General features: G+C 27.9%; 56 protein-coding genes, 1 other RNA gene and 1 pseudogene (2 of these 58 cut by a window edge). 14 read left to right on the top strand and 44 right to left on the bottom strand.

Going from position 1 to position 57,671, the window contains the following annotated elements; translation table 11 throughout:
- A protein-coding gene (hflX, locus tag Q0Y03_RS00580) for a GTPase HflX (protein WP_297711919.1) crosses the window boundary here: on the bottom strand, window positions 1-234 show its 5' portion. Its footprint begins 1,563 nt before the window's first position; 234 of the gene's 1,797 nt are visible here — the first part of the coding sequence; its start codon is at window positions 232-234; the stop codon falls past the left edge of the window.
- 323 nt (window positions 235-557) lie between these two features.
- Between hflX and hpt the strand changes: the two genes are divergently transcribed.
- A complete protein-coding gene (gene hpt / locus Q0Y03_RS00575) occupies window positions 558-1,085 on the top strand; it encodes a hypoxanthine phosphoribosyltransferase (RefSeq protein WP_297711918.1) in 528 nt (175 codons plus the stop codon).
- Window positions 1,086-1,328: 243 nt separating this feature from the next.
- The gene (locus Q0Y03_RS00570) at window positions 1,329-1,955 is read left to right on the top strand and encodes a biliverdin-producing heme oxygenase (protein ID WP_297711917.1); all 627 of its coding nucleotides are present in this window, start codon (window positions 1,329-1,331) and stop codon (window positions 1,953-1,955) included.
- A gap of 85 nt (window positions 1,956-2,040) precedes the next feature.
- Here Q0Y03_RS00570 and Q0Y03_RS00565 read toward each other — a convergent pair whose 3' ends face one another.
- Entirely contained in the window at window positions 2,041-3,201 is a 1,161-nt protein-coding gene (locus Q0Y03_RS00565; protein WP_297711916.1) for an iron-containing alcohol dehydrogenase, read from the bottom strand.
- Window positions 3,202-3,332: 131 nt separating this feature from the next.
- Window positions 3,333-4,013 (bottom strand): sporulation protein YunB, encoded by a 681-nt coding sequence (yunB, locus tag Q0Y03_RS00560; RefSeq protein WP_297711915.1) that lies wholly within the window; start codon window positions 4,011-4,013, stop codon window positions 3,333-3,335.
- Between the two features lie 90 nt (window positions 4,014-4,103).
- On the opposite strand from yunB, the gene Q0Y03_RS00555 reads away from it, so the two are divergent.
- Window positions 4,104-6,815, top strand: a complete 2,712-nt coding sequence (locus Q0Y03_RS00555; RefSeq protein ID WP_297711914.1) for a transglycosylase domain-containing protein — start codon at window positions 4,104-4,106, stop codon at window positions 6,813-6,815.
- A 236-nt stretch (window positions 6,816-7,051) separates the two neighbouring features.
- Window positions 7,052-8,506, top strand: a complete 1,455-nt coding sequence (locus Q0Y03_RS00550) for an alanine/glycine:cation symporter family protein (protein ID WP_297711913.1) — start codon at window positions 7,052-7,054, stop codon at window positions 8,504-8,506.
- Between the two features lie 48 nt (window positions 8,507-8,554).
- On the opposite strand, the gene Q0Y03_RS00545 is transcribed toward Q0Y03_RS00550, so the two are convergent.
- The 12 genes from Q0Y03_RS00545 to Q0Y03_RS00490 all read right to left on the bottom strand — a co-directional run bounded on the left by Q0Y03_RS00545 (window position 8,555) and on the right by Q0Y03_RS00490 (window position 20,736).
- The gene (locus Q0Y03_RS00545; RefSeq protein ID WP_297711912.1) at window positions 8,555-9,451 is read right to left on the bottom strand and encodes a dihydroorotate dehydrogenase; all 897 of its coding nucleotides are present in this window, start codon (window positions 9,449-9,451) and stop codon (window positions 8,555-8,557) included.
- A gap of 21 nt (window positions 9,452-9,472) precedes the next feature.
- Window positions 9,473-10,210 (bottom strand): dihydroorotate dehydrogenase electron transfer subunit, encoded by a 738-nt coding sequence (locus Q0Y03_RS00540; RefSeq protein WP_297711911.1) that lies wholly within the window; start codon window positions 10,208-10,210, stop codon window positions 9,473-9,475.
- Window positions 10,211-10,224: 14 nt separating this feature from the next.
- A complete protein-coding gene (pyrF, locus tag Q0Y03_RS00535; protein ID WP_297711910.1) occupies window positions 10,225-11,097 on the bottom strand; it encodes an orotidine-5'-phosphate decarboxylase in 873 nt (290 codons plus the stop codon).
- Window positions 11,098-11,153: 56 nt separating this feature from the next.
- Entirely contained in the window at window positions 11,154-12,350 is a 1,197-nt protein-coding gene (locus tag Q0Y03_RS00530; RefSeq protein ID WP_297711909.1) for a dihydroorotase, read from the bottom strand.
- Between the two features lie 4 nt (window positions 12,351-12,354).
- Window positions 12,355-12,786, bottom strand: coding sequence for an aspartate carbamoyltransferase regulatory subunit (locus tag Q0Y03_RS00525; protein ID WP_297711908.1), 432 nt, complete (start codon window positions 12,784-12,786; stop codon window positions 12,355-12,357).
- The gene (pyrB, locus tag Q0Y03_RS00520) at window positions 12,787-13,707 is read right to left on the bottom strand and encodes an aspartate carbamoyltransferase (RefSeq protein ID WP_297711907.1); all 921 of its coding nucleotides are present in this window, start codon (window positions 13,705-13,707) and stop codon (window positions 12,787-12,789) included.
- 187 nt (window positions 13,708-13,894) lie between these two features.
- A complete protein-coding gene (locus tag Q0Y03_RS00515) occupies window positions 13,895-14,674 on the bottom strand; it encodes a serine hydrolase (RefSeq protein ID WP_297711906.1) in 780 nt (259 codons plus the stop codon).
- A gap of 213 nt (window positions 14,675-14,887) precedes the next feature.
- The gene (locus Q0Y03_RS00510; protein ID WP_297711905.1) at window positions 14,888-15,988 is read right to left on the bottom strand and encodes a 6-phosphofructokinase; all 1,101 of its coding nucleotides are present in this window, start codon (window positions 15,986-15,988) and stop codon (window positions 14,888-14,890) included.
- A gap of 226 nt (window positions 15,989-16,214) precedes the next feature.
- Window positions 16,215-17,867: a tetratricopeptide repeat protein gene (locus tag Q0Y03_RS00505; RefSeq protein WP_297711903.1), complete on the bottom strand. Its 1,653-nt coding sequence runs from the start codon at window positions 17,865-17,867 to the stop codon at window positions 16,215-16,217.
- A 180-nt stretch (window positions 17,868-18,047) separates the two neighbouring features.
- Complete coding sequence (locus Q0Y03_RS00500) at window positions 18,048-18,848, bottom strand: ABC transporter permease (RefSeq protein ID WP_297712024.1); 801 nt, start codon at window positions 18,846-18,848, stop codon at window positions 18,048-18,050.
- Window positions 18,841-19,608: an ABC transporter ATP-binding protein gene (locus tag Q0Y03_RS00495; protein ID WP_297711902.1), complete on the bottom strand. Its 768-nt coding sequence runs from the start codon at window positions 19,606-19,608 to the stop codon at window positions 18,841-18,843. Before Q0Y03_RS00495 ends, Q0Y03_RS00500 begins: the two co-directional genes overlap by 8 nt.
- A gap of 99 nt (window positions 19,609-19,707) precedes the next feature.
- On the bottom strand, window positions 19,708-20,736 hold the full coding sequence (locus tag Q0Y03_RS00490; protein WP_297711901.1) for an ABC transporter substrate-binding protein: 1,029 nt from the start codon (window positions 20,734-20,736) through the stop codon (window positions 19,708-19,710).
- Between the two features lie 170 nt (window positions 20,737-20,906).
- Between Q0Y03_RS00490 and Q0Y03_RS00485 the strand changes: the two genes are divergently transcribed.
- Window positions 20,907-21,296 carry a CidA/LrgA family protein gene (locus tag Q0Y03_RS00485; protein WP_297711900.1) on the top strand — a complete coding sequence of 130 codons (390 nt, stop codon included), beginning with the start codon at window positions 20,907-20,909 and terminating at the stop codon, window positions 21,294-21,296.
- Between the two features lie 4 nt (window positions 21,297-21,300).
- Entirely contained in the window at window positions 21,301-22,002 is a 702-nt protein-coding gene (locus tag Q0Y03_RS00480) for an LrgB family protein (RefSeq protein WP_297711899.1), read from the top strand.
- 67 nt (window positions 22,003-22,069) lie between these two features.
- On the opposite strand, the gene Q0Y03_RS00475 is transcribed toward Q0Y03_RS00480, so the two are convergent.
- From Q0Y03_RS00475 to Q0Y03_RS00465, 3 genes are all read right to left on the bottom strand, one after another.
- A complete protein-coding gene (locus Q0Y03_RS00475) occupies window positions 22,070-24,253 on the bottom strand; it encodes a type IA DNA topoisomerase (protein WP_297711898.1) in 2,184 nt (727 codons plus the stop codon).
- Between the two features lie 83 nt (window positions 24,254-24,336).
- Window positions 24,337-24,891 carry a TspO/MBR family protein gene (locus Q0Y03_RS00470; protein WP_297711897.1) on the bottom strand — a complete coding sequence of 185 codons (555 nt, stop codon included), beginning with the start codon at window positions 24,889-24,891 and terminating at the stop codon, window positions 24,337-24,339.
- A 66-nt stretch (window positions 24,892-24,957) separates the two neighbouring features.
- Window positions 24,958-25,893: an alpha/beta hydrolase gene (locus Q0Y03_RS00465; RefSeq protein ID WP_297711896.1), complete on the bottom strand. Its 936-nt coding sequence runs from the start codon at window positions 25,891-25,893 to the stop codon at window positions 24,958-24,960.
- Window positions 25,894-26,208: 315 nt separating this feature from the next.
- On the opposite strand from Q0Y03_RS00465, the gene Q0Y03_RS00460 reads away from it, so the two are divergent.
- From Q0Y03_RS00460 to Q0Y03_RS00450, 3 genes are read left to right on the top strand one after another with little or no spacing between them, the layout of a single operon-like run.
- Entirely contained in the window at window positions 26,209-27,567 is a 1,359-nt protein-coding gene (locus Q0Y03_RS00460) for a Mur ligase family protein (protein ID WP_297711895.1), read from the top strand.
- Between the two features lie 14 nt (window positions 27,568-27,581).
- Window positions 27,582-28,307 carry a type 1 glutamine amidotransferase gene (locus Q0Y03_RS00455; protein ID WP_297711894.1) on the top strand — a complete coding sequence of 242 codons (726 nt, stop codon included), beginning with the start codon at window positions 27,582-27,584 and terminating at the stop codon, window positions 28,305-28,307.
- 42 nt (window positions 28,308-28,349) lie between these two features.
- Window positions 28,350-29,633, top strand: a complete 1,284-nt coding sequence (locus tag Q0Y03_RS00450) for a serine hydrolase (protein WP_297711893.1) — start codon at window positions 28,350-28,352, stop codon at window positions 29,631-29,633.
- Between the two features lie 52 nt (window positions 29,634-29,685).
- Here Q0Y03_RS00450 and Q0Y03_RS00445 read toward each other — a convergent pair whose 3' ends face one another.
- The 6 genes and pseudogenes from Q0Y03_RS00445 to glsA all read right to left on the bottom strand — a co-directional run bounded on the left by Q0Y03_RS00445 (window position 29,686) and on the right by glsA (window position 36,203).
- A complete protein-coding gene (locus tag Q0Y03_RS00445; RefSeq protein WP_297711892.1) occupies window positions 29,686-30,546 on the bottom strand; it encodes a 50S ribosomal protein L11 methyltransferase in 861 nt (286 codons plus the stop codon).
- 171 nt (window positions 30,547-30,717) lie between these two features.
- A pseudogene (locus Q0Y03_RS00440) lies at window positions 30,718-31,350 on the bottom strand (flavin reductase family protein); the annotation flags it as partial.
- A 79-nt stretch (window positions 31,351-31,429) separates the two neighbouring features.
- Window positions 31,430-31,972: a lytic transglycosylase domain-containing protein gene (locus tag Q0Y03_RS00435; RefSeq protein WP_297711891.1), complete on the bottom strand. Its 543-nt coding sequence runs from the start codon at window positions 31,970-31,972 to the stop codon at window positions 31,430-31,432.
- Between the two features lie 24 nt (window positions 31,973-31,996).
- Window positions 31,997-32,593 (bottom strand): dephospho-CoA kinase, encoded by a 597-nt coding sequence (coaE, locus tag Q0Y03_RS00430; protein ID WP_297711890.1) that lies wholly within the window; start codon window positions 32,591-32,593, stop codon window positions 31,997-31,999.
- 9 nt (window positions 32,594-32,602) lie between these two features.
- The gene (polA, locus tag Q0Y03_RS00425) at window positions 32,603-35,215 is read right to left on the bottom strand and encodes a DNA polymerase I (protein WP_297711889.1); all 2,613 of its coding nucleotides are present in this window, start codon (window positions 35,213-35,215) and stop codon (window positions 32,603-32,605) included.
- A 67-nt stretch (window positions 35,216-35,282) separates the two neighbouring features.
- Window positions 35,283-36,203: a glutaminase A gene (gene glsA, locus Q0Y03_RS00420; protein ID WP_297711888.1), complete on the bottom strand. Its 921-nt coding sequence runs from the start codon at window positions 36,201-36,203 to the stop codon at window positions 35,283-35,285.
- 223 nt (window positions 36,204-36,426) lie between these two features.
- Between glsA and Q0Y03_RS00415 the strand changes: the two genes are divergently transcribed.
- Window positions 36,427-37,656: an aminopeptidase gene (locus Q0Y03_RS00415; protein ID WP_297711887.1), complete on the top strand. Its 1,230-nt coding sequence runs from the start codon at window positions 36,427-36,429 to the stop codon at window positions 37,654-37,656.
- 155 nt (window positions 37,657-37,811) lie between these two features.
- Here Q0Y03_RS00415 and Q0Y03_RS00410 read toward each other — a convergent pair whose 3' ends face one another.
- The 5 genes from Q0Y03_RS00410 to Q0Y03_RS00390 form a co-directional block, all read right to left on the bottom strand.
- Window positions 37,812-37,988 (bottom strand): small, acid-soluble spore protein, alpha/beta type, encoded by a 177-nt coding sequence (locus Q0Y03_RS00410; RefSeq protein WP_070098824.1) that lies wholly within the window; start codon window positions 37,986-37,988, stop codon window positions 37,812-37,814.
- A 146-nt stretch (window positions 37,989-38,134) separates the two neighbouring features.
- Window positions 38,135-39,334, bottom strand: a complete 1,200-nt coding sequence (locus Q0Y03_RS00405) for an NADP-dependent isocitrate dehydrogenase (protein ID WP_297711886.1) — start codon at window positions 39,332-39,334, stop codon at window positions 38,135-38,137.
- Window positions 39,335-39,688: 354 nt separating this feature from the next.
- Complete coding sequence (locus tag Q0Y03_RS00400) at window positions 39,689-39,958, bottom strand: hypothetical protein (protein ID WP_297711885.1); 270 nt, start codon at window positions 39,956-39,958, stop codon at window positions 39,689-39,691.
- A 157-nt stretch (window positions 39,959-40,115) separates the two neighbouring features.
- Entirely contained in the window at window positions 40,116-41,576 is a 1,461-nt protein-coding gene (locus Q0Y03_RS00395) for an amino acid permease (RefSeq protein ID WP_297711884.1), read from the bottom strand.
- A gap of 73 nt (window positions 41,577-41,649) precedes the next feature.
- Complete coding sequence (locus Q0Y03_RS00390; RefSeq protein WP_297711883.1) at window positions 41,650-42,672, bottom strand: pyruvate kinase; 1,023 nt, start codon at window positions 42,670-42,672, stop codon at window positions 41,650-41,652.
- A 236-nt stretch (window positions 42,673-42,908) separates the two neighbouring features.
- Between Q0Y03_RS00390 and Q0Y03_RS00385 the strand changes: the two genes are divergently transcribed.
- The gene (locus Q0Y03_RS00385) at window positions 42,909-43,400 is read left to right on the top strand and encodes a DUF4883 family protein (RefSeq protein ID WP_297711882.1); all 492 of its coding nucleotides are present in this window, start codon (window positions 42,909-42,911) and stop codon (window positions 43,398-43,400) included.
- Window positions 43,401-43,471: 71 nt separating this feature from the next.
- Here the strand turns inward: Q0Y03_RS00385 and folK are convergent, their stop codons facing one another.
- From folK to Q0Y03_RS00350, 7 genes are read right to left on the bottom strand one after another with little or no spacing between them, the layout of a single operon-like run.
- A complete protein-coding gene (folK, locus tag Q0Y03_RS00380; protein WP_297711881.1) occupies window positions 43,472-44,275 on the bottom strand; it encodes a 2-amino-4-hydroxy-6-hydroxymethyldihydropteridine diphosphokinase in 804 nt (267 codons plus the stop codon).
- Window positions 44,276-44,283: 8 nt separating this feature from the next.
- Window positions 44,284-45,093 (bottom strand): dihydropteroate synthase, encoded by an 810-nt coding sequence (folP, locus tag Q0Y03_RS00375; RefSeq protein WP_297711880.1) that lies wholly within the window; start codon window positions 45,091-45,093, stop codon window positions 44,284-44,286.
- 15 nt (window positions 45,094-45,108) lie between these two features.
- Entirely contained in the window at window positions 45,109-45,582 is a 474-nt protein-coding gene (locus Q0Y03_RS00370; RefSeq protein WP_297711879.1) for an HD domain-containing protein, read from the bottom strand.
- Between the two features lie 7 nt (window positions 45,583-45,589).
- Window positions 45,590-46,141, bottom strand: coding sequence for a GTP cyclohydrolase I FolE (gene folE, locus Q0Y03_RS00365; protein WP_297711878.1), 552 nt, complete (start codon window positions 46,139-46,141; stop codon window positions 45,590-45,592).
- Window positions 46,134-46,889 (bottom strand): aminotransferase class IV, encoded by a 756-nt coding sequence (locus Q0Y03_RS00360; protein ID WP_297711877.1) that lies wholly within the window; start codon window positions 46,887-46,889, stop codon window positions 46,134-46,136. Before Q0Y03_RS00360 ends, folE begins: the two co-directional genes overlap by 8 nt.
- A gap of 11 nt (window positions 46,890-46,900) precedes the next feature.
- Complete coding sequence (gene pabB, locus Q0Y03_RS00355) at window positions 46,901-48,244, bottom strand: aminodeoxychorismate synthase component I (protein WP_297711876.1); 1,344 nt, start codon at window positions 48,242-48,244, stop codon at window positions 46,901-46,903.
- Between the two features lie 27 nt (window positions 48,245-48,271).
- A complete protein-coding gene (locus Q0Y03_RS00350; protein ID WP_297711875.1) occupies window positions 48,272-48,868 on the bottom strand; it encodes an aminodeoxychorismate/anthranilate synthase component II in 597 nt (198 codons plus the stop codon).
- A 195-nt stretch (window positions 48,869-49,063) separates the two neighbouring features.
- On the opposite strand from Q0Y03_RS00350, the gene Q0Y03_RS00345 reads away from it, so the two are divergent.
- Window positions 49,064-49,897, top strand: a complete 834-nt coding sequence (locus Q0Y03_RS00345) for a PHP domain-containing protein (protein ID WP_297711873.1) — start codon at window positions 49,064-49,066, stop codon at window positions 49,895-49,897.
- Window positions 49,898-50,014: 117 nt separating this feature from the next.
- Here the strand turns inward: Q0Y03_RS00345 and Q0Y03_RS00340 are convergent, their stop codons facing one another.
- From Q0Y03_RS00340 to Q0Y03_RS00330, 3 genes are read right to left on the bottom strand one after another with little or no spacing between them, the layout of a single operon-like run.
- Window positions 50,015-51,403, bottom strand: coding sequence for an aminopeptidase (locus Q0Y03_RS00340; RefSeq protein ID WP_297711871.1), 1,389 nt, complete (start codon window positions 51,401-51,403; stop codon window positions 50,015-50,017).
- 13 nt (window positions 51,404-51,416) lie between these two features.
- Entirely contained in the window at window positions 51,417-52,331 is a 915-nt protein-coding gene (gene hprK, locus Q0Y03_RS00335; protein ID WP_297711869.1) for an HPr(Ser) kinase/phosphatase, read from the bottom strand.
- A 13-nt stretch (window positions 52,332-52,344) separates the two neighbouring features.
- Entirely contained in the window at window positions 52,345-52,539 is a 195-nt protein-coding gene (locus Q0Y03_RS00330; protein WP_297711867.1) for a DUF896 domain-containing protein, read from the bottom strand.
- A gap of 329 nt (window positions 52,540-52,868) precedes the next feature.
- Here Q0Y03_RS00330 and Q0Y03_RS00325 point away from each other — a divergent pair, with 329 nt between their 5' ends.
- Window positions 52,869-53,078, top strand: a complete 210-nt coding sequence (locus Q0Y03_RS00325; protein ID WP_297711865.1) for a hypothetical protein — start codon at window positions 52,869-52,871, stop codon at window positions 53,076-53,078.
- A gap of 40 nt (window positions 53,079-53,118) precedes the next feature.
- Here the strand turns inward: Q0Y03_RS00325 and ssrS are convergent.
- The 4 genes from ssrS to Q0Y03_RS00305 all read right to left on the bottom strand — a co-directional run bounded on the left by ssrS (window position 53,119) and on the right by Q0Y03_RS00305 (window position 54,617).
- Window positions 53,119-53,298: non-coding RNA, 6S RNA (gene ssrS, locus Q0Y03_RS00320), on the bottom strand.
- 63 nt (window positions 53,299-53,361) lie between these two features.
- A complete protein-coding gene (locus tag Q0Y03_RS00315) occupies window positions 53,362-53,763 on the bottom strand; it encodes a hypothetical protein (RefSeq protein WP_297711864.1) in 402 nt (133 codons plus the stop codon).
- A gap of 17 nt (window positions 53,764-53,780) precedes the next feature.
- The gene (locus tag Q0Y03_RS00310) at window positions 53,781-54,053 is read right to left on the bottom strand and encodes a DUF1292 domain-containing protein (protein ID WP_297711863.1); all 273 of its coding nucleotides are present in this window, start codon (window positions 54,051-54,053) and stop codon (window positions 53,781-53,783) included.
- A 48-nt stretch (window positions 54,054-54,101) separates the two neighbouring features.
- Window positions 54,102-54,617, bottom strand: a complete 516-nt coding sequence (locus Q0Y03_RS00305; protein ID WP_297711862.1) for a SprT-like domain-containing protein — start codon at window positions 54,615-54,617, stop codon at window positions 54,102-54,104.
- Window positions 54,618-54,751: 134 nt separating this feature from the next.
- Here Q0Y03_RS00305 and Q0Y03_RS00300 point away from each other — a divergent pair, with 134 nt between their 5' ends.
- Window positions 54,752-55,378, top strand: coding sequence for a CoA pyrophosphatase (locus Q0Y03_RS00300; protein WP_297711861.1), 627 nt, complete (start codon window positions 54,752-54,754; stop codon window positions 55,376-55,378).
- Window positions 55,379-55,403: 25 nt separating this feature from the next.
- On the opposite strand, the gene helD is transcribed toward Q0Y03_RS00300, so the two are convergent.
- Window positions 55,404-57,671: the 3' portion of an RNA polymerase recycling motor HelD gene (gene helD / locus Q0Y03_RS00295; protein WP_297711860.1), read on the bottom strand. It continues 24 nt past the right edge of the window; only the last 2,268 of its 2,292 coding nucleotides appear in the window; its start codon lies off the right edge, out of view — the gene reads right to left on this strand; its stop codon occupies window positions 55,404-55,406.

The raw sequence follows: 57,671 nt of genomic DNA, 5'->3' as shown, positions 1-57,671 counted from the left end.
TATATCTAATGTTTCTATTTCTACTGAAGTAGAATCTCCAATTGCTATAGTTCTAATATTTCCTCTTCTATCTATTGCAACACTTATTTCTCTTTCAATAAATGATGAAACTCTAGAAATTACTTCTATTATTTCAGTAGAACAAACTTCATCTTTTGGACATTTAGTTTTATAAAGTCTTTCTAATTCCTCTATAGCAGACTTTTTTACACCATCTATATTTCCATATATCATATTATCACCTCACCTAAAGCTTCTTATTTAGTATATACTAAATATATAAAATTAATTTTATAATTTCTATTAACTCTCTTCCTATATATACTAATATTACTGATATTTCACTATATTTTATCTTATTCTAAAGTAAATGTAAACTAAGTATATTCTAATTTTTACGTTGCAAAAATTTAAAATTGTTGTTAGAATTTATATTATCATTATATTTTAAGTCGAATACAATTATACTTTTACTTAATATAAATAAGTCGACTATTTATGAGATTTTTTTCATATAATAATTAATAATATAAATACTGTAGTGGAGGGTTTCTTACATGGACGATAAAAAACGTAATATTCTTTTCTCTGAAGAACAAATTAAAGTTAGAGTGAAAGAGTTAGGTAAAGAAATAAGTAAAGATTATGAAGGTAAAGAATTATATGTATTACCTCTTTTAAGAGGCAGCTTTGTTTTTGGAGCTGATATATTTAAAGCTTTAGACGTAAAAGCTAAAGTTGGATTCATGACTACTTCTAGTTATGGACATAGTGAAGTTAGTTCTGGTACTGTTACTGTTGTTAATGACATTCCAGATAACATAGAAGGATTAGATGTTTTAATAGTTGATGATATAATCGATACTGGATATACAATGGAGTTTGTTATAGAACATGTAAAAAAATTAGGAGCAAGATCAGTAAAAACTTGTGTATTATTAGATAAACCTTCTAGAAGAAAAGTTAATTTAAAACCTGATTATTGTTGTTTCGAAATTGAAGACTTATTCGTAGTAGGTTATGGCCTTGATTACGAAGGTTATTATAGAAACGTTCCTTACGTATTTAATTGGGAAAGTAAATAATTTACAAACTTACTTAAAGCTAGTGATTAATATATTCACTAGCTTTTTTTTACTAATTTCACCATATTTTATTAAATTTTATATTAAATAAAGTTAAACTATAAGAAAAATAAAGAAAACAAGAGTATATCTGAGCATTTCACTAAGATTTATAGAAATCTCTTTATAAACCCTATTTGATAATTATTATCTATTAATATATATTTTCATTAAAGTGATTAGTAATTAAACGAGGTGAATATAATGAAATTTATGATGGATATAAGAGAAAAAACTTCACTATTACATAGTGCAGCAGAAAATACAGGTTATATAAAGAAACTAGTTGATGGAAGTGCTTCTGTTGAAGGATATGCTGAATATATTTATAACTTAGAAAGAATGTATAAGGCTATTGAAGATGCTTTAGATAAAAATGAAAACAATACTATTGTTAAGCCATTTGTTACAAGAGAATTGTATCGTTCAGAACTTATGAGAAAAGACTTAGAATTCTTATTAGGTGATAAATTAAATTCAATGAAATTATTAGCTTCTACAGAAGCTTGTGTTGCAAAAATAGAAGAATTATCAAAAACTAAGCCTGAACTTGTAGTTGCCTATGCCTACACAAGATTCTTAGCTGATTTATTTGGTGGTAGAACATTCCTTTCACTGTTAAGTACAAGTTATAAAATATCTAATGAAGGATTGAATTACTATCAATTCCCTGAAATCAATGATTTAAGAGGATATGTTATGAAATATCATAATATGCTAGGAGAGATTAATTTATCTAATGAAATGAAGATAGATTTTATTAATGAAGTTAATAATGCTTATATTTATAATCTTGCTATCTCAAATGAATTAGAAGCTAAATTAAAATAATGCCCTTCAAATTCACATTTATTATAGATTTGCAAATACAAAATGATGCCCTAAAAAAATAGGGCATCATTTTGTATAAGTATAATTATAAACACATTTCTAATATCTTTTTAACATCAGCTTCATTTAATGGAACATAAGCATAAGCTAAAGAACCATGCTCTACAGCACCTTTTGCCATTTCATCAAAATGAGTTTCATCAATATTAACTTCTTTTAAAGTCATAGGGATTCCACAATCTTTAAAGAATTTTTCAGTTAAATCAATTGCTTCATTTGCTAAAGCAAACTTATCATCCTTATTTTCTAATTTCCATACATTTATTGCATAATCTACAAATTTATCTACTGTATTTTCACTTAAAATATATCTCATCCATCTTGGAGTTACTATTGCAAGTCCTACCCCATGAGTTATATCATAAAAAGCACTTAATTCATGTTCTATTGGATGACAAGTCCACTCCCCTGGTTTACCACTACCACATAATCCATTAAGAGCCATTGAACTAGCCCACATTAAATTAGCTCTAGCTTCATAATTCCTAGGATCCTTTAAAGCTATTGGACAGTACTTTATACAAGTTTCTAATATCCCCTCTGAGAATTTATCTTGAACAAAAGCACCTTCTGTCTTTTTAAAATAACTTTCAAATACATGTGACATTATATCAGCTGTACCTGCTGCTGTTTGAACACTTGGTAACGTATATAAATACTCTGGATCTAGAATAGATACTTGTGGTTTCATATTTACACTTGCAGTACCTAACTTTTCATTAGTATCCATTTTAGAAATAACAGCATTACCATTCATTTCAGAGCCAGTTGCTGCTAAAGTTAAAATTGTTACTATAGGTAAAACTTTATCTATTTTTTCTGGGTTTGTTACTAAGTCCCATGGATCTTTATCATAAAAAGCTCCTGCTGCCACAACCTTAGCACAATCTATTGTACTTCCACCCCCAACGGCTAAAATAACATCAATATCATTTTCCTTACAAAGATTAACACCTCTTCTAACAGTTTCAATTTTTGGATTTGGTTCAATTTTATCAAGCTCAATTATATTGCAATCACTTAATAAACCCTTAACATTATCATATATTCCATTCTTCTTTATACTTCCCCCACCATAAGCAAGCAAAACATTTTTACCATATCTATTTATTACTTCTGGCAATTTAGAGATTTGACCCTTTCCAAATAACATTTCTGTATAAGCCTTAAAGTTGAAATTTTCCACTTCCACTCCTCCTTAAAATATAAACTTTAATACTATTATCACCTCAATACTTAAATTAACGCAAGATTATTTTATATTTAAATTATATATATTTTTCTATTCAAACTAAAAAAAGTGGTAAATACCACCTTTTAATTAGAATTACTTCCATTCATATTAATTGCTGTTTCTGGAATTTTTCCTACAATGATAGTATCTGAAACAGGTATTTGACAAGTTACTTCTACTTCCTTGCTATTAAAAGGTACAATAACTCTCATTGTAGTAGTTAAATTTAAATATATTTTATGTCTAGTTTGATTTATTCCTGCACTCTGAAATTCTGATTCATATGAAGTAGTTATATTACCTACTTGTTGCATTTTTACAGTTATTTTAGGTCCCATATTATAAAACATAACATTATTAGTTAAATATCCTAATGGAATCTTAACTCCTAAATCTTCAAGTTCTGAAAGTCTTTCATCACATTTTAAAACTACTTGAGATGCTAGATAATTTTGCTTTACAGTGTCTGACCTTATCATTGTTATATTGCCATCAGCATCTTTTTCTATATTAATTATGTCATCGTACTTAAAATTTTCTGAATATACATTCACACTCTCTTCATTCATAATTTTTATAGCTTCAGATTTTATTTTAACCTCTCCAATATTAAGTACAACTGGCAATATTCTTTTTCCAAAAATGTATATTATTAAATTAAAGGCAATAATTATAATAAGTACTATTATCAAACTTGAATGTACTTTAAATTGCTTAAAATTCATATTTCCATGTTTTTTAGGATTCCTTGTATAATATCTCATACACTCACCTTAGTAGTTATTATTTTACTATTATAATTAATATGCTATAATTATATGGAATATTATTAAAATAAATAAAAGGAGGAACAAATGGCTAAAGATTCTAACAAATCAAAAGATCCTACAGGAAAAGTAGCAAAATCTAAAACCGCTAAGAAAAAGCTTAAGAAAAAGCCATCGAAGATTAAACGATTTTTTAAATACTTTTTCCTTACAATCTTAATAACAGGATTATTAATCGGTGTTGTTGGTGTTGGTTATGTTGTTGCTGTTATTAAAACAACACCAGAATTAGATGTAAATGCTATTTATAATTTAAATCAACCTTCAATGTTATTTGATGATCAAGGCGAATTTATAGATGATTTACCATCTACCGAAATACGATATATTATCTCTTATGATGAGATGCCTCAAAATTTAATTAATGCTTATATTTCTATTGAAGATGAACGTTTTATGTCTCATGGTGGTATTGACATTAAAAGAATTTTAGGTGCTGCTGCAAGAGATGTTATGGTTATACTAGGCAAACAAAAGGGTATTCATGGTGCTTCTACACTAACACAACAACTAATTAAAAATACTATATTAGCTACAGAGGCTTCTGCTGAGTCAACACCACTTGACAGAATTAACAGAAAAATTAAAGAAATAGTTTTAGCAGTACAATTAGATAAAGAATTAAGTAAAGAAGAAATTATTCGTTCTTATTTAAATACTATTCCTCTTAGCGGACATATTTATGGAGTTGAAGCTGCATCTAGATATTTCTTTGCTAAAAACGCTAAAGATTTAACATTACTTGAATGTGCCTATATTGCTGGTATTACTCAAGCTCCTACCACATATAGTGCTTATAATACTAGTTCTTCAAATTATCCAAATGGATATATTAGAAGAACTCAAACAGTATTAAGCAAAATGTTAGAACTTGGATATATAACCCAAGAAGAATTCGACACAGCTTATGCACAAGCTGAAGCAAATGATTTTAACTTCTCTAAACTAGATACTGACTATGGAGTTAATCAAGAATGGTTTGTATATCCAGCATTAGATCAGGTAAAACAGGATTTAAAAGAAAAGTACAAGTATACTGATGAAGAAGTAAATAAACTACTAGTTAATGGTGGTTTAAAAATATATACTACTTTAAATACTGAAATGCAAAATTCTGTTCAAGAAATATTAAATGAAAGAACTAACTTAAAAGTTGATGATACTTCTTCTGATCCTACAGATAATGATGGTGTACCTAAATTACAAGCTTCTGCCACAGTAATTGACTATAAGACTGGTCAAGTAAAGGTACTTATTGGTGGACGTGGAAATCAACCTCCAACTTCACTTAATAGAGCTTATTTTGATTTAAAATCAATTGGTTCTACAACTAAGCCTTTAACTGTTTATGGACCGGCAATAGACACTAAGCTTATAACAGCTGGAACACCTTTGGATGATTCATCTGTTTCATCAGAAATAATAAAGAAATATAACTTTGGAAGTGTTAACCCTAAAAATGCTGATGGTTCAATGGCTGGTTATGTTACAGCAAGAGAAGCTTTAATTTATTCAAAAAACCTAACTTCTATAAAAACAGTTGATATGTTAGGTTTAGATACAGCACTTGAATATGGTGAAAGAGCTGGTTTAAAATACGCTCCTGAATCTCATACAATGTCAGCATTAGCACTTGGACAATTTGAACAACCAACAGGTAACCGTGATGGTGGAAATACAACAATTTTAGCTTCTGCATATGGTGCCTTAGGAAATAATGGTGTTGTATATGAACCTTCACTTTATACAAAAGTTGAAGATTCTAGTGGTAATGTATTATTAGAAAGAGAGTCTAAAGCTACTACTTTATTATCACCACAAACATCATATATACTTTATGACATATTAAAAGGTTCATCAAGTAAAGCTCAATTTAGTGATATACCTGTAGCTGGTAAAACTGGTACAACTAACGAGTCTGATAACTACTGGTTTGCTGGGGTTACACCTTATTATTCTGGTTCTGTTTGGATTGGATATGATATACCACAAAAAATGTCTGGTGGCAGTGGTAGCGCTGCAACATTATTTGGAAAGGTAATGAGTATTGTACACTCTGGATTAAGCTATACTGATATAGAAGCTCCATCTGGTCTTGTTCAAGCAAAAGTTTGTATAGACTCAGGTAAATCTCCTACAGATTTATGTTATCAAGATCAAAGAGGAAATAGAGTTAAAACAGAATACTTTATTGAAGGAACAGAACCAAAATCAGTTTGTGATGTTCATGTAAAAGTTACTGTTAATAGTTCTAATAATAAGCTAGCAACTGATAATACTCCAGCAAGACTTCTTGCTGATAAAGTATTTATTAAAAAGCCAAATGCTAATCCTAATGCTGCTGATTATCCATTTGTAGTTCCTACAGAAAAAGATGATACTAAGGCTGAGGAAAAGATAAACTTATCTCAAATAGGATTAAAAGCAAACATGGATTTATACGATGCTATCGTTATACTAAATAATAAAGAAATTAAATATTCATTTAATGGTTTATCAGTATCTGGATCTATCACTCCAGGAGAATATACATTAACTTCATTTACAACTGAAATAAATTATGGTGAAACAGTTTCACTAACCATAAAACTTACTACTAACACACCAGGTGAGAATATTGGAGAAACTTCACCACCTGAAGAAACTCATAATAATAATAGTACTAATACTGATGATAACAGTAATACTAATGCTCAACGAAGTACTTTTGGTAATTTATTAGATAATTTATTTGATTAAATTTTAGACAGTCATATAAAAATGACTGTCTTTTTATATTTAACTTTAAATAAATGAATTTATTTGCAGGTAAAATTTCATTTTTATATATTTTAATAGCTTTTTGATAACTTTAATTTCATTTTATGAATAATATATATTAACCTCTTGCATTATTTTCACTTTTATTGTATACTATCGATAAAGAACATAGTAAATAAATCGAATGATAAATATAAAAAGGGGGATACTTTATTATGGAATTTTTAAACAAACTAATACTATTAGTTAATGATTTTATATGGAGCTACATTCTTATAGCTATGCTAATAGTAATAGGCTTATATTTTACTTTTAGAACTAAGTTCGTTCAATTTGGTAATATTAAAGAAATGTTCAAATTACTTGGAGAAGGATCTTCTTCAAAAGATAAATCTAAAAATGAAGTTTCATCTTTCCAAGCCTTTTGTATAGGTACTGCATCAAGAGTTGGTACAGGTAACTTAGCAGGTGTTGCTTCTGCTATTGCTATTGGTGGTCCTGGTGCTGTATTTTGGATGTGGTTAATTGCATTAATAGGTTCAGCTTCTGCATTTATAGAATCTACTTTAGCTCAAATTTACAAAATTAAAGATGGAGATAATTTCAGAGGTGGTCCAGCTTACTATATGGAAAAAGGACTAAAGAAAAGATGGATGGGAGTTGCATTCTCTATTCTTATAATAATGTGCTTTGGTTTTGCATTTAATTCAGTTCAATCTAATACTATCACAGCCGCATTTAGTTCAGCTTTCGGTATAAATAAACTATTCTTAGGTGCTTTAATTACAATTGCATCTGCAATTATAATCTTTGGTGGTGTTAAAAGTATCGCTAAAATTTCTACTATAATAGTTCCTATTATGGCTGTTGCATATATCTTGGTAGCATTATTTATAATCATAACAAATATTACAGAGTTACCTTCAGTATTTAAAATGATTTTCGAAAATGCATTTGGTGTTAAACAAGTAATTGGCGGTGGAATGGGTGCTGCTTTATTAAATGGTATCAAAAGAGGATTATTCTCTAATGAAGCTGGTATGGGATCTGCTCCAAACGCAGCTGCTACAGCAACAGTTTCTCACCCTGTAAAACAAGGTTTAATTCAAACATTAGGAGTATTTACAGATACATTAATAATTTGTACTTGTACTGCATTTATAGTTCTTTTATCTTCTGATACACTTGTGCAATATTCAGCTAAAAATAATATTCCTCTTGCTGATATAGCTGGTATTGAAGTTACTCAAATTGCCATTAGTTCTCAAGTTGGTTCATGGGGACAATACTTTATTGCATTTTGTATTTTCTTCTTCGCATTCAGTTCTATTATAGGAAATTATTATTATGGAGAAACTAATATACAATTTATATCTACAAAGAAAATCTACTTATATTTATATAGAATATTAGTTATCGGAATGGTTTTATTTGGTTCAGTAGCTTCTATGCAACTTGTTTGGAGTATTGCAGATGTATTTATGGGACTTATGGCTATCTTAAACTTAATAGCTATCGTATTATTAAGTAAGATTGCAATTAAGGCTTTACAAGATTACATAGCTCAAAGAAAGTCTGGAAAAAATCCTGTATTCTCTGCATCTTCTATACCAGAACTTGGTGATGAAGTTGAAGAATGGAGAGATGACGAAAAAGAGGCTACAGCCTAAAACAAAAAAAGATCACTATAAGTAAATTATTACTTATAGTGATTTTTTTTATATTATTCCAACTATTTCATTAATATCTTTAATTCCTTGTGACTTGCAGAAAGCTTCCATTTCTTCAATGATTTCCTTACCTGCCATTGGATTAAAGAAGTTAACAGTTCCTATTTGAACAGCTCTTGCACCAGCCATAATAAATTCTATAGCATCTAGCCCTGTTGTAATACCACCTAAACCTATTACAGGTATTTCTACAGCCTTAGCTACCTCATGAACCATTCTTAAAGCTACAGGTTTAACTGCTGGTCCAGATACCCCTGCATATACATTATTAAATACTGCTTTTCTCTTATATGGATCTATTGCTAATCCTTTTAATGTATTAATAAGAGATAATGAATCTGCTCCTGCTTCTTGACATTTTATAGCCATATCAACAATATCTTCAGCATTAGGTGATAGCTTAACCATTAAAGGTTTATCTACTATAGCTTTTGCTTTTTTAACAACATCATAAGCTACTTCTGATTTAATTCCAAAAGCCATTCCTCCTGATTTTACATTAGGACATGATATGTTAAGTTCTATCATATCTATATCAGTTCCTCTAAGCTTTTCTAATGCTATTTCATAATCTTCCATACATCCTCCACCAACATTTGCTATAATGTTAGTACCTAGCTCTTTCATCTTTGGAAGTTCTTCTGATATAAATCTATCTATCCCTGGATTTTGAAGACCAACTGAGTTCATCATTCCTGATGGAGTTTCAAACACTCTTATTCCATCATTACCAGCTTTTTCGTTTAGTGTTAATCCCTTAGAAGAAATACCACCTAAAATTCCTACATCATAAAAATTATTGTACTCTGCTCCAAAACCAAAGGTTCCTGATGCTGCTATTACTGGGTTTTTGAAATATAATCCATTTATATTAACTTTTAACATTTTATCTTCTCCTTTGGTTTATTATAATTCTACATAGTATCCATCGAATACTGGACCATCTTTACATGTTCTTTTATTTCCATCTTTAGTTTTACAAGTACACACAAGGCAAGCCCCTACTCCACAAGCCATATGTTTTTCCATAGAAACATATACTTTGACTTGCTTCTCTTTACACATTTCAACTACTCTCTTCATCATTATTTCCGGTCCACAGCAAAGTACTGTATCATATTTATCTAAATCTAAAATTTCAGTTACAAAACCCTTATGTCCATGTTTACCAGTATTAGTTGAAATATATGTTTCATCAACATATTCTTTTATTTCATCTATTAAGTATATATCATCTCTGAATCCTGCATAAAGATCCATTTTAACATCACATCTATTTTGTCTTAACTTTTTAGATACTTCAAGCATTGGAGCTGTTCCTATTCCTCCACTTACTAATGCAACTCTACCTAAATCATCAGTTACATTAAATCCATTTCCAAGAGGCCCATTTAAACTTATTGAATCCCCAACATTTAAAGCTGCAAACTCCTTAGTTCCTGCTCCAACTACAGCATATACAAAAGTTAATGTTTCACCATTTGTTTCACAAACACTTATTGGTCTTGGAAGTAATGTAGCTCCATTATACTTTAACATATAAAATTGTCCTGCTTTAGCTTCATTTTTATCCTCTACGACCATTTTATATATTCCATTTTGAATTTCTTCATTTAATAATATTTTACCTTGTGTATACTTCATAGATTCTTTTCCTCCTAAAGGTTATTAACTGCGTTTCTTATTTCATCTCTCATTCTAATAGCTTCTCTTCTTGCACAAGCAGCAAATTCTTCTGGTTTATTTTCTTTTTTATAAGCTAAAAGAATTGCTCTTGATGAATTTACTACTCCACCATTTCCATCTCTTAAGTATAAAGCTACATCTTCAGCTTTTCCACCTTGAGCTCCATATCCTGGAATTAGGAAGAACATATCCTTATATCTTTCTCTTATTTCTTTACCCTCTTCAACATGAGTACATCCTATAACTCCACCTATTGCAGAATATCCACACTCACCTTTAACACTTTCCCCCATCTTAGTAAGCTTATCTCCTACAACTTTATAAACCTTACTTCCGTCTTTAGTATCTATATTTTCAATATCTTCAGCTCCTGGATTTGAAGTTCTTACTAATACAAATACTCCCTTATTTCCGCTTTCCATATACGACATATATGGTTCTATACTATCCATTCCCATATAAGGGCTTAAAGTTATAAAGTCAGCTTCAAAATCACCACTGAAATGTCCTTTTGCATATTGAGTAGCAGTTGCCATTATATCTCCTCTTTTTATATCAGCAACTATAATAGCATCTTTTTCTCTTAAATAATCTAATGTTTTCTTATATGCCATAAGTCCTGCTAGTCCTAAAGCTTCATAATATGCAATTTGAACTTTATAGCAAGCTACAACATCTAAAGTTTCATCTATAATAGCCTTATTATATTCAAATATTGCTTCTTCTATAGATTTACCTTCTAAAACATGTTCTGGTATGTATTCAATAGCTGTATCTAATCCTAAACAAACTACTCCTCTTTCTTCAACTCTTTTATATAATTTATCCATTATTAAACTTTTCATAAACTTTACGCACCTTTCAACTTCTTGTTATCTTATTATCTTGCTATATATATTTACTAAATGCTATATATTAGCTTTCCACCTTTTATAGTCATTACTACTTCTCCAAAGTATTTTCTTCCATGGAATGGAGTATTTTTACCCTTTGAAGCAAATTTTTCTTTATCAATAACTATTTCTTTATTTAAATCGACTAATACTAAATCACCATCTTTTCCTATAGTAATACTACCTTTATTCATCCCTAAAATTTTAGCTGGATTTCTTGACATTAACTCACTTAGCTTGCTTAAGGAAATTCCATTTTTCCTTACAAGCTCTGTATAACAAATACTAAATGCAGTTTCAATTCCAACCATTCCTGGGGCTCCTTTTGCCTTATCTTCTTCAGTATGAGGTGCATGATCAGTTCCTATACAATCTACAGTGCCATCTTTAATACCTTCAATTATAGCATTTACATCTTCCTTTTCCCTTATTGGAGGGTTTACCCTATAATTACTTTCTTCAGTAGTTAAGCCAATATGATGCGGTGTTACCTCGCAAGTTACATTTGCTCCATCTTTTTTAGCTCTTCTTATTGCCTCAATAGACTCTATTGTACTTACATGTGCCATATGAAGTCTTGCATTTGTTACTTTAGCTAAATATAAATCTCTTATTGTCATTAAGTCCTCTGCTATTCTCATATCAATCTTAGAGAATGTTTTATCTTCTGCATGCGACATAACTATCCAATTATTTTCTTTAGCTTTTTCCATAGCTTTCATCATTATGCTAGAATCCATTACTCCAACACCATCATCAGTTATTGCAACTAATTCTTTATCATCATCAAAAGCATTTAAATGTTCTATAGATTTACCACCAAAGTTTTCTGTTATTGAAACACATTGATGTACATCTATTAGTCCTACTTCTTTAGCCTTATTTCTTACATACTCAACAACTTCTTTAGTTGAACATATAGGATTTGTATTACCCATTAGACAAACCCCTGTATACCCACCTTTAGCTGCTGCTCTTGAACCACTTTCCATATCTTCTTTATATGTTAAACCTGGATCCCTAAAATGTGCATGTGTATCTATAAATGAAGGCATTAAAGTTAAACCTTTTGCATCTATTATATCTATTCCATCTTTGTTTATTTCTTTTCCAATTTCCGTTATTATTCCATCTGTTATTAATATATCTCCAAAAAAACTTTCATAAGCATCTATCATATTAGCATTCTTTATTAATAAGTCCATCTATTTACACCTCGCTAGGATTTATTATCTGTTCACAATATTCACATTTATAACTTCCTTTTTCTCCATCAACTAATGTGAATTTATGAGGTATATATTTTTCTTGGGAAGTTATGCAACTTGGATTTTCACATATTAATATATCTTGAATCCTCTCTGGTAATTCTGGTTTTATTTTATTAACTATTACTTCATTTCTAACTTCATTTATAGTAATACCTGGAGATAATAATCCAAGTGCTGTATAATTTATTTCTTCAATATTCTCTATTTTTATTATATCTTTTTTTCCCATCTTTTTGCTATCTGCATTTATTATTAATGCAACTTGATGGCCTAATTTATCTAGGTGCAAATATCTAAATATTTTAACTCCCATTCCAGCCTTTATATGATCTAACATGAATCCATTTTTTATACTAGTTATTTGTAGCATTTACATTACCCCCAGTAACTTAACTATTAAAGCCATTCTTACATACATTCCATACTCAGCTTGTTTAAAGTAAACTGCTCTTTTATCATCATCTACTTCTGTAGCAATTTCATTTACTCTAGGAAGTGGATGCATTACAATCATATCTTCCTTTGCTTTAGACATTTTCTCATTATCTAATATATAAGAGTCCTTTAATCTTAAATACTCTTCTTCATTAAAGAATCTTTCTTTTTGAATTCTTGTCATATATAAAATATCTAGCTCATCTATTACTTCTTCTATATTTTCTACTTCTTTAAATGAAATATTATTTCTTTTTAATATTTCTTCTCTAATATATTCTGGTATTACAAGCTCTTTTGGAGATATAAGAATAAATTCTGTATCTTCATATCTAGACATAGCTGCAATTAATGATTGTACTGTACGTCCATTTTTTAAATCTCCACAAAGGCCAATTTTATGTCCTTCTAAAGTTCCTTTTTGTGATTTTATAGTTAATAGATCTGTTAATGTTTGAGTTGGATGTTGATGTCCACCATCTCCTGCATTAATAACTGGTACTGATGAATACATACTTGCAACCTTTGCTGCCCCTTCTTTAGGATGTCTCATTGCAATTATATCTGAATAAATAGAAACCATTCTTATAGTGTCTGCTAATGTTTCACCTTTTGCACTTGAAGTTGAGTTTGGCTCTGAAAACCCTAGGATTTTACCGCCTAATCTCATCATTGCAGCTTCAAAACTAAATCTTGTTCTTGTACTTGGTTCATAAAAAAGTGTAGCTAAGATTTGCCCATCACAGATATGTGAAAATTCTTTTGGATTTGAAATAATTTTTTCTGCTAACTCGAATATTTCATTAAGTTCTTCCTTTGAAAAGTCCATTGGACTGATTAAATGTTTATTTTTCATTTATTGTCACTCCTTTTTAACATCACAGTGTTAAATTTAAAGAATACAAAAAACCTTCCTTATAATATAAGGAAGGTATAGTAATCTCATAATATTAGTATTATTACAACTTCCTTATGAAGCTCTCGGATTCCTTTAAAGGTTCTTTGTGTTAGGATATCACTTCATTAAAAATTTGTCAATATTTTTAATGCCAATTATTCATTACATCGTCCCACATCATTTTACCACATTTAGCTAAGGATACTGTTCCATATACACTATTAGGTATATCTTGTGATAAAATGGTGAATACAAATTTTCCTTTTGGTAATTCTAAATATGCTGTATCATTTTCAACTCCTTTTTTATCACCTGTTTTACTAGATATTTCAATCTTTAAATCATCAGGAATATATAAAGCCAATTTATTTTTTATTTGCTGCCTTCTTAAAATATCTATAAGCATTTGACCATTATCTTTGTTTAAGAAGGTTCCATTAGATAGATGCTTCCATATTTTTGATAAATCATAAGCTGTTGTTATGTTTTCAACACCTGTTATAGCTGTTCTTTCATCATTCGTCTTCCTATTTAACCTAGTATTCTTTAATCCCATTCTTATAATATCTTCATTTATTTCTTCCATTCCAACTATATCTATAATTTTATTAGCAGCTGTATTATCACTTTGAATTAACATTATTACCATAAGTTCAAAAACTGTATATTCTCTTTCATTAAATTCATGGATTATCCCTGTTCCATAAACCTTATCTGAACTTTGTATCTTTATCTTATCCATAAAATCAACTTTTTTATCTTCAACCGCCTTTATTAATGAAACAGCAATAGGAAGCTTCATACAGCCAGCTGCTGTCATAGAAACGTTTTCATTGTATCCATACACATATCCACTTTTCAAATCTTCAAAAAAGAAACTATATTTCCCAATCCTTGATTCTAAATATTTCTTTATTTCTTTCATAATACCCTCCTAAATCCACTAATTCAAATATTTCTTTTACTTTAATATAAGTATACCATATTGTCAGAATATTTTGAAGTATTCTAATCGATTTTTTCCATTATTATATTATATATAAAAATAGTGGCAAGTTTTAAATATAGACTTTAGCATACTTAAGCTTTATTCTATATTTTTCCTCTTACCACTAATAATATTTTAAATATTAACTATCTATTCAGCAAAAGTAATACCAATTTTCTTAGCAACTTGCACTAATTCTCCATCAATATTAACATTTTTAGTTTTTTGACCAATTACATTTTCTAAACTATCACTACTTATTGTATTGCCTTTTAAACAAACCATTTCTCCAAACTTACCCTCTATCATAAGTTCAACTGCTGCAACTCCGTATCTTGTTGATAGTATTCTATCATATGTTGAAGTATTTCCCCCTCTTTGTATATGGCCTAATACTGTACATCTAACTTCATGATCCTTAATAACCTTTTCTAAATCACTTGCAAGCTTATTACCTATTCCCCCCAATCTTATAGGATCTGGACTATCAGCAACAATTTTTGCTACCACAACTTCTCCATCTTTAGGTCTTGCCCCTTCTGATACAACTATAATAGTAAAGTTTTTACCTTGTTCTTCTCTCTCTTTTACCTTTTCAGCAATCTTATTAATATCGTATGGAATTTCTGGTAAAAGAATAATATCTGCTGATCCTGCTATACCCGCTTCTAAAGCTATCCATCCAGCATTTCTTCCCATTACTTCACACAACATAATTCTATGATGTGATTCTGCAGTTGTATGAAGTCTATCTAAAGCTTCTGTTACAACATCGATTGCAGTATTAAATCCAAATGTTACATCGGTTGATGCTAAATCATTATCTATAGTTTTAGGAACCCCTATTACCTTAACACCTTTTCTAGCAAAATCTCTTGCAGATGTTAATGTACCATCTCCCCCTATCACAACTAATACATCAACCCCTTCTTTTTTTAAATTTTCTACTGCAACGTCAGAAACGTCTTTTTTTACTACCTCACCATTTTCTTCAACAAGATAATCAAATAAATTATCTTTATTGGAACTATAAAGGATAGTACCTCCTCTATGTAATATTCCAGATACTGAATCTAATGTTAAATTAATAAAATCATTATTATATAAACCTCTATATCCAAATTTGTATCCAATTACTTCGATTCCATAGTTTAAGATTGCTGTTCTTGTTACTGCTCTTATTACTGCATTTAAACCCGGACAATCCCCACCACCTGTTAATAAAGCTATTTTTTTAATTTTTTGTTCCATTTGAAAACTCCTCCCTACCCATTATCTAATAATTTTTCAGCATTTTCCCCAGTTAAATTTCTTATTATTACATTCTTATTCATAAAATTCTGAATATTTATTCTTATATTATAATACCATAAATTCAAATATCTTGAAAGTGTTTTTTGCCTCTTACTTTTGAACTATAATATAAAAAGGCAGATTTAAGAAATCTACCTTTTATATTACTATTTATTAATTTTTACTAATATACCAACTTTAAATTATCAATGTTAATAGCTGTGCTTTCATCATTAACATATTTATCATATACCTTTTTAATTTCCTCATAATTACTTGTAATCAACTCTTTTAAATCTTCATCCAAATCACTTGGCATATCATTATATGCAGATTCTATATTAGAGTATCCTCTCCATATATCTTTCTCTACCATTATATAGTAACAAGCAGCATTATTAAGTGATAAAACATCTTTTTCATTTAATAAATATGCTTTTCTTATACTTTCGATTGCTTTATCATAATCTTTATTGTTAAAATATAAAGTTCCCAAAGTTCTATAATATTTATAGTTATTTTCATCTACTGATATTGCTTTCTTTAAATTTGTAATAGCTTCATCAGTATTTTCCATAGCTAAATCAATAAAAGCTAAATTATAATATAATACATCTTCATCTTTGTTTAATGATAACGCAAAATTTAAAGCTTTTTTAGCCTTATCGTAATTTTTTAAATCATTTTCGTATATTTTTCCTATACTTGTAATTAAATTATAATTAAATGGTTCATTATATATAGCTGTTCTAAAATATCCTTCAACTTTGTCTGGATTTTCTGTTGCAATTAATATTTTAGTAATTAAAATACCAAATGTATTTGTATATTTTGGATTAGCTACAATTGCTTCATTACAAGCTTCTAACGCTTTATCATATTGACCTTTATTATAATAACTCCAAGCTTCTACATAATTATATACATATGAATCTTTATCTAAAGTATCAACATCTATATTAGTATTAATTTCATCAATTATAACTTTTGATAAGTCCTTATTTGATTCATCTAACTTATTAATTCCTTCTAACCAAACTTGATATGCTTCTTCCTTTGGATTTTCCTCTGATAATTTATTTATTTCATCTAATAATGTACTTTTATCAAATTCACAAGTTTCCATTATTACATCAAAAGATTTAATTTCGTTTTTATCTAAATTATAAGACTTCTTTAAATTATCTAATCCATCATCATAATTTCCTAACATAATTTGCATTTTAGCTAAAATGGCTAAATCATAAGCACTTTCATCATCTACAGAATATGAAGCAACAACATCTTCTGCTGATTCAGCATCTCCATTGGCTAGATACACAGCAAACATGGTTTTTAACAATGGTTTATATTTACTATATGTAGTTAAGTAATATTCCCCTAAACTTTCAGCTTGATCTAACTCATTATTTATATAGAAAGTAAATACAACTTTATTGATTAATTCTTGATCTTGTTCTATGTATTTATCTCCATTTTCTAACATTACCTTATCTCTTTTTACTACAGCTTCTCTTAATAAATTATCTGCTTGTGCCATATCACCTTTTACAGAGTATACTTCTGCAGCTTTAACAGTCCATATTGGCCAAACATCATCATTTTGCATTAACATATACTCATTAATAGCCTCATCAAACTTACCATCATAATAATATTGTTCAGCTTTATTATTACTTATTGTTACTGTTTCATCTCCCATTATAAACTGTATTGAAATTAAAACTACAAATGCAAAAACTATTGAAAAAACTAAAGTTGCTATTGATCCTATATATTTATTTTCTTTATTTACTTCTTTTTTTTCCTTTAAGGAGTGGTTTTTATTTTTTTCCATAAAGCCTCCATATTGGTTTAATATTTTATTATTTGTTATAATCTTATCAAAAATAACAAGATTTTTCAATTATTTCTTAAAAAACAAAAAAATATTGTATAACTATGACTATAAAATAATAAATTAAGAGTAAAAGCTATGAAATTAAACTTTTAACTCTTAATTATATTTCTTCCTTTTTTAATTGTATACATCATCTTTTTTTATGAGCTTATTTTCAATAACTGCTACTATTTCATACATTATAAAAGCTATAACTGACAAAATAACTATGCTCATCATTACCATATCTAATTGTGCGATTTGTCCACCATATATAATTAAGAAACCAAGCCCTTCTCTAGCAACTAAAAACTCTCCCATAATTACTCCTACCCAAGACAACCCCACATTTATCTTTAAAGCTGATATTATAACAGGAACACATGCTGGGAAAATTAAATATCTTAATGTTTGCCATTTACTTGCTCTGAATGTTTTCATTAATAATATTTTACCATTATCAACTTCTTTAAAACCTGTCAAAACACTTATTATAGTTGTAACTATTGAAATTAATAAAGCAATAGCTATAATAGCTGAAGTTCCATTTCCAACCCAAAATATAATTATAGGTGCCAATGCAACCTTTGGAAGTGCATTTAATACTACCAAATATGGATCTAATACTTTAGATGCTGTTTCTGATGACCATAGCAAAATAGCAATTATGACCCCAAGAACTGTTCCTAAAACAAATCCTAATATAGTTTCATAACAAGTTACCCAAATGTGCCTCGCTAACGTTCCTTCATTTACAAATTCAATCAGAGATTTAACAATTCTACTAGGACTTGATGTTAAAAATGGATCTATCCATTTTAGTTGCGCTGCAATTTCCCATAATGCAATAAATATAACTAAAATAGATATTCTAAGAATAGTAATTTTAATTTTCCTTTTCTTAATGTTTTTTAAATATAATTCATGTTCCTTATTCATTTGCATTCTCTATTTCCCCCCATAGCTTTTTAAAGTAATCATTATATTCTTTCTCTTTTCTTTTATCAAATGGAGTTAAATAATCTCTTTCAAACGAAATTTTCACATCATCTTTAATAGTTGCAGGTCTAGTACTTAAGACTATTACTCTTTTAGACATTGTTATAGCTTCACCTAAATCATGAGTAACCATTATTGCAGTTTTACCCTCTTTTTTTATTATCTCAGCTACATCATCTGTAACCTTTAATCTACTTTGGTAATCTAATGCCGAGAAAGGTTCATCTAATAATAATACCTCTGGTTTTAATGCTAGTGTTCTTATAAGAGCCACTCTTTGTCTCATTCCTCCTGATAATTCAGTTGGTTTATGATTTGCAAACTTTTCTAATCCATAATTTTTTAATAATTCACATGCAAATTCTCTATTTTCCTTTGTATATATTTTCTTTATCTTCAACCCTAATATTATATTTTCTCTTACTGTTAACCATGGAAATAAAAAATCCTTTTGGAACATATAACCCATTTTATCTAAGTTATTCTTAACTTCTGGATCATTATATTTAATTTCACCTGAAGAAGGTTGTAAAAGTCCACTAATTATATTTAATAATGTAGATTTTCCACATCCTGAGGGGCCAATTATACTTATAAATTCTCCATTATCAACTGTAAAACTTATATCTTTTAAAGCCTCTGTTACTCCATCACTTTTATGATAATTCATATTTACATCTTTTATCTCTAAGAGACTCACTATTTCCACCACCCTTTTGGTTAGATAGGAGTTAATAATTAGGAGTTATTCTTTAGTCCCTTTAACACTAATTATTAACTCAATACTACTATTTCCTAACTATTTTATAGCTTCATTTGCAAAATCATTGTTTACAATAGTATCAAAATCTGGCCTTGTTTGTATTAAACTTGAATCATAACCTTGTATTATATCCATTAACCTATTTAATCCATCCTCACTAACAACAGGAGTTTCTGAATATGCATCGATACTCTTATAATTATCAATAACTTGTGCTATTACCTTTTCATCAGTTCCTGGGAAATATGAAACTATTGATTCTGCAATTTCATCACTTGTATGTTCCTTAACCCATTGTTGTCCTTTATATATAGCATTAGTAAACTTTTGTAATACTTCTGGATTTTTATCCATATATGATTTTGTTGTATAGAAACATGTATATGCTATATTACCTGCAGATTCTCCAACAGAAGCTACAATATTTCCACCACCATCATTTTGAAGCATTGTTGCTGTAGGTTCAAATAATGCCACGTAATCTCCAGTACCTGATTTAAAAGCTCCTGAAGTAGCAGTAAAATCAATATTTGTTACCATATTAACATCAGTTGATGGATCTAATCCATTTTGTTTTAATACATATTCTAATGCCATTTCTGGTATTCCACCTGGTCTTCCACCAATTAATTCTTTTCCTTTTAATGATGTCCAATCAAAGTTTTCTTCAGCTTCTCTTCCAACTAAAAATGATCCATCTTTTTGAGTAAGTTGTCCAAATACTACTGGATAATCTTCTCTACCTTGATTATAGATATAAACAGCTTGCTCTGGACCTGAAAAACCAATATCAACATTTCCACTTAATAATTGTTGCATTGTTTTATCAGCACCCTGTCCAGTTGTTAAGTCAATTTCTAGACCTTCTTCTTCAAAAAAGCCCTCAGTAATTGCTACATACATAGGTGCATAAAAAACAGATCTAACAACTTCATTTAATCTTACAGTTTGTAATTCCATATCACTTTTATCCTTAGTTGATGTTTTTTGACAACCCACAAAACTAGCTCCTATAATAGCTATTATCCCTATAATAGCAGCAAATTTTTTTAATATTTTACTCATTCCTACTCCTTTTTAGCCCAACTATTTATATTATTATGATTTATATTATGATTTATAGTTGATTTTTGTTAATTAATGTAGTTTTTAATTGATAGGAAATTTATAAGTATTTACTATTTTTTTTTTTAGTGTTAAAGTATTTTTGTATTAAAAAAAAGGAGGTCCTATTAATGAAATTTTTCAGAGAATCTATTTTACTTCTTTCTATATATTTTGTAAGTGAAATAATTTCGAAACTACTTAATTTGCCTGTACCTGGAAGCATAATAGGAATGATTTTATTATTTGTTTTACTAACATCAAATATTGTTAAAGTTGAAAAAGTTGAAAATTTAGCTAACTTTTTTCTAGATCACTTAGCATTTTTCTTTATTCCAGCCTCGGTAGGACTTATGACATCTTTTACATCTCTTAAAGGGAGTATTTTCAAAATAATACTTCTTTGCATATTAACTACTATAATCGTTATTGCTGCTACCGGCATCACTATTGAATTTATATGCAATAGAAAATCTACAAAAGAAGTTAAAAAAGATAAAATTAATCAAAAGGAGGCTTAATTAAATGGATATATTCGTAAATAATATGTTTTTTGGAATATTTATTTCTTTAATTGCTTTTGAAATAGGTCTGTTTATTTATAAAAAAACAAAATTTCCACTTTTAAATCCACTTTTAATAGCATCAATAATTATAATTGCATTTTTAAAAATATTTAATATAGATTTTGATACGTACAATAAAGGTGGTCAATTTATTAATATTTTCTTAGGTCCAGCAACAATAGTACTAGCTGTACCATTATATAAAAATTTATCTCTACTCAAAAAAAATTTCCTTCCTATTTTTGCAGGAATTTTCGTTGGAAGTTTAGTTAGTGTATTGTCTGTTATTTCTATTTCTATTTTCTTAAGATTAGATAACAGTTTGACTATTTCCCTACTATCAAAAAGCGTTACTACTCCTATAGGTATAGAAATTACTAATAGTTTAGGTGGAGTTTCCTCTATAACGGTTCTTGCTATTGTTCTTTCTGGAATAATCGGCGCTGTAGTTGGCCCTACCGTATTTAAAATTTTAAGAATTAATCATCCAATTGCTAGGGGTGTTTCTCTTGGAACAGCTTCTCATGCTGTTGGAACAAGTAAGGCTCTAGAAATAGGCGAAACTGAAGGTGCCATGAGTTCATTATCAATTGGAGTTGCAGGAATAATTACTGTATTTTTAGCTCCTATTTGCTACTCTATTCTATCCACTTTTATGTAGAAAAAACCATAAGATATAGTATATATACTTACATATCTTATGGCTTTTTTATTTTCAAATATTATATTTAATTTATAAACTCCATTTTCCAGTTATAATATCCACTTTTCTCATCTTTTTCATATCTTAAATATGCAGAGAAAAAAGTACCTTTTTTACTTTTTAAATTCCTAAATCCTACTTTTCCATTTTTAAGTAATAGTGCAACCATTTCCTTAGTTACCTTTTTACCCATGGCCTCTATAAACTTATCATTCTTCCAAATAGTAAACTTGCATCCATTTTTCCAGTTAGTACATCCAAAACCTTTTTCACCTTCAATTATTGCATTACCACATACAGGACATTTTCCTACTTCTTCTGCACCTTCTGGCTTTTCAACCTTAAACTTTGAAAGCATAGAAGTATCATTTTTTATCTTTTCAACAGAACTTTTAGTGAAATCAAATATCAAATTTAGAAAATCCTCTTTTTTAAATTTACCTTTTTCTATATCTGATAGTGTTTTTTCTAGTTTACCTGTATATTCTAAATCTAAAAGTTCTTTTGCTGGAAATATTTCTACTATAGTTCTACCTAACTCCGTAGTTGTCAAGCTTTTTCCTTTAGTTTTTATGTATCCAATATCCTTAAGCTTCTTTATAGTTTCTGCTCTAGTTGCAGGGGTTCCTATACTGAATCCACTTAAAATTGCTTGCATCATTTCATCTGAATTGCTTTCATCATCTGAATTTTCATCTTTTTCTTCCTTAAAAGATTTTCCGCAAGTTTCCATAACTCTTAAAAGTGTTTTTTCTGTATGATACTTAGGTGGCTTTTTAGTTACCTTATTTACTTTACTATCCACAATATCTAAATACTCACCTTTTTCAACTAAAGGAAGAATAGTATCCTTTGTCTCTATTTTTTCAACAACTCTCCAACCTTTAACTATTTCAACTTTACCTTTTGAAATAAATTCACCTTTTAATGACTCATCATTAACTTTTAGAGTTATTTTAGTTTCTTCAAATTCTGCTACAGGCATAAATTGCATAATAAATCTATTTTTAATAGCATTATAAACATATTGTTCCTCTGTAGTTAATCCTTTAGGAATAACATAAGTAGGAGTTATTGCACTATGGCTTTCTACCTTTGAATTATCGAATACTCTTTTTGATTGTATAAACTTAATTTGATTTTCATAAGGTAATCCCTTTTTATGTGTTTCTAACACTTTTCTTGCTTTATCAACTAAACTTTCTTCCAAAACACTACTTGCTGTTCTAGGATAAGTTATAAGTTTCTTTTCATATAATCCTTGAGCAACTTTAAGCACTTTATCTGAAGTCCATCCTTTATATTTGCTAGTAATATAACCTTGTAAATTAGAAAGGTTAAAAAGACTTTGCGGATACTCCCTTTTCTTTTCTATTTCCTTATCTACAACTACTGCTTGTTTTTCTTTTAATATCTTACTTAAATTATCTAGATAATCTTTTTTTTCAAACTTTTCAGAAGAATTTTCATAATAAAGACTTTCAAACTCTATGTTATCTTTAGATTTTAAACTAATTAATAATTTATAGTAAGAAGATTCTTTAAAATTTTCAATTTCCTTATCTCTATCATATATAATTTTTAATGTTGGAAGTAATACTCTTCCAATATTGATAGTCTTTTTTTCACTAGCTCCGTAACGTAAAGTTGCGACTGAAGTTAAATTAATTCCTATTGTCCAATCAGCTAATTGTCTTCCAATTCCTGCATCTTGAAGTGGTTTCATTTCACTATTTAGCTTTAAATTAGACATTCCTTTTTTAACTTCATCTTCTGTCCATTCATTAAGTAAAAGTCTATATATAGGTTTCTTTATATCATAATGAATAAATAGTTCATCTGATATTACTTGCCCTTCTCTATCATAGTCTGTAGCAGAGATAACTCCATCAACATCATCTCTATCTATTAATCCTTTTATTATATTAATTTGCTTTTCAGCACCTTTGTCCGTAACAGTTCTATTTAAGTTATCACATTTAATCTTATATTTAAAACCTTCAGGAATGAATGGAAACTTCTCCATCCTCCACCCCTTCATATTTTCATCATAATCCTTTGCATCATATAATTGAAGTAAATGTCCAAAAGCCCATGTAACTAAATAATCTTCGCCCTCATAATAACCATCTCTTCTTGTCTTTATCTTAAATGCGTCTGCAATATTCTTAGCTACTGATGGTTTTTCTGCTATAATTACTTTTTTCAAAATACTCTTCTCCTTAAATCTGTATTAATACATTACCAGATTTATATTTTATCCTATTTATTTTCATAATTCAAATTTAATTCTTACATCTCATTAAACATCCAAATATAAAATGTTAAATATGAGGCAAAAGCTACCCATCCTATATAAGGTATCATCAATATACCTGCTATTGTATCAACTTTCAAGAACTTTATTGTAGTAATTATAATTAAAGTCAATAAAATTATTATCAAGATAAAAGAAATTCCATATAATCTTAAATTGAAAAATATTATAGGCCATAAAAAATTTATCAATAGCTGTATTAAATAATAAAAGTATCCGTTATAATCATTTTTTTCATCCTTATTATTCATATATATTCTATATGCTGCAATACCTATTAATGTATACAATACAATCCATACTATTTGAAAAATACCATTAGGAGGCGTCAAGAAACTCTTTTTCAATGTATCATAAACATTTATTGAGTTTCTTGTAATAAATCCTACTAATAAACCTCCACCAACAGACATTAAAATATTCTTTAATAACCCCTTAAAATTAAACTTATTATTTACACAAAATATTTCCTTAATAATATTTTGTCTTTTGCCTTTAGGGGCTTTTTGTACTTTTACTTTCTTTTTCATTACCATCACCTCTTATTATTACTAATTAAGTATATGTTTCATAATAAGAAATAATGTTTACCTATATTAACTGTTTATATATTGCTTAACTTTAACATTAATCCATTCTATTAAATCTTGAATTACCTCATCTTTATTTTTTTCATTTAACATTTCATGTCTTCCATTTTTATATAATTTATATTCTAAATCTAATATTCCTAATTCTTTATAATCATTATACAATCTAATTATACCCTTTCCAAAATTCCCTACAGGATCTTTATCACCTGCAAAAATAAATATTGGTAAGTTCGTAGGTATCTTTCTTAAATTTTCTTTTCTATTTATTTTCCATAATCCTCTAATTAAGTCATAATAAAATGATGTTGTACAAATAAATCCACACATATTGCTTTCTATATACTTGTCCACTTCCTCTTCTACTGAGCATAACCAATCATAATCTGTTCTATTAGGTTTAAAATTAGAGTTAAAGTCCCCAAATGATAATTTATCCATCAATTTACTTTTTGCTTTTCTTCCCCTTAACATAATCTCAATTTTCGAAATTAAAATTCCAAGCTTAGTAATTTTATCTGGCCTCCCATTAGTTCCTGATAAAATTACTCCATGGATTTTATCTCCATATAATTCTATATATCTTTGAGCAACAAATGAACCCATACTATGGGCAAACATTATTATGGGTACATTAGGATTTTCTTCTTTTATTATATCTGTTAACTCTTTCACATCCTCAACTAAAATATCAAATCCTTCATTATCAGCAATATATCCTCTTTCTTCATCCTCTCTAGATGTTTCTCCATGTCCTCTTTGATCATGAGCATAAACAGTATAACCCTTTTCACAAAGCTTCTCTGCAAAATAATCATATCTTAAAGCATATTCCGTCATACCATGAACAAGTTGTACTACTCCTTTTATCTCTTGTGTTGTAGTCCATTTGTAACACTTAATTTCTTTTCCATTTTTATCTATAAAACAAAATCTTTCCAAAACTATTTTCCTCTTTTCAGTTTTTTGATTATATTATTAAACTGCATTTTAGTAATGTCAATTATAAATCTATATTTTTAATTATTTTTTTACAATTTAACTTTTTTATTAAAAATTTTTAATTTAGCTCAAATATAATACAAAGATAGATTTGTTAAAGCGTAACTTTGTGTTATACTATTTTAGTATTGATATGTCATTTAAAGCCGATATGTTAAAAATTAAAATGAATAATTTCACTATAATTTAATATTTGCTACTAAATGTTTATATTTCAATATTATTGTTAATAATGTAAATAAATTATTGTAGGTGGTGAAGGAAATTAGTATTAAGTCAATTCTAAGTATATTAGCAACAAAATTCACATTATTTCTTACTAAAACCATTTTAAAAGGTGGAACTACTTTCCCTGGAAGAGTAGCTTTAAAGCTAGATAACAATATCTTATCTAAAGTTTCTAAGGGATATAAAGTAGTTTTAGTTACAGGAACTAATGGTAAAACTACTACTACAAGCATGATTTATAACATCATTAAAGAAAAAGGATATTCTGTTATAACTAACAATACAGGTGCAAATCTTTACCCTGGTATAGTTACTACATTTGTAGAAAACTATAAATTTTTCAACAAAGATGAAAATAAATATGCAATTATTGAAGTAGATGAAGCAAATTTAAAATATATTACAAAATATATTACTCCTGAAATAATAACAGTTACTAATCTTTTCAGAGATCAGCTTGACAGATACGGGGAAGTATATACTACATTAACTAAAATTTTAGAAGGTATAACTCTTGTTCCTGAAAGTAAGCTTGTTCTTAATGGAGACGAGTCTCTTCTTGGAAAATTAGATGTTAAAAATGAATTAATTTTCTATGGATTTAAAACTCCAATAAATGAAAATAAAACTATAGACGTAAATGCAGATTCAAAGTTCTGTAAATTCTGTAAAACTCCTTATAGCTATAATTTCGTTACATATAACCACTTAGGTGACTACTACTGTACAGGCTGTGGATATACTCATCCATCAATAAAATATGGTGTAGATGAAATTCTAGAACTAACAGCTGAAAGTTCAACTGTAAAATTCGGAGATACTGAAATTTATCTTGGACAATCCGGTGTTTATAATATTTATAATGCCCTTTGTGCTTACTCTATTACAAAGGAACTTAACATTGATGATAATACAATAAAAAAATCTTTAGAAAGTCAAAGTTCTAGTTTCGGAAGACAAGAAATAATAAACATTGATGATAAAGAAGTTAAAATTATACTTGTTAAAAATCCTGCTGGATATAATCAGGCATTAGACACTTTATGTCTTAACAAAGATTCTTTCTCATGTGCCTTTCTACTTAATGATAATTATGCAGATGGTAGAGATGTATCTTGGATTTGGGATGTTAATTTTGAAAATTTAAAAGATGCTGATTTAGATGAAGTATATGTATCTGGGCTTAGAGCTTTTGATATGGCAGTAAGACTTAAAACTGCTGGTATACCACCTTCAAAGCTCATCATTGAAGAAGATTATGAAAATCTAACATCTAAAATTAGGGCTGGTAAAAATAAAAAGTTATATATTCTAGCTACTTATACTGCAATGATAAACTATAGAAAATATTTACACTCTAAAGGATATATTAAAAACCTTTGGTAATATAGGAGGAGCTTATGGAATTAAATATTTGTCATCTTTATCCAGACCTTTTAAATGTTTATGGAGATGTGGGTAATATATTAATTTTAAAACATAGAGCTGAAGAACGTGGAATTAAAGTTAATATAGTAAATATTTCTTTAAATGATGAATTTAATGCTGATGAGTATGACATTGTATTCTTCGGCGGTGGTCAGGACTATGAGCAATCAATAGTTTCTGCTGATTTAATGAATAATAAAAAAGAAGAATTATCTAGATATATTAATAACGATAAAGTTTTAATAGCTATTTGTGGTGGTTATCAATTACTAGGAAAATATTATACTGCTCCAAACGGTGAAAGAATTGAAGGATTAGGTGTTCTAGATATATATACAGAAGCTGGAGATACTAGATTTATTGGAGATACTGTAATATACAATGAAGACTTCAATGAAACTTATGTTGGTTTTGAAAATCACTCTGGTAGAACTTATCTTAATGGTCTTAAACCATTAGGTAAATGCATACATGGATATGGAAATAATGGTTCTGATGGCTATGAAGGCTGTATATATAAAAATACTTATTGCACTTACTTCCATGGTTCGCTTTTAGCAAAAAATCCTGAACTTGCAGATAGATTCATTAAAATGGCACTTGAAATTAAATATTCAGAAGCGGCGTTAGAAAAACTAGATGATAGTTTAGAGCTAAAAGCTAAAGAAGTTATGATTACTAGATTAAATACTAAATAAAATAAAAAAATTACTTACTTATAAAGAAGGACGGGGAAATTTATGTCAAAAAAATTTTTTAGAGCACTAACGTTAGTTATTTGCTTAACTTTAGTAGCACCATTTTTTAATACAACTAGTGTATTAGCTGCTACAGAACCTCAAATAATAGGGGCTTCTGCTATAACAATGGATATGGATACTGGTGAAATAATTTACTCTAAAAATGCTGATGTTCAACGTTCACCAGCTAGTACAACTAAATTATTAACATCTTTACTTTTCGCAGAAAGCAAAAATAAAAGTGATATAATTTCTTATACTGATGTATCTGCTGCTGTTACTGAAACTTCATTAACTAATTTTATAGGTAATGCTGCCAAAGCTGGTGATACTTTAACTGCAGCTGAAGTTATGGATGCTGTAATGGTATATTCAGCAAATGATGCTGCTGTAATGATGGCTGAAGCTGTTGCTGGATCTGTTGATGATTTTGCTAAATTAATGAACCAAAGAGCTCAAGAGATTGGTGCTGTAAACAGTAACTTTGTTAGTCCAAATGGATTAGAAACAGACCCTAATAATCACAATGTTACTACTGCTTATGATTTAGCTCTTATTGCTAAGGAAGCTTTTCAAAATGATTGGGTAAAAGAAGCTAGTGGATTATATAAAACTTCTGTTACATTAGATGGTAAAAAAATCTACATAGAAACAAGAAATAAAATCCTTAGTGTAGATGGTAATATTGGTGGTAAAACTGGTAACGAAACTAAAGCTGGTCATTGCTTTGTAGGTTTCTATAATAGAAATGGTAGAAATTTAATTACTGTAGTACTTGGTTCTGAATATGGCGCTGATGGAATGAATGTATTTAACGATACTCAATCTATTGCAAATTATAGCTATGATGCAAATAAAACAACTTATAAATCATCTGGAGATGAAATTTCAACTGTAGATTTAAGTTATAAATTATTCAAGTTCTTCGGGCCTACTAAAACTATAACTGCACCAGTTATATTAGATCAAGATATTGAATACTACAAGAATGAATTTAACGATAAAAATGCTAAGCTTAATGTTCCAACTAATAATTTAGATGCTTGGAAAGTAGCTTCAAATAATAATGTTGATTTAACTTTTACTGCTGGAAAGTATAGTGAAACAGTTAAAGGTTCTATTACTTTAAGCGTAGGACAAATATTAAAAGCTAACATTGGAATATACGCTCTTGCTTTATTAATAACAGTCTTAGTAATTATATTAATATTTGTTATAATTAAATTAATAATTAATTCAAAAAGGCGTAGAAGAAATAGAAGAAGTAAATATTCTAGATACTAAAAAAATGCTATGCAAACTTAAAATTTGCATAGCATTTTTTAATATTAAAATATTAATTAAAAACTGCAGTAACCCACTCATTAGTTTGATGCTTACTTACAAGCTTAAAACCATAACTTTCTACATTTTCTTTAACTTCATCAAAACTCCATTCAACAAGTCCTGAAACTAATATATTACCATTAGTATTTAAATGTTCTTTTATATACTTCATAAACATTTTAGTTTCTTCTCCACCAATATTTATAAATATCCAATCAAAATTGTCCTTAACTAAAGTTTCATCATCTAATATATTCCCAATAACAGCTTCTATGTTATTTAAATTATTTAATGAAGCATTTAGTATTACTTCATCTTCAACATCTCTTATATCAACTGCTACTACCTTTGAAGCCCCTGACATAGAAGCTGCAATAGATAGTATTCCTGAACCTGTTCCAATGTCTAATACTGATTTTTCTTTCATATCTAATGTATCTAAAATTAACTTTAATATATCTTGAGTTGTTTCATGTAATCCAGTACCAAAAGCCCCTTGTGAAATGAAGTTAATTTTCGTTTTTCCTTCAAACTCCTCCTCTGGACTTGCTATAACATATTTTTCATCTAAATGTATTGCTGGAAAATCATATGTAGTATAATCATAATTATTTTCTTCTATATTTATATAGTCCATTTTTAAAATTACTTTTAAATTTTCCTTAAATTCATCTAATCCTTCTTTTTCCCCTTCAAAAGCAACCTTAAGAATTATTTCTTCATCCTCTTTTTCTAAATATCCATATCCATAATTATCTGTTGTTATTTCTAATGGATTTTCATAGAAAACATTATATATATCATTTATAGCTAAAAGTTCAATTGTAGCATCTAACTTTTCATATGGTAATTTATAAGAAATTATAAACATAAAATCAACCTTTCCCTATTTAATTTTACTTACTTTTTTATTTACGCCCTTAGTGCTTTTCTTTGTACTAAAATTTTTATTACCTTTATTTTTGTCACTTTTTTTATTCTTAAAACCTTTTTTAACAGCCTTCTCCTCTTTAATACTATTATTAGATTTTTCTTTAACTTTCTTCTTATTTTTTGAAGTAATCTCTTTCTTAGTATTTTCTTTTTTGCTTTTTTCCTTAACTATAGGATTTTTAGCTACAGAGTATCCAAACTTACCTAAAGCTTCGGTATCCATTTTAAAATACTCACCATGACAATATGTAATTAAATCAGCTTCCTCAAAGTGTATTTTCCCTTTTTCATCTATTAAATCTTTATCTATATGAGAACATACTACATCTGCAATAAACAAATCATGAGTCCCAAGAGGTATTATACTTTTTACCTTACACTCAATAGAAACAGGACATTCATCTATATATGAAACATTAACATTGCTTCCTTCTCTCATTGTGAAATTCATTTCTTTTATCTTATCAAACTTACGTCCTGGTCTTACTCCACAATAGTCAACTGCCTTTGTCATATTTATACTTGGTAAGTTAACTGTAAACTCCATAGTTTCTTTTATATATTCATAAGATAGCCTTTCTGGCCTAATAGATATTGATAACATAGGAGGTTTTGTACACACTGTTCCAATCCATCCAACTGTAAAAACATTTTCTTTTCCTTCTTTATTTTTAGATGTTATTAAAACAACTGGTACTGGGTTTAAAACTACGCTACCTTTAAACTCTACCTTTTCCTTCATATTATTTCACACCTTTTCAAAATTATCTTAACGATTATAACACACTTTTAATTTAAAAAGGAAGCCTTTAGGCTTCCTTTTACTCATAAAGAAATTTATAAACATTATATCGTGTGCTAACCTTATCAACATACTTTTTCGTTTCTTTAAAAGGAATGTATGTTAAATTTTCTCCATCACTTGAATACTCTGGATTATTAAGCCATTTTGTTACATTACCACTGCCCCCATTGTAGGCTGCTAATGCTAAGCTTAAATCTCCAAACTCTTCTAACAAATTATTTAAATACCAACATCCAAATTCAATATTAATTTCGGGGTCATAAAGCATATTAGCATTAAAATCATCAATCTCTAACTTGCTTGCAATCCATTCTCCAGTAGAATCCATAATCTGCATTAATCCTTTAGCACCCTTACTTGATTCAACATCTATATTAAAATTACTCTCTGTCTTTATGACAGCCAAAACTAAAAATGGATCTAAGTTATATTCATAGCTATATTTATTTACTATTTCTTCATACTTGTATGGATATAAGTATTTTTTTATAATATACTTTCCACCAATTAAAATCACAATGACTAATAGAAGCCATATTATAATTTTTTTTAACTTCATTCCCTCTCCCTACTTTTAAATAGATTAAATAGATTTTAAAAACTCTATTAGTAAATCAACCTGCTCTTTAGTCTTAGCTAAAGTATCATTATTTTCTATAACTATATTAGAAAAATCTTTTTTCCTATCTAAAGGCATTTGAGCATTAATTCTATTTATAGCTTCATCTTTTGATAATATATCTCTTGATTTTACTCTTTGAATTTGTGTATTTTTATCTACCCAAACTAAGATAACATAATCCATATCTTTATGCAAATCATTCTCTATTAATGTTGGTGCATCCAAAATAACAAAATCCGCATTTTTCTTTTCCAATTTATCTATATTCTCATATATTTCTCTTTTTATATATGGTAATATTATCTCTTCATATTTTTTTCTTTGTTTAGGAAATCTAAATATATGGTTTCCAAATTCCTTTCTTCGGAAATCACCTCTCCAATCAAAAAATCCTGCTCCAAATTCAACTCTAACTCTTTCTAATATTTCTGGATATTTAACAAGTACATCTCTAGCTATTACATCTGCATCTATTATATTAAATCCAGCTTCCTTTAACATAAATGATACTGTACTTTTTCCTGACCCTATCCCTCCTGTTAATCCTATCTTAATCATACTTACCCCCTATTTCGCATCATACCATGTATTACCTATATTTGTATCAACTTCTAATGTAACTGACATCTTTAGTACATTTTCCATCTCTTCTTTTACTAATGCTTTAACTATTTCTAATTCATTTTCTTTAACATTTAAAATAAGTTCATCGTGTACTTGAAGGATTATTTCACTATTTAAATTTTCTTTCTTTAATCTATTATAAACTTTAACCATAGCAAGTTTAATAATATCTGCTGCACTACCTTGAATTGGTGCATTCATAGCTAATCTTTCCCCAAGTGCTTTAACAATTTTATTTGAAGACTTTATTTCTGGTATGAATCTTCTTCTATTTAAAACAGTTAAAACATACCCTTTTTCTTTAGCCTCTTCTTTAACACTTTCTAAGTAGCCCTTAATCTTTGGATATCTATCAAAATATATTTCCATATATTCTGAAGCTTCTTTTTTAGTTATCTTCAAATCTTGAGAAAGACTAAAATCACTTATTCCATATACTATTCCAAAGTTAACAGCCTTTGCTCTACTTCTCATAAGAGATGTAACTTCATCAACTGGAACTTTAAACACTTCCGATGCAGTTTTAGTGTGAATATCACTATGGTGATTAAATGCATCTATCATATTTTTATCATCTGACATATGTGCAAGTACTCTAAGTTCTATTTGAGAGTAGTCACAAGATAATAACACATCTGTACTTTCCTTTGGTATAAATACTTTTCTTATTTCTCTACCCATTTCATATTTAACAGGTATATTTTGAAGATTTGGCTCTGTGCTTGATAATCTACCTGTTGTAGTAACAGTTTGATTAAAACTTGAATGAATAGCTCCATCTTCATCTATAACGTTCTTAAGTCCTTCTACATATGTAGAATTAAGTTTTGTTATTTGTCTATAGTAAATAATTTTTTCTATAACAGGATGTTTATCCATTAGCTTTTCTAACACTTCTGCATTAGTTGAATATCCTGTTTTAGTCTTTTTAATTACTGGTAAGTCTAATTTTTCAAAAAGTATTTTTCCTAATTGCTTTGGTGAACTTATGTTAAATTCCTCTTCACAAAGCTCATATATTTCTTTTTCTGTTGTAGATATTTCTTCTTTAAATTTAATAGCAAGTTCATCAAGCTTTTCTCTATTTACCTTAAATCCTATGGCTTCCATACTTGATAAAATACTTATAAGCGGATGTTCAACTTCATAATAAAGCTCATCCATTCCTTCTTTATTTATTCTTTCTTTTAAATATTCGTAAAGCTCCTTCATATTTGAAATAGCATTACAAATCAATTCTTCATCTTCTCCTTTAACTTCCTTCATTAAATATTCATTAATTAAGGTTTCTAAAGGATAATTACTTTTAGCAGAATCTATAAGATAAGAAGCTACTACAGTATCAAATATGAATTCTTTTATTTCTATATTCATTTTAGTTAATATAGTTACTAAGTTTTTACCATCATGTATTACTTTAGCTATCTCCTCATTTTCCATGAAGCTCTTTAATGTATTTATAGCCTCAGTTGCATTCTCCATAACTATTATTTTAAAATCAATTACACTAACTTTTTCTCCATAATTTAAATATAATTTATCTAATTCAATTTTAGAATAAAGATTAGCATTAGATGTACTATATGCTATAAAAGCAATGTTTTCTGTTTCTTTTAAAGCTTCTTTCAGGTTATCTAATGTATTTACCTCATTAATCTCTACTTTTTTCTCTTCCTCTTCCGCTTCAATATCTTCACCAGGTAATTTTGCTAATAAAGATTTCATTTGAAGTTTGAAGAATAATTTCTTAAGTTCTTCTCTATTATAGTTATCTTGACTCTTAATATCTTCTAAGTCAAATTCTATAGGAACTTCAGTCATAATTGTAGCAAGCTTTTTACTAAAAATTGCTTGTTCTCTATAAGTTTCTAAATTTTCTTTAAGCTTTTTACCACTTATTTCATCAATATGTGAAAGTACTCCTTCCATAGAACCATAAGTAGAAATAAGTTTAAATGCCGTCTTTTCTCCTACCCCTGGTACTCCTGGAATATTATCTGACTTATCTCCCATAAGACCTTTTACATCTATATATTGAGTTGGTGTAACACCAAATTCAGCTTCAAAAGCTTCTTTATTATATACAGCTGTTTCTGTAACACCTTTTTTAGTAATTACAACTTTAATGTTATCAGTAGCAAGTTGAAGAGCGTCTCTATCTCCAGTTACTATAAAAACTTCAATTCCATTGCTTTCAGCAAATTTAGCTAAGGTTCCTATTATATCATCTGCCTCAAATCCATCTATTTCATAAATGTTAATTGCTAATAAATTAAGCACTTCTTTAATTATTGGAAATTGTTCTGCTAATTCTGGAGGCATCTTTTTTCTACCAGCTTTATAATCTTCATATTCTTTATGTCTAAATGTTGGAGCTTTTCTATCAAAAGCAGCAACTATGTAATCTGGCTTTATTTCTTCCTTCATTTTAAATAGCATATTTGTAAATCCATAAACTGCATTAGTGTGAATACCTTCACTGTTTGTTAATGGTGGTATTGCATAAAATGCTCTATTTAATAAACTGTTTGAATCTAAAATCAGTAATCTTTCCATTCTTTCCTCCAGTGTTTTTCTTTATATATTTTTTAAACTATTATTTAGTAATTATAACATATTTATATTAAAATATACTAAGTTCTAATTCCTCTGATAAATCTTTTAATATATGTATTCCACCAATACTATTTCCCTTGCTATCTAAGGATGGACCGTATATACCTATTCCAAACCTTCTAGGAACTGTGGCAATTATTCCTCCCCCAACACCTGATTTCGCTGGAACTCCAACATGCACTGCAAATTCACCTGAAGCATCATACATTCCGCAAGTAACCATTATTGTTTTAACTATCCTACAAACTTCTCTTGAAATTAAAACTTCATCATTCCAAGGTGCTATTCCATCATTTGCAATTACTGCTGAAAATCTTGCTAAATCTTTAGCTGTAGCCTCAATTGAACACTGTTTAAAGTAAAGATCTAGTATTTCTTCTACGTTTCCTTCTAATATATTAGAGCTTTTCATAAAGTAAGCTAAGGATCTGTTTCTATCTCCTGTGGCTTTTTCACTTTCATATATTTCTCTATTTATATCTATTGTGGGATTATTAGTTGCTCTTCTTAAAAAGTTTAATATTCTTTGTAATTTATGTTCTTCATTTTCACCAAAAATAAGGGATGTTGTCACTATAGCCCCAGCATTAATCATTGGATTATATGGCCTATCCTGATTTCTTATTTCTAAGTTTACTATACTGTTAAATCCCATTCCTGTTGGCTCAACGTTTACTTTTTTAAATACGTTTTCTCTACCGTTATCATTAAGTGCAATTATTAAACTAACAACCTTTGAAATACTTTGAATAGTGAATTTAACATCACTTTCCCCCGCCCAATATTCTTCATTGTTTTTTATATCATATAAACATAGTCCTAAATCTTCGCTATTTGCTTTTAAAAGAGCTGGTATATATGATGCAAGTTTACCATCTTGTGTATATTTTTTATTTTTTTCCACTAAGTTAATTAATAAATTTTTCATTTGTTTTTCTTCCTTTTCATATTGTATATTTAGTAATAATTATAGTTATTTTTGTACTTTCTTACAAGTTTATTACCTTATTAAAAACATAAATTATAACCTTTTTATAAAAAATAATAAATAACATAATTAATACAAACAATTAAAGTATACATTAAACTTATTTAATTCATCTAATTATGTGGTATAATTTACTATAATTAATAATATAGGAGGACTTTCTATGGATAAAAATTTATTACAAAAATATGCTGAATTAGCTGTTAACACAGGTGTTAATATTCAAAAAGATAATATATTAGTTATTACTTCACCAATTGAAACTGCAGAATTTGCTAGACTTATTGCAGAAGAAGCTTACAAAGCTGGTGCTAAAGATGTAGTTGTACATTATGGTGATCAACAACTAACTAAAATAAAATTAGAAAATAGTTCTTTAGAAACTATCGCTGATTATCCTGCTTGGATGGCTGAAGGATATAATTATTATGCTAGACAAGGCGCTTGTTTTATTTCAATAGCCGCAAGTGATCCTGATGGATTAAAAGGTGTTTCAGTTGATAAAATAGGCACATCTCAAAAAGCTAGAACTACAGCTTTAAAAGAATATTATGATAACTCTATGTCTAATAAATGTCGTTGGTGCGTGTTATCAGTTCCTACACTTTCATGGGCTAAAAAAGTATTCCCTAATGTAAGTGATGAAAAGGCTATGGAATCTTTATGGAATGTTATATTTAAAACAGTAAGAGTTGATACTGAAAATCCAGTAACCGCTTGGGAAAAACATAATGCTTACTTAGAAGAAAAAATTAAATTTATGAATGATAATAATTTTAAAAGTGTACATTTGAAGTCTTCAAACGGAACTAATTTAAACATTGAGCTTCCAGAAGGTCATATTTGGGCTGGTGGTTCTGAAAGTGACGTTAAAGGAATACCTTTTAATGCAAATATTCCAACTGAAGAAGTGTTTACTTTACCTAAGAAAACAGGAGTTAATGGTGTAGTTTACTCTTCTAAGCCATTAAGCTATGGTGGAAATTTAATAGATAACTTCTCTATTACTTTTAAAGACGGTAAAGCTGTAGATTTTACTGCTGAAACTGGTTATGATGTATTAAAGCAAATGCTTGATAGTGATGAAGGTGCTAAATATCTAGGGGAAGTTGCTTTTGTTCCTTATGACTCACCTATTTCTAATTCAAAGTTAATATTCTTTAACACATTATTTGATGAAAATGCAGCTTGTCACTTAGCCTTTGGTAGAGCTTATGAGTCTTGTGTAAAAGATGCAGATAAATATTCTGAAGAAGAACTAGAAAAAATCGGTGTTAACAACTCAGTTATTCATGTTGACTTTATGATTGGAACTAGTGATCTTGAAATCACTGGAGTTAACAAAAATGGAGAAACTGTTCAAATATTCTCTAATGGAAATTGGGCATTTTAAAAACAAAAACTAACTAGACTTTTATATAATTTTTATATTAAATCCACAATTTAATATATTAAACCAAAGGAGTGTTTCTTAGTAAACACTCCTTTTTGCTATTAATTATGTATTTTTAAAGTTTAAATTATCATTACCAAAATTTAATTACCATATTATTGACCTATCTTTTGAGCACTATCCGGTCTTGGTTGGTCTTTACCTAATTTTCTTGATTCCTTAGAGTATCCAACTTCATTGGCAGTTTCTACTCTCATTTTTTGTAGTTCAGCCTTAGTCTTTTGACCTGACTTTTTATTATCCTTTGAATTTTTATTATTTTTATGTGACATTCATCTTCCCTCCTTTGCTACTTTTACGCTTATTTTATGCTTTACATAACAAATTATGCTTTGAATATTAATCCAATATATGGTTGTGCCTCCGGGGTTAATCCAAATATTGGATTAACCCCGGAGGCACAACCATTTTCTGTATTTTATTGTAATCTATTTCTTATTTTTTTAATAAATTCATATGTGTTAACAGTTTCAACTTCTTTTAAATCAGTAAACATTGCTAAGTCTTTAGTCATTACTCCATCTTCAATTGTTTGTAATGAAGCTTTCTCTAACTTATCTGCAAAAGCAACTAATTCATCATTTTCATCTAATTCTCCTCTTTTTCTTAATGCACCTGTCCATGCAAAAATAGTTGCCATTGAATTAGTCGAAGTTTCTTCACCTTTTAAGTGTTTATAATAATGTCTTTGTACTGTTCCATGGGCTGCTTCATATTCATAATATCCTTCAGGTGATACTAAAACAGATGTCATCATTGCAAGAGATCCAAATGATGTTGCAACCATATCACTCATAACATCTCCATCATAATTTTTACAAGCCCAAATAAATCCACCTTTAGATTTAATAACTCTTGCAACTGCATCATCAATTAATGTATAAAAATATTCAATATTAGCTTCTTTGAATTTTTCTTTATATTCTTCCTCAAATATTTCATTAAAAATATCTTTAAAAGTATGATCATATTTCTTAGAAATAGTATCTTTAGATGCAAACCATATATCTTGCTTTGTGTCTAATGCAAAATTAAAACAACTTCTAGCAAAACTAGATATAGATTTATTAGTATTGTGCATTCCCATTACTACTCCACTACCCTTAAACTCATGAATAGTTTCTCTGCTTTCTTTTCCCTCTTCATCAGTAAAAACTAATTCAGCTTTTCCTTTTCCTTCAATTTTCATTTCAACATTTTTATAAATATCACCATAAGCATGTCTAGCTATTGTAATTGGCGATTCCCATGTTCTAACAAAAGGTTTTATTGAACTAACTGTGATTGGAGCCCTAAAAACTGTTCCATCTAAAATTGCTCTTATAATCCCATTAGGGCTTTTCCACATTTCTTTTAAATTATATTCTTTTATTCTATCTGCATTTGGAGTTATAGTAGCACATTTTACTCCTACTCCATACTTCTTTATAGCTTCTGCTGCTTCAACTGTTACCTTATCATAAGTCTCATTTCTATATTCTATCCCCAAATCATAATATTCAGTTTTTAATTCAATAAAAGGATTTAATAATTCCTCTTTTATCATATCCCAAATAACTCTAGTCATTTCATCTCCATTCATTTCAACTAATGGAGTTGTCATTTTAATTTTTTCCATAAGTATAGCCCCCTTATTAGTATTTATTTATATAATTAACAATTATACCATATTTTCCTACAAAGTTAAAGTTTTTTGATAGATTAAATTTCATTTCCTGCATTTTTATCTAATTATTCTGTATTCAAATGAAGTTTTATAAGAATTTATGAATTAATAACATTTACCCTTGCATTTTTCATAAAACAATCTTATTTTAAGTATTAATTATAGAAAAAAATTCAGTAACTATAATTACTGAATTTTTTTATTTTTATATTTTATTGTATTCTAGTTTATCACTATTATTATCTTATTTAACTTTTTAGCATAAATATAAAGTTAACATCATTTTAATAACATTCTTAAATATTATTAATCTACTTCTTTATAATCTACATCAATTACTTCTCCATTGCTATCATCTATACTACTTTTTTCATAAACATTTTGATTTTGATTATAAGAATTATATGTTTCATTATTATATTTTTTCTTTGCAAAAGCCATTTTACCTTTAAATATTATATAAGATACTAGTCCTATTACTATAATAAAAGGTAAAAGGTATATAAAAAATCTAATTATCCCAATGAAAATTAATATTCCTACTATCGTCCATAATATAGATTTTAAATTATTCATTTAACTCAACCTCATTTACACTATAATATTTAACTTATGTTTTCATTATACTATCTATTTATTACTTTTGCAATATAAGTTATTAATTATTTTGTTAAAAGGTTATTAATACTCTTTTTAGCTTTTGTTAATAACTTTTACTTGTTTTGCTATAAATTTATACAATTTTTTTTGATTTTACAGCATCTTCAGAATTTCTATTAGTTTTTTTAGCTATCATAGGTAGTATAAACCCTAATCCGATTAATACAAACGGTGTAATAACATTTAACGATACTTGGAACCACCAAGAGCCAGAAAATGTTTCAACACTACTTGGGAACATACCCATTATACAAGCAAATGCAGTAAATGCGAAACACCATATTCCAATTCCCATAGCAAATTTATCATTTTTTACAAATTTGTACTCTGATTTATATTTATCAGCTGCTTTTTTAAGTCCTATAAATGCTAAAAATACCCAAAGATATCTCATTGGCATAACTACAGAATTTAATTGAAGTAACCAATCAAATAAAGAATTCATATCTCCAATTCCAAGTGCCGGAACTATTATTAATATACTAACTAATATAGCTGTCATTATATATCCATTAATAGGTGCACCATATTTATTAGTCTTAGTTAATGCTGTAGGTATAAATCTTCTATCACCATCTGCTAAAAGAACTTTTAACGGAGCATCTATAGAAAAGACTAATGCAGATATTTGAGCTAATAAATTTGATAATGCATAAACTACTATAAATAATTTTCCAACTCCATAATATTCACCTAACATTTGGAACGCATAATATTGACCATTCATTTTTAAATCTGATGGTATATTATTAGCGTCAAACATCATTGCCATTGCTATAGATCCAAGTAATGCAGATACTGCAACCATTATAGCTAATGTAATCATTCCCTTAGGAAAATCCTTACTTGGCTTTTTCATATTATTTACATATGGAGATATTTTTTCAGCTCCTCCAACTGCAAAAACTAACATTGATAATGTTGCAAAATATGAAAAATTAAAGTTTGGCATCATATTTTTAAAACTAAAATCTACTGTTGCTGATTCTATTCCTCTAATTGATGGTGCAGCTAACATTAATAAAACATATAAAAGAGACATAACAAATACTGATGTACCTGCTATTGTTCCTATCATCTTTAAAGATGTTATACCTCTTGATGCAACCCATAAAAAGAATAAAAATACTGCCAATGTTAATAATTGAGCTACTAATGGATCCATTCCCTTTATAAAGTTACCATCTTGCTTTACAGTCCACCCTAATGCTATTAAAGCTGCTTGTGGTTTTTGTGCTAAATATGGTATATGAACTACCCAATATGTCCATCCTGCAAAATAAGCTAAAGTAGTTCCAAAAGTCCCTCTTATCCAAGAACTTACTCCACCTTTACTATCTTTAAAAACAGATCCTAGTTCCCCCACCATTAATGCATAAGGTACAAAGTATAATCCAATTATAAGCACCCATGATACAACAACTGTTAATCCTTGATTAGCAAAGTTATTTACAACATTACCAAATCCCCATACTGATACAAAAGCCATCATAGCTAAATTGTACCAACGCAAATTTTTCTCTTGTTCACTCATTAAACTGCCTCCTTAGTATAGATGTACTATTTTATAATACATATGATAAAATGGTTTGTCTATACTTTAACAGTTAATACTTTTTATACCTTTTAATTAATTCATTTAATAATTTAGCTGTTTGTACTGGATATTTTCCAATAGATGTTTCCCCTGCTAATAGAAAACCAGTTGCCCCACTATTTATAAAAGTATATATACTTTCTATTTCACTTATATTGCTATTTAATCCACTTTTCATACTATCCAACACATGAGTTGCTATTATTATCTCTTTATTATAATTTTCACTTCTTAATTTTTTCAGTAGTTCAAATTCTTCTTCCACAGAAATCTTCATTCCACATTCAGGCACCAAATCGCCTCTTGCAATAACAACTCCATCACTACAATTCATTATCTCCTCATAATTTTTTAATCCTGTTATAGTTTCTAATTTTGAAAATATTTTAATATTATTTTCATTTCCTTTAATTTTTTTTATGTATTCTCTTACACATAATATATCTTTAGAACTTTCAACATAAGATTGCCCAATTATATTTATATTATTATCAATTGCCCATTTTAAATTTTCTTTATCCTTATCATTTAATGAATTTTCACCTAAATCAGCTCCTGGAATATTACATCCCTTTCCTGCCCTAACTACTACATTATCTTTTGCTATTGCCTTTAAAAATATCTTATCCTTATCAATAATATCAAAACTCATAGTTCCATCTTTCATAGCTATTTTTTTAATATCATTTTTCTCTATAATCTCAGACTTTATATTAAGTGGAATAATTTTAGATTTATCATTATTATTAACAATTAGAGAATATACATCAGAACTACAAAAATAAACTATCTCATTAATATATACTTTGAATACACTTTTTAAGTTTTCAGCTACTCTTACTTTTCTCCCACATAAATCTGCCATAATACTTATATCTTTTTTTATACTTCTGGAATCATTCAATACTTTTATAAACTCACTTTCGTAAAAATGAGAAAAATTCAGCCTAAAAATATCTACACCATTATTAATTAATTCAGATAAAACCTTTCTATTTGATGAATTAGGTCCAATAGTTGCAATGATTTTCATTAATACCCTACCTATATATTGCTTATAAATTATACTATTATAATTTTTTTCTTTTTATTACATATTGTTACTTTTATATTTAAATAAACTATATTTTTATCATATATTCTTTTAATATAATTTCATAATAATTCACTTCCACATAAATCAATAAAAAACTATTTATATATTAGTCTTGTTCTAAAATATACTTTTACAGAATAATTATTTATATAATCATTTTGTAGGAGGATGAAATGAAATACTTAAAGTTTATTTATATAATATTATTAACTACTCTTCTATCCGGCTGTGTTTTTAATAACCCTAAATACATAAACCTTAGAACTAAACCTAATCTTTATTATTACTCAAATGAAATTTACGAAAAAATAAAAAATAATGAAAGCTATTCACTTAAAGTCTTTGATGTTAACTTTTATGAATATCATGAAGTTTCAGAAGAAGATGAAGATATTTTACCTTGTTTCTTAGAATCTTTAAATAATGATAACTATGTAAGTGAACTAAATTTAGAAGATGAAAAAGTTAAATATAAACTTATAATTGAATTTGATAATGATAACTCAAAATATGTTATAAATGTTTATGATAAAAACTCTATAACACTTTTTCCTTGGGATGGGAATTTAGAAGAGGATATGATAAATATGACCGATGTTCCTCTACGAAATAATATTTATTCTTTTTGTGTATATATAATTAATAAAGCTCATTCTAATAACTAATTTAATAGCTAATAAAATAAGACACTCAAAATATCCTATAAATATTATAGATATTTGGAATGTCTTATTTTTTAATCTAATAATTCAAAAACTCTTTTATTTTTCAATGGATGTAATGCATATGGTGCTATTTCATTTAGTGGCTTTAACACAAACTCTCTTAGATGCATTAACGGATGTGGTAAAATAACAAATTCATCATTACTTACTATATCATCATATAAAACAATATCTAAATCTATTATTCTTGGCCCCCATTTTATTTCTCTAACTCTTCCAAGTTCATTCTCTATTCTAAGAAGCTCTGACATAAGTTCTCTAGGTGTTAAATATGTTTCAACTTCAACTGCACCATTTAAGAATTCTTCTTGATCCTCATTTCCCCATGGTTCTGTAACTATAAAAGATGAAATTTTAGAAATTTTTATTCCTCTAACTTCTTCAATTTTCTTTATTGCATTTTTAAAGTTCTCTTCTCTATTTCCCATATTGCTTCCAAAGGCTATATAAGCAGTATGTCTTTCTCTTATAATTTCAACTGCTGCATAATCTAAATTTCTTCCTATAGGTGCCCATGGCTTTTTTAATAGAACTTTAACAGCCTTAACCATTGAATAATTATCTAATATAAAGTTAGCAACCTTATTTACAACACTTTCAATTAAATCTAATGATTCTTCCTGAAAAATATCTATAACCTTATGACATAACTCACCATAATGAACAGACTTAGTTAAATCACAAGTTGTTGCTGCTTCTTTAATATCTAATGATAATTCTAATGATAGTATGAATTTTTGCCCTAGTGTTTTCTCTTCTTGAAACACACCATGATTTGCAAAAATTTCAATATCCTTTAAATATATTTTATCCATTTTATTACCTACTTTTCTTTTACTATAGTATGTGTCATAACAGCTACTCTTTTATTTTCCAAAACATCATGAACTCTGATAAATTCAATACCTTTCATTATTCCAATAACAGTAGTGGCAAGAGTTCCCTCTACTCTCTCATTAACAGGTAAATTTAAAGTTAATCCAATCATGGACTTTCTTGATGTACCTAAAAGCACTGGATAACCTATATCTCTTATAACTTCACATTTATTCATTACCATTAGGTTTTCTTCATAAGTCTTAGCAAATCCTATACCTGGATCTAAAATTATATTTTCTTTTTTTATTCCAGCCTCTAATGCAATATCAATACTTTCTTGCAAGTCATTTATTATATCTTCCATTAAATTTTCATAAGGCTTATCTTCTCTATTATGCATTAAAATAATTGGTACATTATGTTTTGCAGCTACTTTAGCTATATTTTTATCATATTTAGCTCCCCAGATATCATTTATAATATCTGCTCCAGCTTTTATAGCTTCTTCTGCTGTTTTGCTTTTATATGTATCTATTGATATAGTAACATCTAATTCTTTTTTTATAGCCTTAATTATTGGAACTACTCTTTTTATTTCCTCTTCCTCAGTTACATATTCTGCTCCTGGTCTTGTTGATTCTCCACCAACATCTATAATATCTGCTCCATCTTCCACTAATTTTTTAGCTTGCCTTACAGCAGCTTCTATTTCATTAAATTTTCCACCATCTGAAAATGAATCTGGTGTTACATTTAATATTCCCATTATATAAGTTCTTTCACCTAACTTATATTCCTTATTTCCTATTCTCAAATCCTTTTTCCTCCTTTAATATGTTATTTTAAAGTTTTTCTTTTCACTACTCCAATAACATTCTTTTTCAGCTTTACAATTAAAACATTGTCTTGATAGCTTATCAGCCTTATATATTATTTCTTCTAACTTATTATCACTTTCTCTTCTATGATTATCAATCCCATTTAAAATAATATCAACTTCATATTCTGTAAAGCTTGTTTCTTTTAATATTTCTTTACTCATTTCTACACTAGCAATATCATGATGGATACCTTCTTCATATTGCCTTACTCTACCTATATCATGTAATAATCCTATAGCATAAATAACTTCTTTTGAAATACTTAATTTTTCTTCTAAGACCATTATATATGCAATTCTTGACACATCAATAAAATGTTCTATAGTATGATTGCAAAACTCTCTATCTTTTTCATACTCACTTAATTTTTCTAATGCTTCTTTATAAAGCTTATTACTCATTATTGCATCAATATTATTCATATTACACCTATCTTATAAAGTTCATAACTTCTCTTCTTAGTTCTATATCTTCTCTAAATACTCCTCTATAAGTAGTAGTCACAGTCTTAGCCCCTGGCTTCTTAACTCCCCTCATAGTCATACATGTATGTTCTGCTTCAATTACAACCATAGCACCTTCTGCATCTAAATACTTCATTAGAGCATCTGCAATTTCTGTTGTTAATCTTTCTTGTAATTGAGGTTTCTTAGCATATATTTCAACTGTTCTTGCAAGTTTTGAAAGCCCTGCAACTTTTCCCTTAGGTATATAAGCTATATGTGCTTTTCCAAAGAAGGGTACTAAATGATGTTCACACATAGAAAAGAATGTTATATCCTTTTCTAATACTAAGTCATTATTTTCTACAGAAAATGTTTTAGATAACACTTCTTTAGCATCCTTACCTATCCCATCAAAAATTTCCATATACATTCTTGCTATTCTATCAGGTGTTTCTATTAACCCTTCTCTATTTACATCTTCTCCTACACCTTCTAATATTAATTTTACACCTTCCATTATCTTTTCTTTATTCATGTTTTTCGCCTCCATTTATTCCTTTGTCATATTGCTCTTTTATTTTTTCAATAATTTCACTATTAAATAGCTTGTTTTCTATATTAGAAACTTTTATAACCCCAACTAATGAATTAGTTAAGAAAACTTCATCACTATTTAATAATTCTTCCTTTGTTATTTTTTTCTCTACTACATCAAAGTTATTAATAACCCACTGACGAACTATTCCTGGCAACAATCCACATTTAATTGATGGAGTATATATTATTTTATCTTTAATAATAAAAATATTACTTGTACACCCTTCACATAAATTACCTTGTTCATTAAAAAAAATTGATTCCTTAAATCCATTTCTTTGACATAATTCATATTCTATAATATTTTCTAAATAATTTAAAGTTTTAAAACCTACTATTCTAGATGTTGAATTTCTTAAAACCTTAGAAATTCCAACTTTAAAACCTTGTTGATAGTCATTATCTTTATATTTTATTTCTCTTATAGAATAAATTAAATTTTTCTCTGTTACAGTAATTTTTAAAGCTTTATTTTTTATATTATGTTGATTTATAAAATTAATAACATCTTCTATAACTATTAACCCACCTAAATCTAACTCTATAATTGACTTATTTATTCTTTTTATATGCTCTTCTAAAAATATTGGAGTTTCCTTTACTAATATAGTTTCAAAAACGCCTCTCCCCAAAAAGAATCCACTATCTATACTTATACTATCATTATCATATATAACTTTTCTCATATATTACCTTCTTATAATACTCTCATTAAGGCCCTTGCCTTATCTAATGTTTCATTATACTCATCTTCCTCTATTGAATCATAAGTAATTCCACCACCAACACCAAAGAATGCCTTATTATCTTTCTTTATTATTGTTCTAATTACTATATTAAAATCACAATTACCTCTAAAATCAAAATATCCTATAGAACCTGTATAAATATTTCTTTTAATACCTTCTAATTCTTCAATTATTTCCATAGCTCTTATTTTAGGAGTTCCTGTTATTGATCCACCTGGAAAACATTCTTTTATACATCTTACAGCTGAAACATCTTCCTTTAGTTCCCCTTCTACTGTAGAAACTAAATGAAATACTGTAGCATATTCTTCTAGTTTAAAGTTTTCCGTTACCTTAACTGTATGCGGTTTACAAACCTTACTAAAATCATTTCTCTCTAAATCTACAACCATTAATAGCTCTGCTTTATCTTTCTCACTATTAATAAGCTCTAATTTATTTTTTTCATCCTCTTCTACATTATTTCCCCTAGGCCTTGTCCCCTTTATAGGTCTTGTATGTGCTTTATTATTAAACACTTGAATAAACCTTTCTGGTGATGAGCTTATTATTTGAAAATCTTCAAAGTTTAAATATGCTGAAAATGGTGCTTTATTTATACTTCTTAACTTCTTATATATATCAAATGAATCATCTTCATTATAACACCAAAATCTTTGGGTCATATTTGCAATATAAACATCCCCAGATACTATATATTCCTTTAATTTAGCAACTGCATTCTTATACTCTTCCTTAATGAAATTTGAATAAAAAATATTTTTACTTTTTTCACATACTATTTGATCATCAATCTTTTTTCCACTATGTATTATCTTTAAAATACTTTCTATATTCTCAATATTTCCATCTATATCAGTTATATATTTTTTATCATTAATTAAGTCAAATATTATTATATTTTTATAAAAAACAAATCTTATATCAGAGATATTAAAATCTTCTTCAGTTGTGTCAGGCAATTCTTCTAATAATCTTCCAGCATCGTAAGAAATATAACCCATAGCTCCACTTAGAAGTGGTATATCATCTTGAATATCATTTTTATACTCATATATTAGATTTTCTAATACCTTAAAGGGATCACCTTCTACTATATTATCATTTATATATGTTTTTTCTTTTTTTACTTCAAATTTTAAAAATGGATTTATTCCAATAAAAGAATACTTAGAAAGATTTTTATCTTCTTTAGAACTATCTAATAATATAGTATCTCTTTCATCTTTAAATAAATTATATACTTCAAATGCATTTAATTTACTATTAAACTCTATTTTTATTAACCCCACTTAACTTCACTCCTAATAGTATTTTTATTAGCATTTATCATCTCTTTTGCTAAATTCTTTTGTTATATTGATAAAATTATTTAAAATCTTATGTCCCTCTTCTGTCATCTCAGCTTCTGGATGGAATTGAACTCCATATATAGGATAATCCTTATGCTTAATTCCCATTATTACTTTATCCTCAGTTTCACTAGTTATTTCAATTGTATCTGGTAAATTACCCCTGCTTACTATTAAAGAATGATATCTTGTAACTCTTAGAGGATTCTTCACATTTTGAAATAGTCCTTTATTATTATGAGTTATATTAAACATTTTCCCATGAACTGGCTCATTTCCTTTTTTTATAGCTGCATTAAAATAATGCCCTATACATTGATGACCTAAACAAATACCTAATATAGGAAGTTTCCCTTTAAATTTATCAATAATATCTAAACTTAATCCAGCCTCTTTAGGTGACTTTGGTCCTGGCGAAATTACTATTCCATCTATATTCATATTTTCAATATCTTCAATACTAATTTTGTCATTTCTATAAATAATAATTTCTTCTCCTAACTCTTCAAAATATCTAACTAAGTTATATACAAAAGAATCATAATTATCAATCATTAAAAGCATTATATTCCTCCACCTTCATTTACATTTTTTTATTTTAAGCTATGTATTTTTTAAAACATAAATTATTAATAATTATGTTACTCATGCTTTTGCCTACCTCATTATTACTGTCTTTTTATTGCATTATTAATGAATAAATTATATCATAGCTTTATATACTACAAAACACTTACTTGAAAGGAGTTTGATTTTATTATGATTATATGTGATTTACATACACACTCTACTGCATCAGATGGTAAATATTCACCTAAAGATGTTGTTAGAAAAGCTTATGATAGAGGAGTAAAATACTTAGCATTAACTGACCATGATACTTTATCTGGTATAGATGAGGCAAAATCTGAAGCTGAAAATTTAGATATATATTTTATTCCTGGATTAGAATTATCTACAACCTACAAAGGAGAAACTATTCATATTTTAGGTTACTTTAAAGGTGATGATTATAAAAATTCAGATTTAAATAAATTTTTAGAGGATTTAAAATCAAAGAGAATTGAACGTGCACATGAAATAGTTAAAAGGTTAAAGAAATTTAATGATATTGAAATAGATGTTAATGAAGTTCTTAAAAATGGTAAAGATACTATTGCAAGACCTCATATAGCTAAAGCTATAATAGATGCTGGATATAATTATTCAAAGGAATATATCTTTGATAATTTTCTTGGTGATCACTGCCCTGCATATGTCCCTGCAAATAAATTAGATACTGAAGAGGGAATTAAATTATTAAAAAAATATAACGCTGTTGTAATTTTAGCACACCCTGTACTCTTAAAGAAACTACATGTACTTGATGTACTTCATCTTGATTTTGATGGTATTGAAGGTATATATGGTCTTAATACTCCAGAAGAAACTGAAAACTTCTTAAATATTGTAGATAAAAAGGATTTATTAACTTCTTGTGGTTCTGATTCACATGGTCATGAAGAAGATGATACAAAACATGGAATTTTAGGTTCTCAATCTATGGAAGAACATAGACTTGAAAAATTTTTAAATAAACTTAACAATAAATAATTAGTGAATAGTTAACATAGGTAAAAATATTCAGTTCCTTTAAGCCCCTCTGTTTTTAAGCAGAGGTTTTTTTACAAACTTAAAAGGTATCAAATTTCTTCGATACCTTTTACAATATTATTCTTCAATTAAAAATGCTTTATATCCATTTTTAGTTTCATATATATCAACTTTACTAGATACTTCCCATGGAGCATGCATATTTTGTAGAGCAACACCACAATCTATAACTTCCATATTATATTGTGCTAAAATATAAGCGATAGTACCACCGCCTCCTTGGTCAACTTTACCAAGTTCTGCAGTTTGATATGTTACATTATTTTTTTCCATAATTTTTCTAAGCCAAGCAACAAATTCTGGATTTGCATCATTACAACCATTTTTCCCTCTTGCTCCAGTGTATTTACTAAATACTAGCCCTCTTCCAAAGTAAGCAGTATTCTTCTTTTCACAAACTCCTGGATAATTTGGATCAAAGGCTGCAGTAACATCAGCTGATAACATTAATGAATTTTGAAGAGCTCTCTTTAATTTTAATTCTGAATATTGTCCCATTCTATCCATAACTTCAGCTAAAGAGTTTTCAAAGAATCTTGAATGCATACCTGTAGCCCCAATACTTCCTACCTCTTCTTTATCTACTAATAATATAACTGAAGTCTTTTCTACATTTTCAACTTCTAGTAATGCCATTAATGAAGTATATGCACATATTCTATCATCTTGACCATACCCCATTACCATGCTCTTATCTAAACCTAAATCTCTAGCTTTACCTGCCGGTACAATTTCAAATTCAGCTGAAACAAAATCTTCTTCTTCAAAGTCATATTTATCCTTTAGAAGAACTAATATATTTTCTTTAACAGCTTCTTTTTCCTTACCTTCTAATGGTATATTTCCAACAAGAACATTTAAATCTTCTCCAGCAATAACTTCGTTTGCTTTCTTTTGTAATTGCTCTGCTGAAAGATGTATTAAAAGATCTGAAATTCCTAGTACAGGATCATTATCATCTTCACCTATCACTACATTAATTTTAGTTCCATCTTTTTTAACTACAACTCCATGTAATGCAAGAGGTAATGCTACCCATTGATATTTTTTTACTCCACCATAATAATGAGTATCCATTAATGCTAAGTCACTATCTTCATATAATGGATTTTGCTTTAAATCTAATCTTGGAGAATCAACATGAGAACCTATAATTCTCATTCCATTTTCAATTGAATCCTTTCCTATTAAATATAAAGCTAAAGATTTATCTTTATTATTATAATAAACCTTATCCCCAACTTTTAAAGTTTCATTATTTTTTATTATTTCATCTAAGTTTCTATACCCTTTTTCTTCTGCTAATCTTATAGCCTCATGTATACATTCTCTTTCTGTTTTTCCTACTGAAAGATAATTTTTATATCCTTCACAAAAATTAAAAACTTCTTGTTTTCCATTTTCATTATATTTTAACCATGCATTTTTTTTAGCATCTTTAACCATAATATAGCCCTCCTTATTCTTCCTCACTAAATTCACACATTCTTTGTTCTATAATATCTACTGGTGTAACATCAGACATTAATGAATGCCTATAATTACCTGCTGCAGCTTCTATTATAACCGCAATATTTCTTCCAGGTCTTACAGGTACTCTTAATCTTCTAACATTTACTCCAAGTATTTCTTGTGTTTCTTTATCAATACCTAATCTATCATAATCTCCATCATCTTTCCAATGCTCAAAATGCATTAATAAATTTATGTCCTTTGATGGCAATATAGAACTTAATCCATATAATGACGATATATCAATAATTCCTATACCTCTAACCTCTAACATTCCAATAGTTATTCTTGGGGATGTACCTATTAAACTTCCATCTATTTCTTTAATATCAACTGCATCATCAGATACTAATCTATGTCCTCTTTTAATAAGCTCTAATGCAGTTTCGCTTTTGCCTATTCCACTTTCTCCAGTTATAAGTATACCTATACCATATACATCCATTAAAACACCATGTAATCTAGTTTCTGGTGCAAGCTTTCCTGCTAAATACATAGTAAGTTTACTTATAAACTTTGTTGTAACCATATTAGTTCTTAATAACCATGACTTTGATTTTTTAGCCGACTTAATAAATTCATTATGTGGCTCTAAACCTCTAGTAATTATTATACATTTAGAGTCAAAACTAAAATATTTATTAATTCTTTTTCTCATTAACTCTATTCCCATGTCATCTAAAAAGCTCCATTCAGCTTTTCCTATAACTTGGATTCTTTCAGGTGCAAAATAATTATAAAAACCAGCTAACTGTAATCCAGGTCTATTTATATCGTTAACAGATATTTTTACATCCTTTTCACCCTCAACTAAAACTTCTAATTCAAAATCTGATATTAACTTCTCTACAGCAACTGACAATATTAATCACCTTCTACTTTTTTTTATTCTTAGGTTCAATACCCTCTAATTGTGCTCTAAGGTTTGCCTTATAGCTATCTATATATCTTCTTCTTAAAATTTGTTGTTCTTCTTTTTCTTGTTCAGTTAAACCTTCTTCTTTACTCTTTTTATATAATTCATTTATTCTAATCACTACATCTTCAATTTTTGCTTTTGTATAATCCATTTTTTACATCCTTTCTTTATTACGAATATTTTAAATGATTAATAAATTTCAATTCATTTAATTTAACTTATTTTTATTTTACATTTATTTCTTTTTAATATCAACTTTAAATATTTTTTATTTCATTTTTTTGATATTTTCGGCAAATTATTTCCTTTTTTCTACCTTCGCTTTATCATATATTATTTACAAGTTTCATTTTAAAGATACTTATATGTTTTTTTAAGTAATGTTTTGTAAAACTTTGCGATATTATATTATTTTACCTTTTTAACATATATGTTATAATAACCCATATAATGTTAATTAATATCAAAAGGAGGTGCTTTATGAGTAAAAAAAGTCTAAAAAATAAAATTATTCTACAAAAGATAACTTTAAATCTACTTTTAAAATTTCTATCTCCTCAAAACAGACTTGTGATATACATATCTCAAAGTTTAGACAAGCATATATGGAAATATCAACATCTTATTTATAAAAAATATAAAAGAAAACACTTAAATAAATATTTTATATCACAATCAAAAGCTGCATAATACGAAAAAACACCTCAATAATTGAGGTGTTTAATTCTAATTTATACCCAACATGCCGGTCACTTAAATATTCACACCTGCAGCTCGCAGGTGGGTTCTGCGCAATTTGCTTCTGTCATCTTCTGATCTTATGGAAGCCCGACATCCACAAACATGTTGCAAATCCCGTAAATATAATGTAGGTTGAACATCATAAGCTAATCGCACATCTCAGGATTTTATGATTTTATTATATCAAATTATATAAAAAGTTCAATAGTAATCTATCCCTTTTCGCAAAAAATTATTTAGACATGTAATCCTTTACTACATCTTCTATTGATATATTGCTATCTTCTTCTGTAAATAAAGCCATAAATTGTACATAATCGCTAGTTTTCTCTGTCATTTGAATAGCCATCATTTCGCCTTCAATTTCTAACTCTTCTACTATATCTTCTATAATTTCCAATACTTCATCATTTGCAAAATCATAAAGGTAAGGAAAATAATATTCATTATACCATTCCTTGCTATACTCCTCTAAATTGCTTTCTTCATTAGAATAAGCTCTTGCTGCATCCAGTACATCTTTATCAAAATCAAAGTAAAAGTTTATTAAAGCAAACTCCTCATCTTTTTTTAAAATCTCTATATCTGATAAGTCATTTTCATTTAATATTTTTATAATTTGTGATTCTTGCACTTTTTTTCTCCTTATAACTAATATAATAACTTATTATATTCTTTCTTTACTGCTATAAACTCTTTATCATCTTCTACAAGATTTAGTTCTTGTTTTCCATCTACTTCATCTATTCTAAATACGTAAATATCTTCACTATTCTTATCTTCTACAGGAGCTAATAATAAATACTCCTTATTTTCTAAATAAATTCTAGCAATAGCTTCAAACTGAACCTTATTTCCACTCTCATCTAAGAAAGTCATTATTTGAACTTCTTCATTTTGAACTTCTTTTATATCTTCGCTCATTAAACTATTCTCCTTCTCTTCTAAGTGTTATACTATTAAAAAATTTTACTATAAAAGCTTATCACAAAATAGCTTTTCATTACAACATTTAGATACATATAATCTTAATTTTCTTTCAGCTGCATCTCTTCTAGCATGCATACACACAATTTTTTTACAATTACTACAGTATATCTTATATTTGTACTTTGACAAATCATATTTTAATTCATTATTATATTTAAAAGTAGTATTATTAGATATACCACTTTTAATACAACAAGCTTTAAAAAATTTATTATGCCCATTATTACTATTAGTTATAGTATTGCAATAATAATGTAAATACTCATGAATTATTACCTCTCTAACTATCTTTTCACTATACTTACCATTCACTAACTCTTCAGAAAATACAAATTTTAAAGGCTTTATACTATTATTACACTTTTCATAGAAAAAAGCTCCCATTCTTTTCTTTGCTCTTTTAGAAATTTCTACTTCTATATTACATGGATAATTCCATTTTTCTGCTATTTCGTTTATAATTATTTTTATATCTGATACAGACCAAACTTTATACATAATTTACTCCTAAACTGCAACTAATAAAATAGAACATTTCTTAATTATAAATTGTTTTTCTATATTTAACAAATTGATTTTTAAAATTATATATAATAAAATCTTTTTAATAATATAAATGATTAGGTGAGTTTATGATTGATAATATAAATAATATTTTTTCAAACTATACCCCTTATATTAATGGCTGGGAAAAATTCAAAAGAGCTTCTGTTACTATTCCACTTGTAAAGTATAATGACTCTTTACACGTTCTATTTGAAGTTAGAGCTAAAACTTTACGTACACAACCAAATGAAGTTTGTTTTCCTGGAGGAAAAATAGAAAATGATGAAACTCCTCTTAATACTGCTTTAAGAGAAACTTGTGAAGAAATAGGAATATGTGAAGATAAAATTAAAGTTATATCTCCATTAGATCTTTTTGTTTCTCCTTATAATATTATTATCCACCCTTATTTAGTCTTCATTGAAGATATTAACAATATGAAGCTTAATGTCGAGGAAGTTGAAAAAGTGTTTTTTGTTCCATTAGATTTTTTATTGAATGCTAATGTTAATACTTTTGTTAATAAGGTCAATATTACCCCTGCTAATAATTTTCCTTACGAATTGATCCCTACAAAATATAATTATAAATTTTCTACTGGATCTTATGAAGTGCCCTTTTATATCTATAATGATTATGTTATTTGGGGAATTACAGCTAAAATTCTTCTCAGCTTTTTATCTTATTTAAAACATAGAAACTACCACAATTAACTTGTGATAGTTTCTTATTTTATAGCTAGGATATTTCAAGATTTATATTCTTAGAAAGTTCTTCTTCTGCAATTATATACTCACTATGAAGCGCTCTAGTTAATGCTACATAAAGTAATCTTTGATTTAATATATTATCTGGATAATTTTTTTCTGTTGGATTGTATATTATAGTTCCATCAAACTCTAATCCTTTTGTTAAATAAGCTGGTATTATTATTATATCTGTATTAGGACTTTCCTCCTCATTTCCCTTAATTAAAGTGAAGTCTAAATCAGTATGCTTTTTTAATTCTCTTTCTAAAATCTTACCTTCACTATAAGTTTTAGTTATTATTGCAATGCTATGTTTTCCCTTAGAATTAAGGTTCTTTATAATTTTTTCAATCATTTGTACAGACGCTCTTCTTGAAGCTGACTTAATTACTTCTGGCTTTTCTCCATGTCTCAATACCGGCTTTGCACTTTTCAAACCTAAACCTTGAGCATTTAATACAGAATTTGCAAATTCAATTATTTCAACAGTTGAACGATAACTTTGACTTAATGTTATGAATGTTGCCTTCCCCTTAAATACACCATCAGTAATATCTTCCCAAGTTTTAATTCCCTTATAATGATAAATACCTTGTGCTAAGTCTCCAACTAAGGTTAAAGAATTTCCCATAGACAAACTATTAATTAAATAAATTTGGAATGGACTATAATCTTGTGCCTCATCTACTACTATATGTTTGTATTTTGATTTTTCATCAATACCTTCTAATAACATATATATGTATATAAGTGCTGGTAAGTCATCCTCATCTATTATACCCTTCTCCTGGTTTGATATTGCTTCTGATTTCATATATTCAGCTAATTCTACAGGTATTCTATTTCCAGTTGCAATTTCAAAAACTTGATTATCCTTAAATAAGTTAATATAAATATCACTACAGGTTATTCCCCTCCAGTTTTTAAAATATTCATTCATTACCTTTTTTGCATCATGTTTAATATATTCCTTAAGATTATCTCTCTCATTATATATATCTATTAACTTATGTCTTCTTAATTCGCTATCATCTAGCTCTCTTTTTACTTCCCTAATTTTTATATCCCATTCTCTATCAATTTGAATAATAAGACTTTCGATTCTTTCCTTTAATTTTAATGATAAATATCTCTTAATCTCATCTTTTCTTTTATTTATAGGATAACTTTGTAAATCCTTTAAATATAACCTCATTATTTCTCTTTTTGAAAATAAAACATAATCTGATATTAAAATATCATCTATTTCTAAAGAACTACTTTCCAATAAAGCTATATATCTATCTATTATGGTCTTAAATATTAAATTCCCCTTAAATCTTGAAACATTTACAATGAATTCTTTTTCTCTTTTATCCTCTACTTCTATAAGTTCCTTAATTTTATCATCTTTAGTTTTTATTTTTCCTTTTAATTTAAGTGTTTTCATTACAAGCTCTTGAAATGTTGTTTGTTTTACATCATTTGATCCTAAAGTAGGTAAAATATCAGAAATATAATCTAGAAATAACTTATTTGGTGCTAATACTAATATATCTTTTCCTTCCATAGATTCTCTATATCTATACAAAAGATATGCTAGCCTATGTAATGCAATTGTAGTTTTTCCTGAACCTGCAGATCCTTGAACTATTATAGGAAGATTTTTAGGCCATCTTATAATATCATTTTGCTCTCTTTGTATAGTTGCAACTACTTCCTTAAGCTTTTTACCCCTACTTTCTTCTAGATTTATTTTTAAAAATTCATCAACAAGCTCTGATCCTTCTTCTCCATTAATAATAATTTCATTTGTACTTTCATCAAAAACTTTATCTAAATTATCATCATCAAACAAAAACTTTCTTTTTAAATTTAACTCACCTTCAACAATTCCCATAGGAGCCTTATAATAAGCCTCTCCTCCAGTTCCACTGTAATAAAGGTCTGCTACTGGTGCCCTCCAATCTACAACAATTTCTTCACCATCTACTGTAGATGTTATCCCTTTTTTGCCTATATAAATCTTTTCTTCAATACCAAACTTCTCATTAAAATCAACTCTTCCAAAATAAGGATTTTTTAATGCTTCCTCATAATTTTCTATCTCTTTTTTTAATAAATTATATATTTTTTCTGTATTTTCTTTTTCTTGATCATAACTTCCCTTTGCTTCCTTAGTTAATATTCTTAACTTTTTAGCTATTTCTGCTTGATATTTTCTTTTTTCTTCAACTTCATTTAATATATCCTTACGCTTTTGCTCAAGAATCTCTTT

This window comes from Clostridium sp., assembly GCF_026168755.1.
GTDB lineage: Bacteria > Bacillota > Clostridia > Clostridiales > Clostridiaceae > Clostridium.
This window is presented reverse-complemented; position numbering and strand designations above follow the sequence as displayed.

Coding starts and splice junctions, on each gene's coding strand:
- Q0Y03_RS00395 (WP_297711884.1), bottom strand. CDS start 41,576: ATGAGTGAACAAGAGAAAAATTTGCGTTGGTACAATTTAGCTATGATG.
- Q0Y03_RS00455 (WP_297711894.1), top strand. CDS start 27,582: ATGGAATTAAATATTTGTCATCTTTATCCAGACCTTTTAAATGTTTAT.
- Q0Y03_RS00530 (WP_297711909.1), bottom strand. CDS start 12,350: ATGGACTTATTAATAAAGAATGCTAATATGATAGATGCTTATGAAAGT.
- pyrF (WP_297711910.1), bottom strand. CDS start 11,097: ATGAAAAGTTTAATAATGGATAAATTATATAAAAGAGTTGAAGAAAGA.
- Q0Y03_RS00470 (WP_297711897.1), bottom strand. CDS start 24,891: ATGAAAAAGAAAGTAAAAGTACAAAAAGCCCCTAAAGGCAAAAGACAA.
- Q0Y03_RS00340 (WP_297711871.1), bottom strand. CDS start 51,403: ATGGTTAAAGATGCTAAAAAAAATGCATGGTTAAAATATAATGAAAAT.
- Q0Y03_RS00385 (WP_297711882.1), top strand. CDS start 42,909: ATGAAATACTTAAAGTTTATTTATATAATATTATTAACTACTCTTCTA.
- Q0Y03_RS00545 (WP_297711912.1), bottom strand. CDS start 9,451: ATGTTAAAAGTTAATATAAATGGATTATATTTCAAAAACCCAGTAATA.
- Q0Y03_RS00505 (WP_297711903.1), bottom strand. CDS start 17,867: ATGGAAAAAAATAAAAACCACTCCTTAAAGGAAAAAAAAGAAGTAAAT.
- Q0Y03_RS00515 (WP_297711906.1), bottom strand. CDS start 14,674: ATGAAAGAAATAAAGAAATATTTAGAATCAAGGATTGGGAAATATAGT.
- glsA (WP_297711888.1), bottom strand. CDS start 36,203: ATGAAAAATTTATTAATTAACTTAGTGGAAAAAAATAAAAAATATACA.
- Q0Y03_RS00310 (WP_297711863.1), bottom strand. CDS start 54,053: ATGAGCGAAGATATAAAAGAAGTTCAAAATGAAGAAGTTCAAATAATG.
- coaE (WP_297711890.1), bottom strand. CDS start 32,593: ATGATTAAGATAGGATTAACAGGAGGGATAGGGTCAGGAAAAAGTACA.
- yunB (WP_297711915.1), bottom strand. CDS start 4,013: ATGAGATATTATACAAGGAATCCTAAAAAACATGGAAATATGAATTTT.
- Q0Y03_RS00350 (WP_297711875.1), bottom strand. CDS start 48,868: ATGCTTTTAATGATTGATAATTATGATTCTTTTGTATATAACTTAGTT.
- Q0Y03_RS00325 (WP_297711865.1), top strand. CDS start 52,869: ATGAGTAAAAAAAGTCTAAAAAATAAAATTATTCTACAAAAGATAACT.
- folK (WP_297711881.1), bottom strand. CDS start 44,275: ATGGATAAAATATATTTAAAGGATATTGAAATTTTTGCAAATCATGGT.
- Q0Y03_RS00525 (WP_297711908.1), bottom strand. CDS start 12,786: ATGCTACAAATAACTAGTATAAAAAATGGATTCATGTTAGATCATATA.
- Q0Y03_RS00510 (WP_297711905.1), bottom strand. CDS start 15,988: ATGGAACAAAAAATTAAAAAAATAGCTTTATTAACAGGTGGTGGGGAT.
- Q0Y03_RS00345 (WP_297711873.1), top strand. CDS start 49,064: ATGATTATATGTGATTTACATACACACTCTACTGCATCAGATGGTAAA.
- Q0Y03_RS00415 (WP_297711887.1), top strand. CDS start 36,427: ATGGATAAAAATTTATTACAAAAATATGCTGAATTAGCTGTTAACACA.
- Q0Y03_RS00435 (WP_297711891.1), bottom strand. CDS start 31,972: ATGAAGTTAAAAAAAATTATAATATGGCTTCTATTAGTCATTGTGATT.
- folE (WP_297711878.1), bottom strand. CDS start 46,141: ATGAATAAAGAAAAGATAATGGAAGGTGTAAAATTAATATTAGAAGGT.
- Q0Y03_RS00490 (WP_297711901.1), bottom strand. CDS start 20,736: ATGAGTAAAATATTAAAAAAATTTGCTGCTATTATAGGGATAATAGCT.
- polA (WP_297711889.1), bottom strand. CDS start 35,215: ATGGAAAGATTACTGATTTTAGATTCAAACAGTTTATTAAATAGAGCA.
- Q0Y03_RS00500 (WP_297712024.1), bottom strand. CDS start 18,848: ATGAATAAGGAACATGAATTATATTTAAAAAACATTAAGAAAAGGAAA.
- Q0Y03_RS00570 (WP_297711917.1), top strand. CDS start 1,329: ATGAAATTTATGATGGATATAAGAGAAAAAACTTCACTATTACATAGT.
- Q0Y03_RS00410 (WP_070098824.1), bottom strand. CDS start 37,988: ATGTCACATAAAAATAATAAAAATTCAAAGGATAATAAAAAGTCAGGT.
- Q0Y03_RS00480 (WP_297711899.1), top strand. CDS start 21,301: ATGGATATATTCGTAAATAATATGTTTTTTGGAATATTTATTTCTTTA.
- Q0Y03_RS00360 (WP_297711877.1), bottom strand. CDS start 46,889: ATGAGAAAAGTTATATATGATAATGATAGTATAAGTATAGATAGTGGA.
- Q0Y03_RS00405 (WP_297711886.1), bottom strand. CDS start 39,334: ATGGAAAAAATTAAAATGACAACTCCATTAGTTGAAATGAATGGAGAT.
- pyrB (WP_297711907.1), bottom strand. CDS start 13,707: ATGAAAAATAAACATTTAATCAGTCCAATGGACTTTTCAAAGGAAGAA.
- Q0Y03_RS00300 (WP_297711861.1), top strand. CDS start 54,752: ATGATTGATAATATAAATAATATTTTTTCAAACTATACCCCTTATATT.
- Q0Y03_RS00330 (WP_297711867.1), bottom strand. CDS start 52,539: ATGGATTATACAAAAGCAAAAATTGAAGATGTAGTGATTAGAATAAAT.
- Q0Y03_RS00390 (WP_297711883.1), bottom strand. CDS start 42,672: ATGAAAATCATTGCAACTATTGGACCTAATTCATCAAATAGAAAGGTT.
- Q0Y03_RS00370 (WP_297711879.1), bottom strand. CDS start 45,582: ATGAATAATATTGATGCAATAATGAGTAATAAGCTTTATAAAGAAGCA.
- Q0Y03_RS00305 (WP_297711862.1), bottom strand. CDS start 54,617: ATGTATAAAGTTTGGTCTGTATCAGATATAAAAATAATTATAAACGAA.
- Q0Y03_RS00550 (WP_297711913.1), top strand. CDS start 7,052: ATGGAATTTTTAAACAAACTAATACTATTAGTTAATGATTTTATATGG.
- hpt (WP_297711918.1), top strand. CDS start 558: ATGGACGATAAAAAACGTAATATTCTTTTCTCTGAAGAACAAATTAAA.
- Q0Y03_RS00485 (WP_297711900.1), top strand. CDS start 20,907: ATGAAATTTTTCAGAGAATCTATTTTACTTCTTTCTATATATTTTGTA.
- Q0Y03_RS00540 (WP_297711911.1), bottom strand. CDS start 10,210: ATGAAGTATACACAAGGTAAAATATTATTAAATGAAGAAATTCAAAAT.
- Q0Y03_RS00555 (WP_297711914.1), top strand. CDS start 4,104: ATGGCTAAAGATTCTAACAAATCAAAAGATCCTACAGGAAAAGTAGCA.
- Q0Y03_RS00445 (WP_297711892.1), bottom strand. CDS start 30,546: ATGTTTATAATTTCTTATAAATTACCATATGAAAAGTTAGATGCTACA.
- Q0Y03_RS00400 (WP_297711885.1), bottom strand. CDS start 39,958: ATGAATAATTTAAAATCTATATTATGGACGATAGTAGGAATATTAATT.
- Q0Y03_RS00450 (WP_297711893.1), top strand. CDS start 28,350: ATGTCAAAAAAATTTTTTAGAGCACTAACGTTAGTTATTTGCTTAACT.